Source organism: Rhodanobacter sp. OR92 (genome assembly GCF_000427545.1).
In the GTDB taxonomy this organism is placed as follows: Bacteria; Pseudomonadota; Gammaproteobacteria; order Xanthomonadales; family Rhodanobacteraceae; genus Rhodanobacter; species Rhodanobacter denitrificans.
Genome location: NZ_ATYF01000006.1, coordinates 450,137 through 504,804, shown reverse-complemented (window position 1 = coordinate 504,804; position 54,668 = coordinate 450,137). Strand labels below are relative to the sequence as shown.

The following is a 54,668-nucleotide window of genomic DNA, read 5'->3' as shown; positions in this document are numbered from 1 at the left end:
GCGCTTGTGTTGGGTCATGCCTCTGCCGCGTCGCAGGCCGAGGAAGAGCTCACTGCGTGGGTTGCCCGCGTCAAACCGTCCGTGGATGCGGCGGTCGTGTCTCATGCAGTCCAGGTCGTCGATCGCGTGCTCGCTCCGGACTCAGAGCTTCGGGAGTTGTGGGAAGAATCAGATGAGTTCAATGATTGGCAGGCAGGCGTCAGCGCTTTACGTGCGCGGCTGCAGGCCTAACATTTCCGTAAGAGACTTCCCGTCAATACCGCCCGCTTGATGTTCTTGCCTTGAGCTTTCAGGCGTTCGCTGGTCATGGTGTTGTTCTCTTTGCTGCGTCGCGCGTGTCAGTGCGTGTGGCGTTGAACGTTGTCAGACTGCATTTCCGTAAACGGTCTTGTTGCATCGGTGTGGCTGATGCGGACCAGGGTATAAACCGCGCCCGGAGACCTCGTTCATTCATCGGTGTCGTCAGTGTTCGGGGATCGGCCGAAACACGTTTGGACGTCCAGGATGTTAGTCAGGTTCTCTCCGGGTGGGTCTGACCCGTTGCTACCGCTTCGCGCTGACGTGGAACGTGTTTACATGTGCGGATTCATGCATGCCGTCGCAGTGAGGGTGTGCTGGTCAGCCAGACGCCGCGCCATGGGGTGCTTTACGTGTGCATCCGGATCGTAGTCGAGGTCGTGCGCGAGCATCGCCCACAGTTGCCGCGCGTGCTTGTTGGCGATCGCCACCAGCACCTTGCCGAACGGCATCCGCCGATCCAGAGTGCGTATCCACAACTGTTCCGGTGTGGCCTTCTCGGTCGCCACCGCCTTGGCCCGCTGCAGGCTGCTGCGCGCACCCTGGATCAGCAGCGTGCGAAGGTAGGCGTCGCCACGACAGCTGATCGTGCCCAGCCGCGCTCGACCGCCGCTGGAGTGCTGCATCGGCACCAGACCCAGCCAGGCGGCCAGCTGCCGGCCGTTGCGAAAGTCGGTCGCGGCACCCAGCGTCGCCACCACCGCGTCGGCGGTGATCGGTCCGATGCCCACGATCGAGCGCAGCCGGATACAGCGTGCATCCTGTCGCGCGTGCGTGTCGATGCGGGCATCGCACGCATCGATGCGCTCGCGCAATTTCGCCCAGTGGGCGGCCAGGTCGCGCAGCAGCTCGCGAAACTCGCCGGGCAACCCATCATGCGCATCCAGGTCGGCCAGCACCCGGCGCAGTGCCAGATCGCTCGTGGCCACCACGATGCCGAACTCGGCCAGCAGCCCACGCAACCGGTTGTCGATGGCCAGGCTCTCGGCCTTGTACCCCTCGCGTACCCGGTGCCACGCCAGCCGCGCCTGCTGCTCCACCGACTTCACCGGCACGAAGCGCATGTTGCCCTGCCGGGCGGCGGTGGCGATCGCCTCGGCGTCGTTGCGGTCGTTCTTGGTGGTGCGGCTCTTGCGGAACGGGCCGACGAACTGCGCGGCGATCACCTTCGGCTGCAGCCCGAGCGCGAGGCAACGGCGCACCCAATGGTGCGCTCCGCTGCACGCCTCCATCGCCACCACGGCGCCGGCCGGTTGTTGGCCGAGCCACGCAGCAAAGGCTTCGCGCCTCAGTTCGTGCCACCGCAGCACACGCCCGGCGGCATCCATCTCGCACACCGAAAATACCCGCTTCGCCAGGTCCACACCCAGGGTTATAGTGCTCATGGAGACTTCCTCCTCTGCTGACGGTTGTGTCGCAACACCATCATGGCCCTCGAGGCCGAAAGGGGAGGAAGTCTCTTTTTACTCGTTCGAGGCGGACGGCTTCGCCGTCGCTCAACTCAGGCGCTAGACCCCAATGACCACCATCGAGCACGCTGAAACCGACGAACAGATCGCTGCAACGTTCGCCGTCATGCAGCAGCTTCGGCCGCACCTCGAGCAAAGCCAGTACGTTCCCACGATCCGCAGCCTCATGGCCAGCGATGGGCTGAGGGTATTGGCGCTGTCCGACGAGGGCGCGGTGAAAGCCGTGGCTGCCTATCGCGTCATGAACATGCTTTATTGCGGAAGGCTGCTCTACATCGACGACCTGGTTGCGGACGGACAGGCGCGTTCGCGGGGCCACGGCGCGCAACTGATCGCCGCCCTCAGGCGCATCGGCCGGGAGTTGGGCTGCAGCGAGATCCAGCTCATTTCGCGCACCACCCGGGAGCAGGCGCACCGGTTCTACTTTCGCGAGGGATTCGGGATGGAGTGCTTTCACTTCCGCACCAAGCTTGAGACCTGATCATTTCTTCGAGGCGAACGCGCTTCGCGGGCCGGCTGGATTCCGGCGCTGGACAACATCATGCGCACCTACACCACCAGTATCGACATCGAAGCGCCGGCCGAGCTGGTCTGGAGGTTGCTGTCGGATGTGCTGTCGTGGCCGCAGCGGCTGCCGACCGTCACCTCGGTGGAGCCGTTGGGCAACAGCGTGCTGGTGGTCGGTGCGCGATTTCACGTTGTCCAGCCGAAAGTTCGCCCTGCCATCTGGGAGGTCGCCTCCGTCGAGGCGGGCCGCAGCTTCGTTTGGCGGTCCCAATCGCCTGGTCTGAGGATGGTGGCGAATCACGCGGTCGATCCCATCGGCGGCTCAAGGTGCAGACTCCGGCTCGATTTCGCGTTTGCAGGTATTCTTGGCCGCGTTGCTGCGCTTTTCGCCGGCGCTCTCGCGCAGCGGTATATCGCCATCGAAAGTCAAACGTTCAAGGAACTGGCCGAGGCTGCCCATCACGGCAGCCCGACCTGGTCGTTCGCTGCAACCGGCCGTCATCCCGTTACGCGGGCTGCCGGCGGCTCAGCTCCAGCATTGGGCGGCAAGAGGCAGCACCTGGACATCCACATCGACAGTCTGGAAAGTCCCGAGGTGCTTGCGTTGCTTCGCGAGCACCTGGACTCCATCGCGCCCACCGCCCCGGCGGAAAGTCGCCACGCGCTTGATCTTGGCGGCCTGCGCAGTCCCGACGTCACCTTTTGGAGCATCTGGGACGGTCCGTTGCTGGCCGGGTTCGGCGCGCTCAAGCATCTGGACGCGTCGCACGCCGAAATCAAGTCCATGCGCACGGCCGCGTCCCATCTGCGGCGGGGCGTGGCTTCGCGACTGCTGCAGCACCTCATTCAGGAGGCGGTGGCGCGCGGCTATTCGAGACTGAGCCTGGAGACGGGATCCATGGCCTTCTTCGAAGCAGCGCGTCGCCTGTACGCATCGGCCGGATTCGTGCCATGCCCGCCTTTCGGCAGCTACCAGGCCGATCCCAACAGCGTATTCATGACCAAGCAGCTGCGCTAACTGGCGGCCAACGATTCTCCCGGTGGCTTCCCCGTCAACCCGGATGCCTGAGGGGTTTCGCCCCGGGCGTGCAGTCGCTGCCGGTCAGCGCGCCTCCCTCGCGCATACTGCCCGTCCGTGCTTCGCCGTCGCCTGGCTCGGGCGTTGGATACCTGATCGATCTTCCCGCGATCGAACATCTGCAACCGACACCAGGCCATGTCGTGATGATGTGCGGGGTTGCCGGCGCCGGAAAGACGACATGCGCCAAGGCGCTCGAAGCCAGGGGGTTTCGTGAGGCTATCCATCGACGAGTACATCTGGGCGCACTTCGGCCGCTTCGGCGTGGATTACCCGCCGTCGCGGTACGAACGATGGAAGCAGGAAGCCGAGCAGGCCAGTTTCGAGGTATTTGAAGGCTTGCTGCGCGCGTTCCCACGGTTCAGCGGACGGCTTGGCCGTGTCAGACTGCCCGTGGGTGCGCGGCGCGCTGACCGACGACACGCACCGGAGGCACCATGAGCAAAGAACCGACGGCCCCTGAAACGCGCGGCGTCACGGTCCAGTCGCTGGCGATCATGGACCTGGGCCCGGAAATCGAGGGCATGGCCGGGCGCCAGCTGCGCATGCGCAAGGTCACCATCGCGCCGGGCGGGGTGTTCGGCCCCGTCCACGACCACCGGGATCGGCCGGGCCTCGTCTACATCCTGCAAGGGACGATCACCGACCATCGCGACGGCATCGCCACCGACTACGGCCCCGGCGTGGGCTGGCCCGAGGACCGGCATACCGTCCACTGGCTCGAGAACCGGGGCACGGTGCCGGCCGTGGAGATCTCCATCGACATCGTGCGGCAGGAGCCGAACCCGGCCAGCCGTGCCGACGACGCCGGGCGGGTCCGATGAGCGCATCCGACGGGGGACAAGGCGCCGCGGGGCGGATCGCCATGACGTATCTGCAGCGGCAAGGCGGGATCGTCGTCCGCCCGCTGGCGGCAGGCGACGCGGAGCCGCTGTACCGGGCGGTGCGCAGTTCGGTGGAGTCGCTGTCGTACTGCTGCCCTGGTGCCACCGCGACTATGCGCTGGCGGATGCGACCGCCTGGGTCGAGCACGGCATGGCGTGCTGGGCGGCCGGCTCCGAATTTCCCCTCGGCGTGTTCGATGGCACGGGCGCGGTCATCGGCGGCACCGGGGTGAACCACGTCAACCGCGCCCACGGGATGGGCAATCTTGGCTACTGGGTGTGCGATACGGCGCGGAACCGCGGCGTGGCCACGCTGGCGGCCCGGGCCGCGGCCCGGCTGGGCTTCGACGTGCTGGGCCTGACGCGGCTGGAGATCGTGGTGCTGCCGCACAACGCGGCCAGCCAGCGGGTGGCGGAGAAGCTGGGCGCGCTGCGCGAGGTGGAGGCACGCAACCGCGTGCTGTTCCAGGGCCGGCCCGAGCGCGCGGTGGTCTATTCGCTGATTCCCGACGACCTGGCGGACGGCTGAGCGGACGGCACTTGGTATGGCCGCCACGCCGGCACGCCCCGGCTTATGCATCGACTTAACCTGCAGCCGTGCACGCTGGAAAGCGAACCCGATGTCCGGCATGTTGGCGACGTCCTGCCGTAGCGCGTGGAATGATGCGCGCCGCATGTCGGGCAAGTTCGCCCGCCGCCCCCAAGGAGAACGCCATCATCATGCCGACACCCCGCTCGGACGCCCTGGTCTTTTTCGGCGCCACCGGCGACCTGGCCTACAAGAAGATCTTTCCGGCACTGCAGGCGATGCTGCTGCACGACGGGCTGAACCTGCCGATCATCGGCGTGGCGCACTCGGGCTGGAGCGTGGAGCAGCTGCGCCAGCGCGCGCACGACAGCCTGGCGCACGCGGCGCAGGAGCAGGGCGGCGCGGTGGACGAGGCCGCCTTCGCGCAGCTGGCGGCACGATTACAGTACGTCGATGGCGACTACAACGACCCGGCCACGTTCGCGCAGCTGAAGCAGGCGCTGGGCGCGGCACAGCGGCCGCTGCACTACCTGGCGATCCCGCCCGGGCTGTTCGCCGTGGTGGCGAAGAACCTGCAGCAGGCCGGCTGCGCCGACGGCGCGCGGATCGTGGTGGAGAAGCCGTTCGGCCGCGACCTGGCCTCGGCGCAGGCGCTCAACCGCACGCTGCACGCGGTGTTCCCGGAGTCGGCGATCTTCCGCATCGACCATTACCTGGGCAAGGAGCCGGTGCAGAACCTGCTGTACTTCCGCTTCGCCAACACCGTGCTGGAGCCGGTGTGGAACAACCGCTACGTGGACCGCGTGCAGATCACCATGGCCGAGCAGTTCGGCGTGGACGGCCGCGGCGCGTTCTACGAGGGCGTCGGCGCGATCCGCGACGTGCTGCAGAACCACCTGCTGCAGGTGACCTCGCTGCTGGCGATGGACGCGCCGATCGGCGGCGGGCCGGAAGCGCTGCGCGCGGAGAAGCTGCGGCTGTTCCGCGCGATGCGCCCGCTCGACCCGGCCGAGGTGGTGCGCGGCCAGTTCCGCGGTTACCGCGAGGTCGAGGGCGTGGCCGCCGATTCCAACGTGGAGACCTTCGTGGCGCTGTGCCTGCACATCGACACCTGGCGCTGGGCCGGCGTGCCGTTCCACATCCGCGCCGGCAAGCGGCTGCCGCTGACCACCACCGAGGTGATGGTGGACATGAAGGCGCCGCCGCTGTCGGTGTTCGACCCGGTCGGCGCGGCGCAGTCGAACTACTTCCGCTTCCGGCTCAGCCCGCAGGTGATCCTCGCCGCGGGCATGCGGGTGAAGCAGCCGGGCGAGGAGATGCGCGGCGAGCCGGTGGAGCTGGTCGTGCGGCACGACCTGGCGCCGGAGAAGTCGCCGTACCAGCGCCTGCTCGGCGACGCCATCCGCGGCGACAACGCGCTGTTCACCAGCGACGAATGCGTGGAGGCGGCGTGGGCGGTGGTCGACCGCGTGCTGGCCCACGAAGGCGCGGTGGCGTTCTACGAACCGGGCAGCTGGGGTCCGCCCGCGGCGGCGCACCTGGTCGGCGGCGACGAGGGCTGGCACGACCCGCAGGCGGAGGCGGGTACGCCATGCTGAGCCACCCCGCCGCCGAAGCCGCCGCGGTGGTGTTCCTGCTCGACGTGGACAACACCCTGCTCGACAACGACCGCTTCGGCGCCGACCTCGGCGCCACGCTGGAGGCGGCGTTCGGCGCCGCCGCGCGCGAGCGCTACTGGGCGATCTACGAGGAGCTGCGCCAGCAATTCGGCTACGCCGATTACTTGGGCGCGCTGCAGCGCTTCCGCACCGGCCTGGACAACGACCCGTCGCTGCTGCAGATGTCGTCCTACCTGCTGGACTACCCGTTTGCCGAACGGCTGTATCCGCACGCGCTGGAAACCGTGGCGCACCTGCGCACGCTGGGCCCCACCGCGATCCTGTCCGACGGCGACGTGGTGTTCCAGCCGCGCAAGATCCGCCGCGCCGGGCTGTGGGACGCGCTGCGCGGCGAGGTGCTGATCTACGTGCACAAGCAGCAGATGCTGGTGGCGATGCAGCAGCGCTACCCGGCCGCGCACTACGTGATGGTGGACGACAAGCCGCATATTCTTGCCGAGATGAAGCAGCGCCTGGGCCGCAAGCTCACCACGGTGTTCGTGCGCCAGGGCCACTACGCGGCGGCCAGCGCCGGCGAAGCGATCGAGCCGGCGCCGGACTTCAGCGTCGCGTGCATCGGCGATCTGCGCCGGCGTAAGCTTGAAGACTTCCTGCCGAGCACGCCAGTGATCCCGCTGCCGGCCGAATGACATTCTTGTAGCGATCGAATCGGAAACACGGAGCAAGCATGAAAGCGACCCGCCAATTGCACGACCTCGGCCAGAGCCTGTGGCTGGACAACATCACCCGCACGCTGCTCGACGACGGCACGCTGGCGCGCTACATCGCCGAGGACTCGATTACCGGGCTGACCTCCAACCCCAGCATCTTCGACGCGGCGATCGGCAACGGCGACGCCTACGACGCCGGCATCCACGCCAAGGCACTGGCCGGGCTGGCCGGCGAGACGCTGTTCACCGAGCTGGCGCTGGAAGACCTGCGCCGCGCTGCCGACCTGTTCCGCCCGGTGTTCGACGCCAGCGGCCAGGTCGACGGCTGGGTTTCGATGGAGGTCTCGCCGCTGCTGGCCGCCGACACCGCCGGCTCGATCGCCGCGGCACGCCACATCCACCACCAGGGCCGGCGCGACAACCTGTTCGTGAAGATTCCCGGCACCCCGGAAGGCGTGCCGGCGATCGAGGAGGCGATCTTCCTCGGCATCCCGATCAACGTGACCTTGCTGTTCTCCTGCGCGCAGTACCAGGCCGTCGCCGAGGCGTACCTGCGCGGCATCGAGCGGCGCCTGGAAGCCGGGCTGAACCCGCGCGTGGGCTCGGTTGCCTCGCTGTTCATCAGCCGCTGGGACGTGGCCGCCAACCCGCAGCTGCCGGACGCGCTGCGCAACCAGCTGGGCATCGCGGTGGGCCAGCAGACCTACCGTGCCTACCGCGAACTGCTGGCCTCCAAGCGCTGGCACAAACTCGCCGCCGCCGGCGCCCGGCCGCAGCGCCTGCTGTGGGCCAGCACCGGGGTGAAAGACCCGTCCGCGCCGGACACGCTGTACGTCAGCGCGCTGGCCGCGCCGGACACCATCGACACGATCCCGGAGAAGACCCTGCACGCGTTCGCCGACCACGGCCAGCTGCACGGCGTGCTGGCCGACGACGGCGGCGACGCGGACGCGGTGCTGGCGCGGGTTGCTGCCGCCGGCGTGGACCTCGACGCACTGGCGCTGAAGCTGCAGCGCGACGGCGCCGCGGCGTTCGTGAAATCGTGGCAGCAGTTGCTGCAGCGCATCGCCGACAAGGCCAGCGCACTGGATAAGGAATCCCAGCTGCCATGAGCGAGCCGCGACTGACCCGCCTGCCCCAGTGGCAGGCGTTGCAACGGCATGCCGACGCGATCGGCCACAAGCATCTGCGCGAGCTGTTCGCCGCCGACCCGCAGCGCGGCGAACGCTACGTGCTGGAGGACGTCGGCCTGTATTTCGACTACGCCAAGCAGCGGGTGGACGCCGACGCGCTGGGCCTGCTGCGCGAGCTGGCCGAGGCCTGCGGCCTGCCGCAACGGATCGCGGCGATGTTCCGCGGCGACAGGATCAACACCACCGAGAACCGCGCCGTGCTGCACGTGGCGCTGCGCGCGCCGCGCACGCAGCAGATCCTGCTCGACGGCCACGACGTGGTGGCGGACGTGCACGACGTGCTCGACCGCATGGCCGCGTTTGCCGACCGCGTGCGCAGCGGCGCGTGGCGGGGCCACGACGGCCGGCGCATCCGCCACGTGGTCTCGATCGGCATCGGCGGCTCCGACCTCGGCCCGGTGATGGCGTACGAAGCGCTGCGCGAGTACAGCCGGCGCGAGATGACGTTCCATTTCGTCTCCAACGTGGACGGCACCGACTTCGCCGAGGCGGTGCACGGCCTGGACGCGGGCGAGACGCTGTTCATCGTCTGCTCGAAGACCTTCACCACGCTGGAGACGCTGGCCAACGCGCGCGCCGCGCGTGCCTGGTGCGTCGAAGCACTGGGCGACGAGGCGGCGGTGGCGAAGCACTTCGTGGCGGTCTCCACCAACGCCGCCGAGGTGGCGAAGTTCGGCATCGACACCGCCAACATGTTCGGCTTCTGGGACTGGGTGGGCGGGCGCTACTCGATGGATTCGGCGATCGGCCTGTCCACCATGCTGGCGGTCGGCGCGGAGCATTTCCGCGCGATGCTGGCCGGCTTCCACGCCATGGACGAACACTTCCGCCACGCGCCGCTGGAACGCAACCTGCCGGTGCTGATGGGCCTGCTCGGCATCTGGAACAACAACTTCCTCGGCGCGGCCAGTGTCGCGGTGCTGCCGTACGAGCAATACCTGAAGCGCTTCCCGGCCTACCTGCAGCAGCTGACCATGGAAAGCAACGGCAAGCGCGTGACGCGGGACGGCGCCGCGGTCGACTACGCCACCGGGCCGATCTACTGGGGCGAGCCGGGTACCAACGGCCAGCACTCGTTCTACCAGCTGCTGCACCAGGGCACGCGCCTCGTGCCGTGCGACTTCATCGGCTTCGGCCAGAGCCTGAACCCGCTCGGCGACCAGCACGACCTGCTGCTGGCGAACCTGATCGCCCAGGGCGAGGCGCTGGCGTTCGGCAAGACCGCCGAGGAAGTGCGTGCCGCCGGCACCGATGCGGCGCTGGCCCCGCACCGCACGTTCCCCGGCAACCGTCCCAGCAGCACCCTCCTCGCCAAGAAGCTCACTCCGCACACGCTCGGCACGCTGATCGCGTTGTACGAGCACAGCGTGTTCGTGCAGGGCGTGATCTGGGACATCGACTCGTTCGACCAGTGGGGTGTGGAATTGGGCAAGCAGCTGGCGAAGACCACCATTGCCGAGCTGACCGCGAAGAACATGCCGACGCTTGCGCACGACAGCTCCACCAACGCCCTGATCCGCCGCTATCGCCAGCTGCGCGACACCGCTTGAAACTCCCTCCCCTGCTTTGCAGGGGAGGGTTGGGGTGGGGTGCTCTTGACCGGCCGTCGCGAGCCCGCGCAACCCCCTCCCGACCTCCCCCTGCGACCGAAGGAAGTCCCTTTGGGGCGAGCAGGGGGAGGAGAATGCCCACAGTCACTTGAGAGACCCATGAGTCAACACATCAGTCCCCTCGCCGGCAAGCCGGCACCGTCGTCGATCCTGGTCGACATCGCGAAACTGCTGGCCGCCTACGCCGACCTGAAGCCCGATCCCGCGGTGCCGGCGCAGCGCGTGGCGTTCGGTACCTCCGGCCATCGCGGCAGCTCGCTCGAGCGCAGCTTCAACGAGGCGCACATCCTGGCGATCAGCCAGGCGATCTGCGAGTACCGCCGCTCGAAAGGCATCGACGGCCCGCTGTTCATCGGCGCCGACACCCACGCGCTGTCGCAGCCGGCGTTCGAGAATGCGCTGGAGGTGCTGGCCGCGAACGGCGTCGCGACGATGATCTCCACAGGCGGCGAGTTCACCCCGACGCCGGCGGTGTCGCACGCGATCCTGGTCCACAACAAGGGGCGCACGAGCGGCCTGGCCGACGGCATCGTGATCACGCCGTCGCACAACCCGCCGGACAACGGCGGCTTCAAGTACAACCCCAGCAACGGCGGCCCGGCCGACAGCGACATCACCAAGTGGGTGGAGAACCGCGCCAACGCCCTGCTCGAAGGCGGCCTGAAGGACGTGCGCCGGATGCCGTACGCGCAGGCGCGCCAGGCGGCCACCACGCACGAGCACGACTACCTCAACAGCTACGTCGCCGACCTGGCGAACATCGTCGACTTCGACGTGATCCGCAGTGCCGGCGTGCATATGGGCGTCGATCCGCTGGGCGGCGCCGGCGTGCACTACTGGGCGCCGATCGCCGATCGCTACAAGCTCGACCTCACCGTGGTCAGCGCGGTGGTCGACCCGCAGTTCGCCTTCATGAGCGTGGACTGGGACGGCAAGATCCGCATGGACCCGTCGTCGAAGTACGCGATGCAGCGGCTGATCGGGCTGAAGGACCAATACGACGTCGCGTTCGCCTGCGACACCGACCACGACCGCCACGGCGTCGTCACCCGCAGCAGCGGGCTGATGGAGCCGAACCACTACCTGTCGGTGCTGATCGACTACCTGTTCCGCCATCGCCCGCAGTGGGGCGCGCACGCCGCGGTGGGCAAGACCGTGGTCAGCACCGCGCTGATCGACCGCGTGGCGAAACGGCTGGGCCGCCGGCTGTTCGAGGCGCCGGTCGGTTTCAAGTGGTTCGCGCCGGGCCTGTTCGACGGCTCGCTCGGCTTCGGCTGCGAGGAAAGTGCCGGCGCCTCACTGCTGCGCCGCGACGGCACGGCCTGGGTCACCGACAAGGACGGCCTGGTGCCGGCGCTGCTGTCGGCCGAGATCACTGCGCGCGAGGGCAGGGACCCGGGCGAGCTGTACGCGCAGCTGACCCGCGAGCTCGGCAAGCCGTTCGCCAGCCGCGTCGACGCCGCCGCCACCCCGGCGCAGAAGGCGAAGCTGGCCAAGCTGTCGCCCGACCAGGTGAAGAGCGACCGGTTGGCCGGCGAGAAGATCGAGCAGGTGCTGGACCACGCGCCCGGCAACGGCGCCGCGATCGGCGGCATCAAGGCGATCGCCGCCAGCGGCTGGTTCGCCGCGCGGCCGTCCGGCACCGAGGCGATCTACAAGGTCTACGCCGAAAGCTTCCAGAGCGAGGAACACCTGCAAGCGTTGCTGAAGGAAGCCCAGGGCATCGTCGACGCCGCGCTCGCCTGACCCGAAACCCGTGTAGAAGCCCGCTCGCGGGCGATGCTCTTGTCTTGATGTCTGTTGGAGATTCCGAACCAAGGCATCGCCCGCGAGCGGGCTCCTACCGAACACTTGCCACCGGAGGTACCGCCATGTCCCACCCCCTCGACCAGCCATGCATCGACCTGCTGCGCTTCCTGTCGGTGGACATGGTGCAGCACGCGAACAGCGGCCACCCCGGCCTGCCGCTGGGTGCCGCGCCGATGGCGTACGCGCTGTGGACGCATCAGCTGAAGCACAACCCCGCCAATCCGCACTGGCCCGACCGCGACCGCTTCGTGCTGTCCGCCGGCCACGGCTCGGCGCTGCTGTACAGCCTGCTGTTCGCCACCGGCTACGACCTCACGCTGGACGACCTCAAGCAGTTCCGCCAGTGGGGCAGCAAGGCGCCGGGGCACCCCGAGTACGGCCACACGCCGGGCGTCGAGATCACCACCGGCCCGCTCGGCCAGGGCCTGGCCAACGCGGTGGGCATGGCGATCGGCGAGGCGCACCTGGCCGCGCGCTACAACCGCGACGGCCATCGCGTGATCGACCATCGCACCTGGGCCATCGTCAGCGACGGCGACCTGATGGAAGGCGTGGCCAGCGAGGCGGCTTCGCTGGCCGGCCATCTCAAGCTGGGCAAGCTGGCCTGCCTGTACGACGACAACGACGTGACGCTGGCCGGCGGCACCGACATCACCTTCTCCGAGGATCGCGCTAAGCGCTTCGAGGCGTACGGCTGGCAAACGATCCAGGTGGCCGACGGCAACGACCTGGCGGCGATCGACGCCGCGCTGCTTGAAGCGCGTGCCGACAACGCGCGGCCCACGCTGATCCTGGTGCGCACGCACATCGGCTACGGCTCGCCCGAGCAGGACACGTTCAAGGCGCACGGCTCGCCGCTGGGCGTCGAGGACGTCAGGAAGACGAAGGAGAAGCTGGGCTGGCCGGTCGAACCGGACTTCCTGCTGCCGCCGCCGGCGCTCAAGCACTTGCGCGAGGCGCTGGATCGCGGCGTGGCGGCCGAGCGCGCCTGGAACAGCCGTATGGACGTCTATACCAAAGCCTTCCCCAAGCTGGCCGCCGAACTGCAGGGCCGCCTGGACGGCGAACTGCCGGCGGGCTGGGACGCGGACATCCCGGTGTTCCCCGCCGACGCCAAGGGCCTCGCCACCCGCGTCGCCGGCGGCAAGGTGATGAACGCGATCGCGCCGAGATTGCCCGCCCTGTTCGGCGGCTCGGCCGACCTCGATCCGTCCACCCACACCGCGCTGAAGGACCTGGGCGACTTCAATCCGCCGCTGGCGCCGGGCGAGGACGCGCAAGGTTCCGATGGCGGCGGCTGGAGCCACGCCGGGCGCAACCTGCACTTCGGCGTGCGCGAACATGCGATGGGCGCGATCGCGAACGGGCTGGCCGTGCACGGCGGCTTCGTGCCGTACGGCTCGACCTTCCTGATCTTCTCCGACTACATGCGCCCGGCGATCCGCCTGGCCGCGCTGATGGGCCTGCATCTGGTGCACGTGTTCACCCACGACAGCGTGGCGCTGGGCGAGGACGGCCCCACCCACCAGCCGGTGGAGCAGCTGGCCAGCCTGCGCGCGATTCCCAACCTCACCCTAATCCGCCCCGCCGACGCGAACGAGACCGCGGTGGCCTGGCGGGTGGCACTGGAGACGAGGAAGCGGCCGGTGCTGCTGGCGCTGACCCGGCAGAACGTGCCAACGCTGGACCGTACGCGCTACGCCGACGCCGACGGGCTGCGCCGCGGCGCATACGTGCTCCGCGATGCGCCGGACGGCCAGCCCGCGCTGATCCTCATCGCCAGCGGCTCCGAAGTCGGCCTGATCGTCGAAGCCGCCGAAGCGCTGCAGGCCGGCGGCATCGCCGTGCGCTGCGTGTCGATGCCGAGCTGGGAGCTGTTCGACGCGCAGCCGCAGGCCTACCGCGACAGCGTGCTGCCGCCCGACGTGCCGGTGCGGCTGGCGGTGGAACTGGGCGTCGCGCAGGGCTGGCACCGCTACGTCGGCGCCAAGGGCGACATGCTCGGCCTCGACCATTTCGGCGCCTCCGCCCCAGCGGAGAAGCTGCTGCAGGAGTTCGGCTTCACCGTCGACAACGTGGTGCGCCGGGCAAAGGCACTGCTGGGCAAATGAGCACGCAGACACGACGAGGCCGGCGGATCGCGACGATTCGCCGGCCTCTTTGTTTTCAGTCGATCAGTTGCGCGACTGCAGCTTCGACAACAGGCGCAGCAGTTCCAGGTACAGCCAGACCAGGGTGACCACCAGCGCGAACGCGCCATACCACTCCATGTACTTCGGCGCGCCTTGCTGGGCGCCGGTTTCGATCAGGTCGAAGTCGAGGATCAGGTTCAGCGCCGCGATCACCACCACCACCGCGCTGAACGCGATGCCGACGCCGCTGCTGCCGTTGATGAAACCGATCGAGTGGCCGAAGAAGCCCATCGCGAAGTTCGCCAGGTACAGCAGCATGATGCCGCCGGTGGCGGCGACGATGCCGAGCTTGAACTTCTCGGTGGCGCGGATCAGTCCGCTGCGATAGGCCAGCAGCAGCGCGGCCATGGTGCCGAAGGTCAGCCCCACCGCCTGCATCACGATGCCGGGGTAGCGCAGCTCGAAGATCGCCGACAGCGCGCCGATGAACAGCCCTTCCGCGACCGCGTACAGCGGCGCGGTGAACGGCGCCCAGGTCTTCTTGAACGCGGTGACCAGGCCCAGCACCAGGCCGCCGAGGGCGCCGCCAAGCACCAGCGGCAGCATCGCCGGCAGGCTGTCCGGGCCGGCGAAGCGGCTCCAGCTGACCATCGCGCCGACCAGCACCAGGAGCAGCAGCAGGCCGGTCTTGTTGACCGTGCCGTTGATCGTCATCGCCTCGTCGCCGCGCGTGAAGACCGCGCCGCTGGAAGCGTCGAGGAAGGTGTTCTTGTTGAGCGCCGGATTGCCGCTTTGCATGGTCTGCTCCCGTGGTTTGCCCTCATCGTAGCGGCTTTGCCGGCGCCCTGCGCCAACATGCCGTTACGCCGCTGCGCAGAAACTACGCGACAATGCGCTCTTGCCGAACTGTGCGGAGCCCCGATGAACCCTGCCACCCTGCGTATCGCCACCCGCAAGAGCGCGCTCGCGCTGTGGCAGGCCGAACATGTCGCCACGCTGCTGCGCACGACGCACCCGGGGCTGACGGTGGAACTGGTGCCGATGAGCACGCGCGGCGACGAGATCCTCGACCAGCCGCTGGCCACGATCGGCGGCAAGGGGCTGTTCCTGAAGGAGCTGGAGGTGGCGATGCTGGAAGGCCGCGCCGACCTCGCCGTGCATTCGCTGAAGGACGTGCCGGCGCAGCTGGAGCCGGGCTTCGCGCTGCCGGCGATCCTGCCGCGCGCGGACGCCGCCGACGCGTTCGTCAGCAACCATTACGACGACCTGGCCGCGCTGCCCCATGGCGCGCGCGTGGGCACCTCGTCGCTGCGCCGGCAGGCGCAGTTGCGCGCGTTGCGGCCGGATCTCGTCTTGCTCGACCTGCGCGGCAACGTCGGCACCCGGCTGGGCAAGCTCGACGCCGGCGCCTACGACGCAATCGTGCTGGCCTGCGCCGGGCTGGAGCGCCTCGACCTGGCCGCGCGCATCCGCTCGCGACTGGCCGCGCCGGACTGGCTGCCGGCGCCGGGCCAGGCGGCGATCGCGATCGAGGCGCGCGAAGGCCAGCCCGGCGTGCTGGCGCTGCTGGCCGCGCTGGACGATGCCGACACCCGGCTCACGGTGAGCGCCGAGCGCGCGATGAACCAGGCGCTGGGCGGCAGCTGCACGGTGCCGGTCGGTGCCTGGTGCATGCTGGGCGAACACGGCCTGCACCTGCGCGGCCTGGTCGGCGACGCGGCCGGCGGCCGGTTGCTGCGCGCCGAAGCCAGCGGCCCCAGCAACCAGGCGATCGCACTGGGCCGGCAGGTGGCGGCCGAGCTGCTGGCGCAGGGCGCGGCGGAGTTTCTCGGGCTCTGAAAAGCCGCAGGGGCGACCGGCACCGATGGCCGGCGCCGGTCCGCAACCCCGGTCGCTACTCAGAAGCTGTAGACCAGGTTGGTGGTGGTCAGCGTGTCGGTCTTCCTGGTGCCGGGCAGCACGTCGCTGTTGTGGCGCACCTGGAAGCCGACCTTCAGCGCGAGCTTCTGGGTCATGCTGACCGCCACGCCCGCGTCGTTCTGCAGGTAGGTGTTCTTCGAACCGGCTTCCATCAGGAAGGTGTCCTCGAACGCGGTGTTCTCGGTGAGCTTGTACTTGTAGTTGGCCAGGCCGCGCGCAACCATTTCGCTTTCGGTCGGCTGCCGCTGGTGCTCCACCACGCCATTGACCACGAGCTCGACGTCGGCGGGGCGGTAGCGCTTGTAGCCGGGGCCGATTTCGAACGACAGCTCGTTGCGCCCGTCCTTCAGCGCGATGTAGCCGTAACCGAGCGAGACGATGCCCTGCCACAGGTTCGCGCCGAAGTCGTCGTGCTCGTAGCGGGCGGCGCCGACGATGTAGCTGCGCGGGTCGAGCTTGAGGCCGACCGAGGCGCCGCCGTCATAGCGGTTCGCGGTGGTGTTGAACTGCTTGAGGGTGTTGCCGTTCGTATCCACGATGGTCTGCTGGCTCTTCGAGCGCAGCGCATCGAGGAAGAAGTTGTTCTTCCACTGCTCGTTTTCCTGGCTCAGGCCGAGCTTGGCGTTGATGTTCTCGGAGCGCGAGTTGCCGGTGGAGGAGGCGAAGCCGAACTCGCCCGAACCGCTCCAGCCGCCATTGCTGGCGGGGTTGACGTCGGTGTCCTGGGCCTGGGCAGCGAAACTCGCGAAAGCGGCCAGCAGCAGGCCGGCGATCAGGGTCTTTTTCATCGGGGGACGATCCATTTGTTAAACAATAGTAAGACCACCACCTTAACGGGGCGGCTTGAATTGGCAATGAACGGCGTGGCGACGCCATCCACGCTGATTCACCCGCCGGCCGCCAAGCCGCCCGCCAGCGCCGTCTCGTAGACGCGCTGCTCCAGCATCTTGCCGAGCAGGCAGCTGGGCACCGTCAGCGCGGCGGCCAGCAAGCCGCCGCCGTAGCGTTCGGTCAGCAACAGCGCGGCACACGGCAGCACGTAAACGAGGATCGCCGCCACCATGCGCGCCGGCGGCACGTGGTGCGCCTCCAGCTCGCCGCCCGCGCCGTGCGGCAGACCCAGCAGCTGCCAGCGCATGCCTTCGAGCAGGCCCAGCAGCAAGGCCAGCGCCAGCAGCAGCAGGATCCACGGATACGCGCGGTGCGGCGGCTCCAGCCCGCCCTGCACCATCGTGCACAGCCACAACCACAGGCCACCACCGTACCAGGCGGTGACCAGCCGGCTCACCGGCAGCGACGACGACACCCGCTGCAGGCCGGGCGACAGGTGGCGGCGATAGCGGTAGGCGGTGTAGACCAGGCTGACCAGGCTGCACAGCATCAGCGCCACGCCGGCCAGACGCATCGCCGGGACATGGCCGTGGCCATCGCCCAGGATGATCACCAGCAGCACCGGCAGGAGGGTCAGCAGCGCCATCGGCAGCACCTGCGCGGGCCGGCGCTCATGCTCCGGCGACCAGCGGCAGGCGGCGGCCGCCGGCCGCCGCGACTGGGTCAGCGGCAGGCCCGCCGCGACCAGCGCGGTGCCGAGGATCAGCGGCATCCGCATGTCGCAGCGGCCGATCCGCTCCATGCCCAGCGCCAGCGCCATGCCGAGCCAGAGCCACAGGCCGTAGCCGCTGATCGCCAGCAGCCGCAGCAGGATCTCCGCGTAGCTCGACGGCGGCGCGCGGTCGATGCCGGCGGTGGAGAGGACGTCGGGGGGCAGTTCGCGCATGGGCGGAAAGGCATCCGGGGAGTCGAAGGCGGCGACTTGCGACCGCCGCAGGCCGCCGCCATGCTACACAAGGCCTCTTCCCCACGATATGCCGACGCTCCCATGGATCGCTACGAACGCATACTGACCCTGCACCGGCTGCTGAAGTCGGCGCACTATCCGATTCCGCTGTCGCGCCTGCTCGGCGAGCTGGAGTGCTCGCGCGCCACGCTGTACCGTGACGTGGCGTTCCTGCGCGACGCGCTGGGCGCGCCGGTGGAAAGCGCCGGCACCGACCAGGCCGCCTTCCGCTACGAGGCGGGCGAGGGCGAGAAATTCGAGCTGCCCGGACTGTGGCTGACCTCCGACGAACTGGCCGCGCTGCTGGCGCTGAACGAGCTGATCGGCCGCTCCGGCCCCGGCGTGCTGGCCGGCGCGCTGGCGCCGTTCAAGTCGCGCATCGAAGGCCTGCTGTCCAGCCACGACAACGGCAAGACGCTGCCGATCGAGCGCATCCGGGTGATTCCGTGGGGCGAGCGCAAGCTCGACCAGCAGGTGTTCCGCATCGTCGCCGGCGCGGTGCTGGAGCGGAAGCAACTGCGCTTCCGCTACCGCGCGCGCACCACCAACGCGGACAGCCGGCGCACGGTCTCACCGCAGCGGCTGACCCACTACCGCGACAACTGGTACCTCGACGTGTGGGACCACGACCGCCAGGCGCTGCGCAGCTTCGCGGTGGACCGCATCGCCGACGCACAGGCGCTGGACACGCCCGCCACCGACGTGGCCGACGCCGAGCTCAACGAACTGCTCGCCTCCAGCTACGGCATCTTCGCCGGCAAGCCGAAGGCGTGGGCCACGATCCGCTTCTCGCAGCACGCCGCGCGCTGGGTCGCCGACGAGCACTGGCATTCGCAGCAGAAGGGCGAGTGGCTGCCGGACGGCCGCTACGAGCTGAAGCTGCCGTACTCCAACTCCAAGGAATTGCTGATGGACGTGCTCAAGTACGGCCCGGATGCGGAGGTGGTGGCGCCGCTGCCGCTGCGCGAGGAGATGAAGATCCTGCTGCAGCTGGCGCTCGGCGGCTACCAGCAACCACCGCGCTGAGCGCAGCCCGATGACCTCCACCGATCCCGTTGGCATCGCGCCGGGGCGGCGCCCGCCGACCGTGGCGCTGGCGCTCGGCGCCGGCGGCGCCAAGGGGCTGGCGCACATCGGCGTGATCGAGGAGATCGAGGCGCAGGGTTTCCAGATCGTGGCGATCGCCGGCAGCTCGATGGGCGCGCTGATCGGCGGCATCCACGCCACCGGCCGGCTCGACGTGTACCGCGACTGGGTCTGCGCGCTGGCCAAGCTCGACGTGCTCAGGCTGGTCGACTGGAGCTTCTCCGGCGGCGGCCTGATCAAGGGCGACAAGATCATCGAGACCATGCGCGGGCTGGTCGGCGACGCGCAGATCGAAGAGTTGCCGCTGGCGTTCACCGCGGTGGCCACCGACCTCGAGCGCGGCCGCGAGGTGTGGCTGAGCCGCGGCGGCCTGTTCGAGGCGATCCGCGCGTCGATCGCGATCCCCACGGTGTTCCGCCCGCACACCATCGATGGCCGCCGGCTGGTCGACGGCGCCCTGCTCAACCCGGTGCCGGTGACGCCGCTGATCCGCGAGCGCGCCGACTACCTGATCGCGGTGAGCGTGGACGGCCCGGCGGTGGCGGCGACGCCGCCGGAACCGCCGCTCCAGCCGGCGGCCGCGGAAGACAGCTATCGCTACCGCATCGGCGAGTTCATCGGCCGCATGCTCCCGCGCGGCGAGAGCCGCCCACGCGAGCCGGGCACGCTCGAACTGCTGACCCAGGCAATGGACCTGATGCAGGCCAACCTGTCGCGCCTTCGCCTGGCCGCGTACGCGCCGGACCTGCTGATCCAGCTGCCGCACAACATGGCGCTGGCCTACGAGTTCTACCGCGCGCACGAGCTGATCGAACTGGGTCGCCTGCAGGCACGCGCGGCACTGGCGAACTGGCCACGCGCCGGCACGCCGCAACGCGAGGCCTGAACCGCACGCCTCAGCGCGGGCCGTGCGTGCGCAGCCAGTTGTCCAGGTACGCCTTCAGCGCCACCGCGTTGTTGTGCTCCTCGTCGCGGGCACCGAACAGCAGGGTGACGGGGTGCCGTGCGGCCCGCTCGGCCAGCGGCTGCCAGTACTCGGCCAGCGCGTCCAGCTCGCCGGCGTAGCGGTGGCGGAAGCCGTCCCACAATGCCGGATCGTGGCCGAACCATTGGCGCAAGGCGGTCGACGGCGCCAGCTCCTTCGCCCACAGGTCCAGCGGCACCGCCTCCTTCTTCAGCCCACGCGGCCACAACCGGTCGATCAGCACGCGATAGCCGTCGGACTTCGCGGCCGGTTCGTAGACACGTTTGACGCTGATGCTCATGGGTGCCTCCCTGGAAGGAAGATCCCCAGCATACGACCGCCGGCGCAAGGCGGCGTGACGCCGATCAGAGTTCCTCGACCTTCGTCACCTTGCCCCGGCGCATCAGCCAGGCCACCCCGCGCAGGTCGGCCAGGCCGACCCACAGCCGGTCCAGCATGCCGTACTTGGACACGCCGGCGGTGCGCGGGCGATGGCCCACCGGCACGCTCTGGCTGGCGAAACCGGCGCGCTTGACCAGCGCCGGCAGGTAGCGGTGCATGTGGTCGAAGTAGGGCAGGCGCAGGAACACCTCGCGCTCGAACAGCTTCAGGCCGCAGCCGGTGTCCGGAGTGGCGTCCTTCAGCATGCGCGAGCGCACCGCGTTGGCGACCTTCGAGGAGATGCGCTTGTTGAAACTGTCGCGGCGGGTGGTGCGCCAGCCGGCGAACAGCCGCGTTTCGGCCGATGCCGCGTCGCGCGCGGCGAGCAGCTTCGGGATGTCGGCCGGATCGTTCTGGCCGTCGCCGTCCAGCGTGGCGATCCACGGCGACACGGCCGCGCGCACGCCGTTCCACACCGCCGTGCTCTGCCCGCTGCGGGTGACGTGGTGCAGCACGCGCAGCTCCGGGTGCAGCGCCTTCTGCGCGGCCAGCACGGCGCGGCTGTCGTCGCTGGAATCGTCGTCGACGTAGACCACTTCGTAGTCGACCCGGCCGCGCAGCGCGGCGGCGATCTCGGCCAGCAGCGGCGGGATGTTGTCGCGCTCGTTGAAGACGGGGACGACGACGGAGAGTTGCGGCATGGGGCGGGCCCTGACTATCTACGTGAACGTGGAACGTGTGGCGGAGCGAGGAGCGAGTGGAGCGAAGTCAAGAAACGGGGGAAGACAATCCCTGCATGGCAGGTCTCTCACTTTTCCCCACTCATTTGTGGTCTCAGCGGATCTTGCCGAGGATGCCGTCCAGCTCGTCGTTGCTGTGGTAGTGGATCACCAGCTTGCCGCGACCGCCGCGACCCTGGGCCAGCTCGACCCGGGTGGCCAGGCGTTCGGCCAGTTCGCGCTCCAGCGCGGCGATGTTCGGGTCGCGCGCGGGCGCGTGCTTGGCCTTGCCTTTCGGCGCGGTCTGCGCGCGGCGCGCGGCTTCTTCCAGCTCGCGCACCGACCAGCCGAGGGTCGAGGCCTGACGCGCCAGCGGCACGGCGATGGATTCGTCCAGGGTCAGCAGGCAGCGCGCGTGGCCCATTTCCAGCTTGCCGTCGTCGAGCAGGCGCCGGATCGGCTCCGGCATCTCGGTCAGCCGCAGCATGTTCGACACCGCCGCGCGCGAACGGCCGACCGCGTCGGCGGCCTGCTGGTGGGTGAGCTCGAAGTCGTCGATCAGCCGCTTCAGCGCGTCGGCTTCTTCCAGCGGGGTGAGGTCCTGGCGCTGGATGTTCTCGATCAGCGCCATCGCCGGCACGGCCGCCTCCGGCACGCTCTTCACCAGCGCCGGCAGTTCGCTCAGCTGGGCGCGCTGTGCCGCCCGCCAGCGGCGTTCGCCGGCGATCAGCTCGTAGCTGTTCTTGCCGATCTCGCGCACCACCACCGGCTGGATCAGGCCCTGCGCCTTGATCGACGCGGCCAGTTCGTCCAGCGCCTCGTCGTTCCAGTGCCGCCGCGGCTGGTACTTGCCGGGCTGGATCTGCTGGATCGGCAGCACGCGCAGTTCGCCTTCCTGGGTCAGTACCGACGGCGCAGCGTCGCCGTCGCCACCGAGCAGGGCGTCCAGCCCGCGTCCCAGTCCCCGTTTTTTCGCAGCTGCCATGCCTTATTCCTGGTGGTTGGCGGCCGGCGCCTTGAGCGTCGGGCCGCTGTCGCCGTGTGGCGGCGGTTCGATATCGTCGAGCGCCTCGGCATGGCTGGGGCGCGGCGGCAGCCCGCGCTCGCGCCGGATCACCTCGCCGGCCAGGCCGATGTAGGCGATCGCGCCGCGCGAGCTGCGATCGTACAGATGGATCGGCTGGCCGTGGCTGGGCGCCTCGGCCAGGCGCACGTTGCGCGGGATGATCGAGCGCAGCACCTTGTCGCCGAAGTGCTGGGTGAGCTGGGCGGAGACTTCGTTGCCGAGGTTGTTGCGCACGTCGTACATGGTGCGCAGCAGGCCCTCGATCTCCAGATGGGGGTTCAGCCGGTGGCGCACCGCCTTGATCGTGTCGAGCAGGCTGGACAGGCCTTCCAGCGCGAAGTATTCGCACTGCACCGGGATCAGCACGCCATCGGCCGCGGTCAGCGCGTTCAGCGTGAGCAGGTTCAGCGACGGCGGGCAGTCGATCAGGATGGTGTGGTAGTTCGGCGCGATCTTCGCCAGCACTTCCTTCAGCCGGTGCTCGCGCGCCAGCGCGTCCATCAGCTTCAGCTCGGCGGCGGTGAGGTCGCCGTTGCCGGGCAAGAGGTCGTAGTGCGCCTCGGTGGGCACGATCGCGGCGGCGATCTCCACTTCCTCCAGCAGGACCTCGCAGCCGCTGGCCTTGATGTCGCGCTTGTTGACGCCCGAGGCCATGGTGGCGTTGCCCTGCGGATCGAAGTCGACCAGCAATACCTTGCGCTTCGCCGCGGCCAGCGCCGCGGCGAGATTGACGGCAGTGGTGGTCTTGCCGACGCCGCCCTTCTGGTTGGCGACAGCGATGATGCGGGCCATGGATGGATAGCTACCGTTCGCGAAGGACGGCTAGATTAGCATTGCCGCCGCGGCTTGCCTCCCCGGGGACTGCGCTCTCAGGTACCGATCCGCGCCCCGCTGGCGGCATCGAACAGATGCAGCCGTTCGGCCGCCAGGCCCAGCGCCAGCGTGCTGCCCGGCTCAGGCAGGGCGCGCGGCGGCACCCGCGCGACCAGCGGCTGGTCGCCGTAGCGCAGGTTCAGGAACACCTCGTGGCCGACCGGCTCGAGCACTTCCAGCCGGGCGCTCAGCGCGCCGGCGCCGTCCGCCTGCGGCTGCAGGTGTTCCGGGCGGATGCCCAGCACCACCTCGCGATCGCGCCACAGCTGCCACGCCGCCGCCTGCGCCGGCTCGCCCAGCGCGATGGCGCCGTGGGCGGTGGCCAGCGTCCAGCCGCCGTCGCGCTGCAAGGTGCCGCGCAGCTGGTTCATCGCCGGGCTGCCGACGAAGCCGGCCACGAACAGGTTGGCCGGCCTTTCGTACAGCGCCATCGGCGTGTCGATCTGCTGGATCACCCCGCCGTCCAGCACCACGATGCGCTGGCCCAGGGTCATCGCCTCGATCTGATCGTGGGTGACGTAGACCATGGTGGCGCCGAGCTGGCGGTGCAGCCGGGCGATCTCCACCCGCATCGACAGGCGCAGCTTGGCGTCCAGGTTGGACAGCGGCTCGTCGAGCAGGAACACCTTCGGGTCGCGCACCAGCGCCCGGCCCAGCGCCACGCGCTGGCGCTGGCCGCCGGACAGCGCCGCCGGGCGCGCAGCCAGCCGCGACTCCAGCTCCAGCGTCTTCGCCGCCACCGCCACGCGACGGTCGATCTCGGCCGGCTTGTGCCCGCGCAGCTTCAGGCCGAAGCCGAGGTTCTCGGCCACCGTCATATGCGGGTACAGCGCGTAGTTCTGGAACACCATCGCGATGTCGCGGTCCTTCGGCGCCACCGCGTTGACCACGCGGCCGTCGATGCTCAGCGTGCCGCCGCTGATCGACTCCAGCCCGGCGATCATGCGCAGCAGGGTGGTCTTGCCGCAGCCGGACGGCCCCACCAGCACCAGCAGCTCGCCGTCGGCGATCTCGAAACTGGCGTCGGCCACGCCGACGTGGCCGTTGGGGTAGACCTTGCGCAGCTGATCCAGGCACACGCGAGCCATCGGCGTCTCCGCTGGGGGTTGGCCACGACGGCCGGTCTTCGCCACAGCATGCACTCGTCTGCACAGCGGCGATACATTGGGCTATTCTGCCGATGTAATCGTTTACATCAAGCGCCTTGATCGCAGGACCTCCCATGACGCGCCCCAGCTTCCGCTTCCCCGACGGCTTCCATTGGGGCGCCGCCACCTCGGCCTACCAGATCGAAGGTTCCCCGCTGGCCGACGGCGCCGGCCCCAGCATCTGGCAGCGCTTCGCCCACACGCCGGGGATGATGGTCAACGGCGACACCGGCGACGTCGCCTGCGACCACTACCGCCGCTACCGTGAAGACGTGCAGCTGATGAAGGCGCTGGGCCTCAAGGGCTACCGCTTCAGCATCAACTGGGCGCGCGTGCTGCCCGAGGGCAGCGGCCGGTTCAACCCGAAGGGACTGGACTTCTATTCGCGGCTGGTCGACGAACTGCTGGAGCACGGCATCGCGCCGAACGCCACGCTGTTCCACTGGGACCTGCCGGCGGCGCTGGACGACCGCGGCGGCTGGCTCAACCGCGACAGCGCGTACTGGTTCGCCGAGTACGCCGAGGTGATGTTCAAGGCGCTGGACGACCGCGTGCCGCGCTGGTCCACACTCAACGAGCCCTGGGTGGTCACCGACGGCGGCTACCTGCACGGCGCGCTGGCGCCCGGCCACCGCAGCAAGTACGAGGCACCGATCGCCGCGCACAACCTGATGCGCGCCAGCGGCGCCGGCATCCAGGCGTACCGCGCGCACGGCAAGCACGAGATCGGGGTGGTGTTCAACATCGAACCGAAGTACCCGCACTCGGACAGCGCCGGAGACCTCGCCGCCACGGCCCGCGCGCACGCCTACATGAACCAGCAGTTCGCCGACCCGGCCCTGCTCGGCAGCTACCCGCCCGAGCTGAAGGAGATCTTCGGCGACGCCTGGCCGGATTTCCCGGCCGAGGATTTCAAGCTGACGAAGCAGCCAGTCGATTTCGTCGGCATCAACTACTACACCCGCGCGGTGGTGAAGCACGACGCGAACGCGTATCCGTTGCACGCGGTGTCGGTGCGCCAGCCGAACAGGACCTACACCGAGACCGGCTGGGAAGTGTTCGAGCAGGGCCTGACCGACACGCTGAGCTGGTTCAAGGGCCGCTACGGCGACATTCCGCTGTACATCACCGAAAACGGTTCGGCGTTCTACGACCCGCCGGTGGCCGAGGGCGAGGTGCTGGACGATCCGCTGCGCACGAACTATCTGCGCAAGCACCTCCAGGCGCTGCACCGGGCAATCGCGGCGGGCGTGAACCTGAAGGGCTACTACGCGTGGTCGCTGCTGGACAACCTGGAGTGGTCGCTGGGTTTCTCCAAGCGCTTCGGCCTGTACCACGTCGACTTCGCCACCCAGCAGCGCACGCCGAAGGCCAGCGCGAAGCTGTACGCGCAAGTGATCGAGAGCAACGGCGCAGTGCTGGACGAAGACGCGTAGGAGCCCTCGGGATTTCTCAGGCGCGGCCGAGCAGCAGCACGTGGCGCTCGGCGTCGAGCCCCGGCACCTTCAGCGCGTGGCGTTCGCGCAGCGCGAAGCCGGCCGGCACGCCGGGCAGCTCGTCGTCCGCCGGCTTGCCCTTCATCGCCAGCCAGATCCCGCCCGGCGCCAGCAGATGACCGCCCCAGGCCAGCATGTCGGCGAGGCTGGCGAACGCGCGTGCGGTGATGCAGTCGAACTGGCCCTCGACCTCTTCCACCCGCGACTGCAGCGCGCGCACGCCGTCCAGCTTCAGCGCGCGGATCGCCTCGCGCAGGAAGCGCACCTTCTTGCCGTTGGAATCGACCAGCAGGATCTGCCGCCCCGGCGCGGCAATCGCCAGCACGATGCCGGGCAGGCCGGGGCCGGTGCCGAGGTCGGCCAGAGTCGCGCCCTGCACGTACGGCAGGATCGCCAGCGAATCGAGCAGGTGACGGGTGACCATCTCCGCCGGGTCGCGCACCGCGGTGAGGTTGTAGGCCGCGTTCCAGCGTTCGAGCAGCGCCTGGTAGTCGAGCAGCCGTGGCACCGCATCGGCCGGCAGCGACAGCCCCAGCGCGGCAATGCCTTGTTCGAGTCGGGCCTGCAAGGCGTCACGCGTGGTCATGGGCTCATTTGGAGGATTGGGGGCGCAAAGTATCCGCGGGCCGCGCCGGCATTGCCAACCCCGTCAAAGGAAGACCCGCCGAAGCGGGTCGAAGGCTTGCAAATCCCCTGCGGCGCGGGCGCTCTCGGGCGCCCTGGCGCGGTGCACGACTCAGGCCACGTCGAGCTCGACCCGGGTCACCATCATGCCGCGCTCGCGCAACGAGCTGTTCAAGGACTGCTTCACTTTCGCGCCGAGGTCGCGACGGTCGGCGGCCGGCTCGCTGCGCAAGGCTTCCTGCGCGCCGCGGCGGATCAACTGGTCGACCTGCTCGAACACCGCGTCGGCACGCTCCGGCTCCAGCACCTGCCAGTACACCGTGCCGCGCACGTCGTGCGCATCGGCCAGCGGCTCCTCGAAACGCAGGGTCTGGCCGGCCAGGTTGATCTTGTGTCCGACCCGATCCAGCAGCGGCAGCACCATGTGCGTGCCGGCCTCCAGCACGCGCAGCAGTCGGCCGTGGCGATACAGGCTGTAGACCTGGCCGGCCGGCACGCGCCTGACCGCACTGGCAAGCAGGACGGCGGGGAGTGCGAGCAGCAGGGTCAGCAGAGTCGTCATGGCCTGAGAAAACAGTAGTTTGCCTCTGGTTTCTTCACTATTTGCGATAGCTTGAGGATACAGTGGCCTGAGCCCGCAAAGATTAACCTTCATTTAACGACAAAACCAAGCCTTTAACAACCGGCGCCGAGCCGGGTATTGGCGACGCCATTCACAGAATCGGAAGATCCGCACGACGGCATGCCTGAATCATGCCAACAGGCCGGCTGTTGCACCGCCGTAGTGCCTTCCTCCCGGCGCCACTGCTGTCACCACTGGCGATCCACCCGTCGCGCCAGCCACGAAGGTGCGAAAGCTGCGGCAGCGCAACAGAAAAGTTTGCTTTACAAGCACTTTACAATGCGCCATGAAAACGTTTACGTTGCCGCGGCGATGCGGTTTTCTGCACGTTTTGACCGGACACATCCAGGATGTCGGCAGCAACCATCAAAGATGTAGCGCGCGAGGCCGGGGTTTCGGTGGCCTCGGTGTCGCGTGCACTGAACGGCGGCCACGGGGTGACCGCCGAAACCAGCCGGCGCATCCATGAAGCCGCGCAACGCCTGCACTACGTGCCGCATGCCGCGGCACGCATGCTGATCACCCGCCGCACCAACACCGTCGGCGCACTGCTGCCGGACCTCTACGGCGAGTTCTTCTCCGAACTGATCCGCGGCATCGACCTGGCCGCCCGCGCGCGCGGCCTGCACCTGCTGGTGTCCAGCTCGCACGACGACGCCGACGCCGCCGCCGTTGCGCTGCGCGCGATGCAGGGTCGCGTCGATGGCCTGCTGCTGATGTCGCCACACGCCGACGCCGACTTCCTGCGGCAGAACCTGCCGCACGATCTGCCCACCGTGCTGATGAACACCCGGCCGGCCGGCAGCGACTACTGCGCGCTGTCGGTAGACAACGACGGCGGCGCCCGCCTGATGGTCGAGCACCTGCTGTCGCTGGGCCACCGGCGCATCGCCTTCATCCAGGGGCCGCCCGGCAACCGCGACGCCGGCGAGCGCGAGCACGGCTACCGCGAGGTGCTGGCCAGCCACACGCCGGGCAGCCCCGCGATCACCCTGGAAGGCGATTTCAGCGAGGAATCCGGCTACCGCGCCGGCCGGCAGGTGCTGGCGATGCGGCCGCGACCGGACGCCGTGTTCGCTGCCAACGACATGATGGCGATCGGCTGCATGGCGGCGCTGCGCGAGGCCGGCATCTGCGTGCCGGAAGAGATCGCCATCGGCGGTTTCGACGACGTGCCGATGGCGCGTTACGTGACGCCTTCGCTGACCACCATCCAGGTGCACATCGCCGAGCTCGGCAGCCAGGCGATGGCGCTGCTGGGCGAGCAGATCGACCACCCCGGCAGCGTGCCCGCCGGCACCCGACGCCACGTCGGCGCCGAGCTGGTCGTGCGCGCCTCCAGCGGGGCGGCGATCGCGTAGCGACACCGACAGTTTGACGACGCGGGATCGCGTCGGATGGAAGCGCCCGCGACAACCGGGCAGCTGGCGCGAAGGGATCGAGGGAATCTGCCGACGGGCAACACCCCAGCAACGCGGCAACAGAAAAGTCCGAACTACTTGCAACGACCTACGGGAGAGGATCAGCTCATGGCCAACCAACGCACGCTACCCAGGCACATCTCACTGGCCCTCGCCGGCCTGCTGCTCACCACGCTCGCGCTGCCGGGCGTGCAGGCCCAGACCAGCACGGCGACCCTGCGCGGCCGCGTCAGCGCCGCACAGGGGCAGGTACCCACCGAGGTCGTCGCCACCAATGTCGCCACCGGCTTCGTCAGCAAGGCCAGGGTCAACGCCGACGGCAGCTACACCCTGGCCGGACTGGCGCCAGGCAGCTACACCATCAGCTCCGGCGGCGCCAGCCGGACCGTCACCGTGCAGGTCGGCCAGTCGCTGAACCTGAACCTGGACGCCGCCGCCGCGCCCAGCACCGCCGGCGCCACCACCCTGCAAAGCGTCACGGTGAACGCAGCCACGCTGGTCGAGACGCGCACCTCGGAGGTGGCCACCAACGTCACCCAGAAGCAGATCCAGACGCTGCCGCAGAACGAGCGCAACTTCCTCGACTTCGCCAAGCTGGTGCCGGGCGTGGTCACCTCGCGTGATCCCACCCAGAAAACCTTCTCCTCGGGTGGCCAATCGGCCGAGAATGTAAACGTTTTCATCGACGGCGCCAGCCTGAAGAACAACGTGCTCAAGGGCGGCATCGCCGGGCAGGATTCCACCCGCGGCAACCCGTTCTCGCAGGAGGCGGTGCAGGAATTCCGCGTGCTGACCAACAACTACAAGGCCGAGTACGAGCAGGCCGGCACCGCGATCATCACCGCGGTCACCAAGTCGGGCACCAACGAATTCCACGGCTCGCTGTACGACTACTACCAGAACCAGGGGATGATCGCGCAGAACTCGTTCGACAAGAAAAACCACGTCAAGAAGCCCGACTACAAGCGCGAGCAGCGCGGCTTCACGCTAGGCGGCCCGATCATCAAGGACGTGGCGCAGTTCTTCATCAACTACGAGGAGCGCAAGGACACCGCCAACAACACGGTGCAGATCAACGACCCGCGCTTCGCCCAGTACAACGGCACCTTCTCGGCGCCGTTCAACGAGAAGGCCTTCTTCGGCAAGTTGAGCTGGCAACCGAACCACGACAACAACGTCGACCTCAGCCTGACCACCCGCCGCGACAGCGAGCAGCTCGGCTTCGGCGGCACCACCGCCTACAGCGCGCGCAGCAACCGCAAGAACAACGTCGACGACCTGCTGGTGAAGTGGCAGTCGCGCGGCGACAGCTGGATCAACGACCTGCTGCTCGATGCCGGCATGGCGAAGTGGCACCCGACCTCGGCCGAGTCCGGCTCGGTGCGCCGCATCTACGACCCGGGCATCGCGGTGATCGGCAGTGGCAGCGACCTGCAGGACAAGGGCCAGGACCAGCGCACCCTGCGCGACGACTTCACCTGGTTCGGTCTGGACAAGCACACCATCAAGGCCGGCGTGAAGTACGCCGCCTACGGCATCACGCTGGAACAGAACAGCGCCACCGTGCCCACCTACTACTTCCAGGAAGGCCCGGCCTTCCCCGGCGGCTTCGACTCGCCGTACAAGGCGGTGTACTCGCCCACCGGCGCCAGCGCGAACCTGCACACCAACCAACTCGGCCTGTACGTGCAGGACGACTGGGATGTCACCGAGCGCCTGCAGCTGAACCTGGGCCTGCGCTGGGACTACGAGACCAATGCGCTGAACAAGGACTACGTGACGCCGGCGGTGCAGATCCCCACGCTGGAATACCTGGGCCTGCAGGATTACATCAGCACCGGCAACAACCGTGACGGCTACAAGGGCGCGATCCAGCCGCGGCTGGGCTTCTCGCTGGACGTCAGCAAGGACGGCGACCAGAGCACCACCATCTTCGGCGGTGCCGGCCGCTACTACGACCGCACGCCGTTCGACTGGATCAGCCAGGAGGAACTGCACTCGCTGGTGCCGAACTACACCTTCCTGTTCAGTCCGGGCGGTGTCACCCCCGGCACCATCGCGTGGGATCCGAGCTACCTCACCCCGGCCGGCCTCAACAGCCTGCTGGCCTCCGGCCAGGCCGGCTTCAGTTCCGAGATCGACGTGGTCAACAACCACACGAAGCCGCCGCACACCGACCAGTTCAGCCTGGGCGTGCGCCAGCTGATGGGCGACTGGACCGCGTCGCTGACGCTGGCCCGCGTGCTCGGCTACGACCAGTTCACCTGGGTGTGGAACCGCCTGCCGGAGCCGGGCTTCGTGCTCAACCAGATGCCGGGAAGCCCGTATGGCGTGGTGCTGCACAACACCGACAAGAAGACCCAATCCAGCAGTGTGCTGATCAGCATCGACAAGCCGTACACCGAGGCCTCCGGCTGGGGCGTGGGGCTGGCCTATACCTATCAGCGCGCGCGCCAGCAAGGCAACGACAACTACTCGCTGGACTACGTCGATCCGGCCGGCTACCCCGCCGGCCACGTCGGCGAGAAGCAGCACCTGGTGCTGAACGGCATCGTGCGCGGACCGTGGGACACCCGCCTGACCGGCATCTTCACCTACGGCTCCGGCCTGCCCTACGACTACTTCGCCAACGTACCGGGCTGCGACTACAACTGCATCTTCTTCCACAACGGCAAGTACGGGCAGAAGTACCTCAACCTCGACCTGTCGATCGCCAAGGAATTCCGCTGGGGCGAGAGCCAGGCGCTGGAGCTGCGCTTCGACGTGATGAACGTGTTCAACCGCGACGTCGACAACGGCTACATCAACAACCAGTACAACTGGGGCACCACCAACCCGAACCCCGACTTCGGCCGCGCCACCAGCGCCGACCCGAACCAGACCCGCCGCTTCCAGATCGGCGCGCGCTACACGTTCTGATCCAGCCGCGGCAGCCGGCATCGCCGCTTCACCCGTCCGCCCGCAGATTGCGGGCGGACGTCTGCATGGCCCCGTGAATCCGTGTGAAGCTGCGGGTTCGTGCGGCTGCAAACGCACCCTACGGCGGACCCTCATGACGCTTTCTCCACGGCCCGCGTGGCTGCTCTCGCTACTGCTCGGTTTCGCCCTGATCCTCGCGGCCCCGGCCAGCCCGGCGTGGCAGGCGCAGCCCGCCGCCGTCACCCAGGCCCGCGCGCCGGTCGTGCCGGCGCTGGTCGACGATCTCGAACAGCGCAGCTTCCGTTTCTTCTGGGACAGCGCAAACCCGGCCAACGGGTTGGTCCCCGATCACTATCCCGGCGAGTCGTTTTCCAGCATCGCCGCGGTCGGCTTCGGCCTGACCGCCTACGGCGTCGGCGTGGAGCGCGGCTACATCAGCCGCGCGCAGGCGATCGAACGCACCCTGGCCACGCTGCGCTTCTTCGACACCGCGCCGCAGAACGCGAGCGAGGACGAGGCCAGCGGCTACCGCGGCTTCTTCTACCACTTCCTCGACATGCGCAGCGGCAAGCGCTATGCGCGCTGGACCGAGTTGTCCACGGTGGACACCACCCTGCTGCTCGGCGGCGTGCTGTTCGCGCAGTCGTACTACGACCGCGACACGCCGACCGAACGCACGATCCGCGTGCTGGCCGACCGCATCTACCGCCGCGTCGACTGGCGCTGGGCGCAGGCGCGCCCGCCACTGATCAGCATGGGCTGGACACCCGGCGGCCGCTTCATCCCGAGCGACTGGGAGGGCTACAACGAGGCCATGCTGCTGTACGTGCTGGCGCTGGGCTCGCCCACCCACCCGGTCGACGGCGACGCCTGGCGCGCATGGACCCGCACCTACGACCGCCACTGGGGCAGGTTCGAAGGCCAGCAGCTGCTGAACTTCGGCCCGCTGTTCGGCCACCAGTACAGCCATGCGTGGATCGACTTCCGCGGCATCCGCGACGCCTGGAGCCGCGCGCACGACCTGGACTACTTCGAGAACAGCCGCCGCGCGGTGATCGCCCAGCGCAACTACGCCATCGCCAACCCAGGCCGCTGGAGCGGCTACGGCCCGAACGTGTGGGGGCTGACCGCCAGCAACGGCCCCGGCGGCTTCGTGGTGGAAGGCCACGGCCGGCGCGAGGCGTTCCACGGCTACACCGCGCGCGGCGCCGGACTCGGCTACCTGGTCGACGACGGCACCATCGCGCCGACCGCCGCCGCCGGCTCGATCGCGTTCGCGCCGGAGCTGGTGATCCCGGCGCTGGAAGAAATGAAGCGCCGCTACGGCAAGGCCATCTACGGCGAGTACGGCTTCGTCGACGCGTTCAACCCCAGCTTCCACGTGCAGACTCCACTGCGTACCGGCAAACTGCTGCCGATGGGCTGGGTCGACACGGTGTACCTGGGCATCGATCAGGGTCCGATCGTGTTGATGATCGAGAACTGGCGCAGCGACTTCGTGTGGAACGTGATGAAGAAGAATCCGTACATCCGCCGGGGACTCCAACGCGCCGGCTTCGCCGGCGGCTGGCTGGACGCGGGGGCCGCGGAAAAATGAAACCGGGCGGGCGCCCGCGGCGGCCGTGGCGCGGTCGGTGGCTGGCCGCGATCGCCGCGGGCAGCGTGCTGCTGGGCGGCTGTTCACCGGCACCGGCGGGACACGAACTCACCTTCTGGACCATCGGCCGCGAGGGCGAGGCGATCGCCCAGCTGCTGCCGGCGTTCGAGCGCGCGCACCCGGGCATCACGGTGAAAGTGCAGCAGCTGCCGCTGACCGCGGCGCACCAGAAGCTGCTCACCGCGTTCGCCGGCAACTCCACGCCGGACCTCAGCCAGCTCGGCAACACCTGGCTGCCCGAGCTGGCCGCGCTGCAGGCACTGGAACCGCTGCAGGCACGCGTGGACGCCTCGGCTGTGGTGCAACCGCGCGACTACTTCGCCAGCATCTGGGCCACCAACGTGATCGACGGCACCTTGTACGGTGTGCCGTGGTACGTCGACACGCGGCTGCTGTTCTACCGCAAGGATCTGCTTGCGGCCGCCGGCTTCGCCGCGCCGCCGCGCAACTGGGCCGAGTGGCGGCGCCAGCTCGCCGCGCTGAGCGAGCCGGCGCGGCACCGCTACGGCATCCTGCTGCCGACCAACGAGTACGAGCAGCTGATGTCGCTGGCGCTGCAGCAGAGTGAACCGCTGCTGCGCGACGGCGGCCGCTACGGCAACTTCGAGAGCGCCGGCTTCAAGCGCGCGCTGAGCTTCTACGTCGACACGTTCAAGCTGCAGCAGGCGCCGGCGATCACCAACGTGGAGGCCGGCAACCCGTGGACGGAATTCGGCCGCGGCGTGTACGCGTTCTACCTGTCCGGGCCGTGGAACCTCGGCGAATTCCGCTCGCGCCTCCCGGCATCGCAGCAGGACGACTGGGCCACCGCGCCGCTGCCCGGCCCCGACGGCGCCGGCATCGGTGTGGCCGGCGGCTCCAGCCTGGTGATCTTCCGCGCCTCGAAGCACAAGGACGCCGCCTGGCAGCTGATCGAGTACCTGTCGCAGCCGGCGGTGCAGCAGCGCTTCTACGAGCTGCTCGGCGACCTGCCGCCGCGGCGCAGCTCGTGGGAGGACCGTGCGCTGCGCGACGATCCGAAACTGCGCGCGTTCCGCGAGCAGCTGGAACAGGTGCGGCCAGCCCCGCCGGTGCCGGAGTGGGAGCGCATCGCCAACGAGATGCAGCTGGTCGCCGCCGAGGCGATCGCCGGCCGGCTGAGCATCGACCAGGCCGCGGCCGAGATCGATCGACGCGCCGACGCGATCCTGGCCAAGCGCCGCTGGGTGCTCGACCACGCACACGAGCGCACGCCGTGAAGCCGCCGCGCAGCGCCTGGCTGTTCCTCGCCCCGGCACTGGTCGTGCTGGGCGTGTTTTTCCTGCTGCCGGTGCTGGCCGCGCTGGTGCTCAGCCTCACCGACTACGACCTCTACGCGCTGGCCGACCTGCGCAACCTGCGCTTCGTGGGCTTCGGCAACTACTGGGCGCTGCTGCAGCGGCCGCTGTTCTGGTCGGCGCTGGGCCACACCGTGTATTTCGTGGCGGTGGGCGTGCCGCTGTCGATGGGCGCCTCGCTGGGTGCGGCGCTGCTGCTGAACTCGCCGCTGGCGCGCTGCAAGGCGCTGTTCCGCACCGCGCTGTTCGCCCCGGTGGTGACCACGGTGGTGGCGGTGGCGGTGATCTGGCGCTACCTGTTCAACACCAGGTACGGCATGGCGAACCATCTGCTGGACCTGCTCGGCATCCACCCGATCGACTGGCTGGGCGATCCGCACTGGGCGATGCCGACCATCATCGCGTTCGCGGTGTGGAAGAACTTCGGCTACAACATGATCATCTTCCTGGCCGGGCTGCAGGCGATCCCGCCGGAGCTGTACGAAGCCGCGCGCATCGACGGCGCATCAAGCTGGCGGCAGTTCCGCCACATCACCCTGCCGATGCTGAAACCGACCCTGCTGATGGTGGCGATCCTTACCGTGTCGGGCTACTTCCAGCTGTTCGCCGAGCCCTACGTGATGACCGAGGGCGGCCCGCTGCAGAGCACGGTGAGCGTGCTGTACCTGATGTACGACGACGGCTTCAAGTGGTGGAACCTAGGCTCCGCCTCGGCGGTGGCGTTCCTGCTGTTCCTGCTCATGTTCGCGGCGACCGTGCTGATGCTGAAACTGTCGCGACGCGGCGAGCATCCTGATGGAGGGCCGGCATGAGTCCGCGACGACTGATGAAGGCGATCATCAACGGCCTGCTGATCGGCGGCGCGGTGGTCGCGCTGTTCCCGCTGCTGTGGATGCTGTCGGTGTCGTTCATGGCACCGGGCGAGGCCAGCGCGCTGCCGCCGCCGCTGCTGCCGGCGCATGCCACGCTCGGCAACTACCGCGAGCTGTTCGTGCGCGCCGGCATGGGCCGCTACCTGCTCAACAGCGTGCTGGTGGCCGGTGCGGTCACCGCACTGTCGCTGGTCTTCAACCTGATGGCCGGCTACGCCTTCGCCAAGCTGCGCTTCGCCGGGCGCGAACGATTGTTCCGCGCGCTGCTCGGCGCGCTGGTGATCCCGGCGCAGGTGGCGATGCTGCCGCTGTTCCTGCTGCTGAAATACATGGGCCTGGTCAACAGCTACGCCGGCGTGGTGGCGCCGGCGCTGGCCAGCGTGTTCGGCATCTTCCTGGTGCGCCAGTACGCGCGCGGCATCCCCGACGAACTGCTGGAGGCCGCGCGCATCGACGGCGCCGGCGAGTGGCACATTTTCACGCGGATCGTGCTGCCGCTCTTGAAGCCGATCATCGTGACGCTGGCGATCTTCACTTTTCTCGCCGCCTGGAACGACTTCATGTGGCCGCTGATCGCGCTGACCGGGCAGGAGCACTACACGCTGCCGATCGGGCTGGCCTCGCTGGCGCGCGAGCACGCGCAGGACAGCGAGCTGATGATGGCCGGCTCGGTGGTCACCGTGCTGCCGGTGCTGGCGCTGTTCCTGGCCCTGCAGCGCCATTACCTGCAGGGCCTGCTGCTGGGCAGCGTGAAGGGCTGAACCGTTCCAATGGAGCAAAGCGCTCCTTGCATGCCCCCTCTCCCGGAGGGAGAGGGGGCATCGCGAGAGGCGTGTTGCTTTATCAGAACTTGCCGGCGCGGAAGTCGGCGATCGCCTGGTGGATCTGCTCGGGCGTGTTCATCACGAACGGGCCGTAGCGGGTGACCTGTTCGTTCAGCGGCTGGCCGGCGACCACCAGCAGGCGCGACGGCTTGTCGGCACCCGCCAGTTGCAGTTGCTCGCCTTCGGACAGCACGCCCAGCTCGCTGCGGCGCAGCTGCTCGCCACCGACCAGGGCCGACTCGCCCTCGAACACGTAGGCGAAGCCGTGATGCCCGGCCGGCAGCTCCAGGGTGTACTGCGCGCCCGGCTGCAGGCTGACGTCCAGGTACACCGGCGCGGTGGCGATGCCCTCGACCGGGCCGATGGCGCCGGCCAGCGTGCCGGCGATCACCTTCACTTCCACGCCCGCAGCCGGGCGCACCAGCGGGATGCGCTCGGGGCCGATGTCCTGGTAGCGCGGCGCGGTCATCTTGTCCTTCGCCGGCAGGTTCACCCACAGCTGGAAGCCCCACATCAGGCCGTTCTCCTGCTGCGGCATCTCCGAGTGCAGGATGCCGCGGCCGGCGGTCATCCACTGCACGCTGCCGGCCACCAGATCGCCGCGGTTGCCGTGGTTGTCGCCGTGCTGCATGTGGCCGGCCAGCATGTAGGTGACCGTCTCGAAGCCGCGATGCGGGTGCTCGGGGAAGCCGGCGATGTAGTCGTCGGCGCTGTCGGAGTGGAACTCGTCCAGCAGCAGGAACGGGTCGAGCATGTCCAGTCCCGGCTGGCCGATCACGCGCTTCAACTTCACGCCGGCACCATCGGACGTGTCCATGCCACGGATGCGGCGGGTGATGTGGCGGTCGCTCATGGGGTGCTCCGGCTGGGAAGACATGCCCGCCAAGATGGTCCTGTTTGCGCTCCAATCCAAGCGGCGTCACCGGAACGGATCGTTCCGCTGGCGCGACACCGGCTCAGTCGAGCCAGCGAAAGGCCCGGCGCAACTCGGCCATGGCGTGGTCCGGAAACCAGCGCCCGTGCGCCAGCACCACGCGCTGCGGCCGCCACGCCAGCATCCGTGCCAGGCAAGCGCGCGCCTGGCGTTTGCGGCCCAGAAAGGTCAGGCGCATGTCCGATGGCGCCTTGCCATCGGGATCCAGTACGCCACCCAGCCGGGCCAGCCAGCGCATCGGGCCGTGCAGCCTGGCGAGTTCAAAATTCTCGATCAGGTCGGTGAGGATCAGCGTACCGCTGGTGCCATGCAGGAACACGAACTCCTGCATGACGCGACTGCCGCGGAAGCGCAGCTGCTCGATGCTGCCGGCCCAGTCTGGTGGCGGCGCGTCGTCCAGATCGGCGTCGAAATGCACCTCAATCCGCTGGCTGGCCGCGCGCTGGCGCACCCCGGGCGAAGCCCACGCCGTGGCGTGCGGATAGCGCCGCTTCCACGCGGCGATGTGGGCGTAATGAAGCAGGTTGGGCGACACCAGGTGGTGCACCGGGCCGAGCGCATCGATCGCCTCGAACAGGTCCGCGTCGGGCACGATCGGCGAGTGGCACCACAGCCCGCCGTCAGGCAACCGCACCACCGTCATGCGGGTAGGGAACGGCATGCGCAGGCCCAGCGCCGCCATCGCCACCACCGGACCGTCGACGATCCAGATGTCGGCGGCGACCGGCTTCAACGTGTTGAGCGGGGTATACAAGCCGAGTTCCGTCACGAATGACCTCGCGGGTGCTGCAGGAGCCCGCTTGCGGGCGATGGTTTGCTCCGGTTCCCGAATCCGATTTCCGGCCCTCAATGCACCCAGTGACCGCTGCGCTGGCGCGGTGGCGAACTGTCGTCGTCGGCTGGACGCTGCTGCAGCACCATCGCCTCGACTTCCGCCTCGGTGGCGGGCTTGGCCTGCCAATACTGGTTCACCGCGCCGAGCACGGCCGGCACCTGGGCCAGGCATTCGTCGTATTCGTCGTCGCTGAGCTTCTCGAACTCGGCGTCGGCGCTGAGGATGCCTTCGTCCACCGCCAGCGCCATCACCGGGCCGAGCAGTTCCATCAGCTGCGGATCCTCGGCCAGCCGGCTCTCCCACAGCCCGGCGCGCAGGTCGATGCCGCGGCTGAAACCTTCGCACCAGCCGGCGGCGGACAGCATCGGGCCGCCCTCCAGCTCGACCTCGCCGAGGATCGGCTCGTAGGCGTCGACCTCGAGCTCGGCGACGATCGAATCGTTGAGCTTGGCCAGCAGCGCCAGCACCCGGTTGCCTTCGTCCTCGTCGGTGAACGGCTCGTGCAGCACCTCGGGCAGCCACTCGTCCGGCAGCACCAGCAGCGGGCCGACTGCCAGCGCCGAGAGCAGGCCGTGCACGCCGTCCAGCAGCAGGTCGCCTTCGCCGGTGTGCGCGCGCAGGTAGCGGTCCAGTTCATCCAGCTCGTTGTCGTCCAGCGAGCTGGGCCATTCGCTTTTTGCAGTCATGTCGTTCGGAGATCCAGGTCCAGCGTCACCGGCGTGTGGTCCGAGGGGCGTTCCCAGCGGCGCGGCTCACGGTCGATCGCCGCCGCGGTGGCGGCGGATTTCAGGGCATCGCCGATCAGGATCAGATCGATGCGCAGGCCCATGTTGCGGCGGAACGCGGCCTGCCGGTAATCCCACCAGCTGTAGTGCCCGGGCTCCGCCTGGAACAGCCGGAAGCTGTCGTGCAGGCCGAGGTCGGTGATCGCCTTCAGCGCGGCGCGCTCCGGCGGCGAGCACAGGATGTCCTCGCCCCAGGCCACCGGGTCGTAGACGTCGCGGTCGTCCGGGCAGATGTTGAAGTCTCCCAGCACGACCAGGTTCGGGTGGCGTTCCAGCTCATGCGCCAGGAACTCGCGCACCTTGGCCAGCCAGTCCAGCTTGTACGCGTACTTCTCGTCGCCGACCGCCTTGCCGTTGACCACATAGAGATTCACCACGCGCAGCGTCTGCCGCGGACCCGAGGCGGGGTCGCCGACGCTGGCGGCGAGGATCCGTCGCTGCGGATCATGCAGGCCGGGAATGTCGGTGACCACCTCGCCAAAGTCGTCATGGACGCCGTCGCGGGCCAGGATCGCCACCCCGTTGTAGGTCTTCTGGCCCGAATACACCGCCCGATAGCCCGCCGCCGCCAGCTCGTCCACCGGAAACTTCGCGTCCTCCAGCTTGGTTTCCTGCAGCGCCACCACGTCCGGCCGCGTGTCGGCCAGCCACTGGGTCAGCTGCGGCAGGCGCACCTTCAGCGAGTTGACGTTCCACGAGGCGATCTTCATGGCGCCATTGTACGGGATGCGCCGCTGGCCCCCGCGGTGCGGGCAGGTTTGACCGGGCGGCGAGCCAAGATGAACGGAGGCGGTGAAAAACCCCCCGGAACGCTTGTTCCAGTGTATGCTGTCCGAGCAAGAATCCGAGGAAACTCCTATTTTTGCTTCTTTTGCGGCCCGTGCCTTGCGCACCCGGACGCAAACACTTCCATGCTTCAAAGGTAAAGTTACATGTCGGATCGTCAGAGCGGTACAGTCAAGTGGTTCAACGACGCCAAGGGTTTTGGCTTCATCACCCCGGAAAGCGGTGATGACCTGTTCGTGCATTTCCGCGCGATCCAGGGCACGGGCTTCAAGTCCCTGCAGGAAGGTCAGCGCGTCACGTTCATCGTCACCAAGGGCCAGAAAGGCCTGCAGGCTGAGGAAGTCCAGGCGGTCTGAAGTCCCACGGACTCCAAACCCCTGAAAAAAAGCCCGCTTCGGCGGGTTTTTTTTGCTTCACGGGAGCCCGCTGACGGGCTCCCGTGAACGGGCCGGCGATGGTGTTCAGGCCAGCCCGTGGCTGCGCAGCAACGCCTCCGGTTCCGGCTTGCGGCCGCGGAAGGCGACGAAACTTTCCAGCGCCGGGCGGCTGGCGCCAACGGCAAGAAACTCGTGGCGGAAGCGCTCGCCGGTGGCGCGGTCGATCACGCTGCCACCTTCTGCCGCGCGCTGCTCGAACGCACCGAACGCGTCGGCACTGAGCAGTTCGGCCCACAGGTAGCTGTAGTAACCGGCCGCGTAGCCGCCGGCGAAGATGTGGCTGAAGCCGTGCGGGAAGCGCTGCCACGCTGGCGGGTGCAGCACCGCGACCTGCTTGCGCACGTCTTCCAGCACGGCCAGCGCGCGCGCACCCTGCGCCGGGTCGTACTCCAGGTGCAGCAGGAAATCGAACAGCGCGAATTCCAGCTGGCGCACCAGGAACAGGCCGGCGTGGAAGTGCCGCGCCGCCAGCATGCGTTCGAACAGTTCGTCGGGCAGCCGTTCGCCGGTCTGCCAGTGGCGCGCGAACAGGTCCAGCGCCTCGCGGTTCCAGCCGAAGTTCTCCATGAATTGGCTGGGCAGCTCCACCGCGTCCCATTCCACGCCGTCGATGCCGCCGATCGAGGGCAGCGCAATCTCGGTGAGCAGGTGGTGCAGGCCGTGGCCGAATTCGTGGAACAGGGTCAGCACGTCGTCATGGGTGAGCAGGGCCGGCTTGCCCTCGGTGGGTGGCGCGAAGTTGCAGGTGAGGAACGCCACCGGCAGCTGCATGTGCTCACCATCGTCGAAGCGCGCGCGGCAGACGTCCATCCACGCGCCGCCGCGCTTGCCGTTGCGTGCGTAGAGATCCACGTAGACACCGGCGAACACGCGGCCGGCGGCGTCGCGCACGTCGTAGTAGCGCACCCCGGGATGCCACACGTCGACGCCCTCGCGCACGGCGAGGGTGATGCCGTAGAGTTTTTCGGCGAGGCCGAACAGGCCGTCGATCACCGCCGGCAGCGGGAAGTACGGCTTCAGCTGTTCCTCGTCCAGCGCGTAGTCGCGCTGGCGCAGCTTCTCCGCGGCGTAGCCGACGTCCCACGATTCGAGGTTGTCGAGTTTCAGCTCGGTGCTGGCGAACTCGCGCAGCCGCGCCAGCTCGCGCTGCGCCACCGGTTTCGCGCGCGCGGCCAGGTCGTGCAGGAATTCCAGCACCTCGGCCGGCGAGGCGGCCATCTTGGTCGCCAGCGATTCCTCCGCCGCGTTGGCGAAGCCGAGCAGCTGCGCCGCCTCGTGCCGCAGCGCCATGATCCGCTCGATGCGCGCGCCGTTGTCGAACTTGCCCGCGTCCGGCCCCTGGTCGGAGGCGCGCGTCTGGTAGGCCCAGTACACCCGCTCGCGCAGGCCGCGGTTGTCGGCATAGGTCAGCACGGCCTGCACGCTGGGCTGCTTCAGGGTGACCAGATAGCCGTCCAGCTGCTGGTCCTCCGCGTATTGGCGCAGCACCGCGCGGCCGGAGTCGGGCACGCCGGCAAGGTCGCGCTCGTCGGTGACGTGTTCGTGCCACGCCTCGCTGGCATCCAGCACGGCATTGGAGAATTCGGTGGAAAGGCGGCTCAGCTCGACCCCGATCGCGCGGAAGCGCGAACGCGCCGGCTCCTCCAGCGCCACGCCGGACAAGCGGAAATCGCGCAGCGCATGTTCGACCAGCGCGCGCTCGGGCCGCGGCAGCGCGGCGAAATCCGCCGCCGCGGCCAGCGCCTGCACCGCGGCGTACAGCTCGCGGTTCTGGCCCAGCTCGATCGCGTGCTCGGTGAGCTTCTCCTCGGCCGGCCCGTAGACCTTGCGCAAGGCTTCGCTGTCGGCCACCGCATGCAGGTGCGACACCGGCGCCCAGGCCCGCGCCAAGCGCTGCTCCAGCCGCTCCTGGGTCAGCATCACGTGGCCGAAATCGCGCGGCGCGCCGGGCGCGACCAGCGCGTCGATGCCGGCGCGATAGTCGGCCAGGAGGGCGTCGATCGCCGGCTCGACGTGTTCGGGAAGGATCTGCGCGAACGCCGGCAGCGTGTCGTCGGCCAGCAGCGGGTTGGGGTGACTCATGGACGCTCCTTTGCGAAGCCGCCAGCGTGGCGACCCCGCCAGCCGAAATCAAGCGCGGCGGCGTGACGGCGCCGCTAGAATGCCCGGATGAATCCCCTGCGCAGCTTCAAGGGCATCGCGCCCCGCCTCGGCCAGCGCGTCTACCTCGACCCCGCCGCCAGCGTGATCGGCGACGTGGCGCTCGGCGACGACGTCTCGATCTGGCCCGGCGCGGTGCTGCGCGGCGACGTCAACCATATCCGTGTCGGTGCGAAGACCAGCATCCAGGACGGCGCGATCGTGCACGTCGCCCACGCCGGCCCATACGGCCCGGGCTACCCGTGCCTGATCGGCGAGGGCGTCACCGTCGGCCATGCCGCGGTGGTGCATGCCTGCACGATCGGCGACTACTGCCTGATCGGCATGCACGCCAGCGTGCTGGATGGCGCGGTGGTGATGAAGCACGGCTTCGTCGGCGCCGGCGCGCTGGTGCCGCCGGGCAAGGTGGTCGGCGAGCGCGAGCTGTGGCTGGGCAACCCGGCAAAGTTCGTGCGCCTGCTCAGCGACCGCCAGATCGAGCAGCTGCACTATTCCGCCGATCACTACGTGCGCCTGAAGGACGCCTACCTGGCGTCCGCCTGAGGCGGTGTCACAGCGCCGCGCCGCGCGCGGCGTTCGCCTGGCGGATACGCTCGGCTTCCGCCTCGTGCTGCCGCGCCTCGATGTTGCGCGCGGCGGAAAGTTTGCCGCCGAGCAGGGCGAGGGTGAAGTTGTCGCGGTCGAACTCGCGCAGCAGGTCGATCTCGCGGCGCGCTTCGTCCAGCCCCTTCTGGTTGATGGTGCGCTCGATCTCCTCCGAGGCTCGCGGGAACGATTCGCGCAGGGCCTCGTTGGCGGTCTTGTTGTCCGGCTCCAGCTGCAGCACGCTGAGGTAGAACTCGAAGGCATTGCTGCCGGCCGGCGCAACCAGCCGCCCGTCGTGCATCGCGTCGCGGGCCAGGCCGAGCAGGATCGCGCTGCCGCTTTGCGCGTCGTCGCCTGGCGCCCCTGCGGCACCCGCCGCGGCGGGTGCGGCCACATTCAACGTGGCGTTCGTCGTCGCCCGGGTGTACCAGAAGACGCCGCCGACGCCGGCCAGCAGGAGCAGACAGACAAGCGTGATCGCGTATCGGTGCGATACGACGGGAAGAAAACGGGGCATGACACCTGCTGCGCAAACCGGTCCCGCACGCTGGAGCCCGCGTCATCGACACGCTCCCGGCGGATGCCGCCATCATCGCCGGGCCATGTTTCAGCCGCGTGGCGGCACCGTCTCAGCGCGCGGCCGTAGCCGCTTCCAGCTGCGCCAGCCAGGCCAGCGCATGGGCGCGATCCGCGCCGCACATCGCCGGCTCTGCACCCAGGCGGCGGCAAACCGCGGGCCGCTCGGGGCGACCGAAGATCGCGCAGCGGTGGTCGTCGGTGAGCTGCACGCAGCGCACGCCGGCCGGCTTGCCATCGGGCATGCCGGGGATCGGCGAACTGATCGAGGGGGCGATGCAGCAGGCGCCGCAGCCGGCGCGACAAGCCAGCGCGTTCACGCGGACTGCCGGCGCAGCGCCTGGTACACCGGCTCGGTATCCGGGCGCCGGCCATGCCACAGCGCGAACGCATCGGCCGCGGTTTCCACCAGCATGCCGAGGCCGTCGAACGCGTAACGTGCGCCCGCCGCCGTCGCCCAGCTCAGGAAGCTGCTGGCGGCGGTGCCATAGGAAAGGTCGTAGCACAGCGCGCGTGCGCCGACCAGCGAGGGCGGCAACTGCAGCGACACGCCCAGCACGCCGGCCGAGGTGGCGTTGACGATCAGGTCGTAGCTGCCGATGCCGGCCAGGTCGGACCAGTAGCGGGTGTGCGCACGCGCCGGCTCGCCGATCGCGTCGGCCAGCGCGTCGGCCGACGTGGCGGTGCGGCTGACGATGGTCAACGTCGCCACGCCGGCGTCCAGCAGGTTCCACGCCACGCCGTGCGCGGCACCGCCGGCGCCCAGCAGCAGCGCGGTGTGGCCGCGCAGATCCAGCCCGTGGCGCTCGGTGAGGTCGCGCACCAGGCCGTCGCCATCGGTGTTGTGCGCGGCCAGCCGGCCGGCGACCAGCGCGGCCAGCACGTTCGCGCTGCCGGCGCGGGTGGCCGCCACGCTGCGTTCGTCCGCCAGCGCGAAGGCGGCGGCCTTGTGCGGCAGGGTGACGTTGGCGCCGCGGCCGCCGTCGGCGAAGAAGCGTCGCACCGCCGCGGCAAACCCGGCCGGTTCCACGTCGATCGCACGGTACGTCAGCTCGATCTCGAACTGTCGCGCGAAGGCCTGGTGGATGGTCGGCGACAGGCTGTGCGCGATCGGATGGCCGAACACGGCGAACTGGGCGACTGGCATGAAGATCCCCGAGGAAGGTCCGGCCACCATTCTACAAGGCGGATTTTCTGCACGTCGCAGCCGGTGAGATGGGGGCGCGGCACCTTGCGGCCACCTTCCGGTGGAAAACTCCCATGCGCCCGCAAGTCCTGCCTTCGCCGCACCACCAGCGCCTGCTCGGCGCCGCCGCACTGTGGCTGCTCGGTGGCGGCACGTTGCTGCTGAGCACGCTGGTGCCGGCGCACACCATGCTGCTCGGCTGGACGCCGGCGTTCTGGCTGCTGGGGGCACCGCTGGTCGTGCTGCTGGCGCTGGAACCCTCCTGGCCGCGGCAGCTGCTGGCGCTGTGCCGGCCACGCCGGCGCACGGTCCGCGGCGCAGCCTGGCACTGAGGCGGCCGGGAAACCGCTCCGTCAGCGGACGCCGTCACCCTGGCGCTTGCGCTCCATCCGGCGCAGGAACTCCCGCATCACGCGCAGATACAGCTCCTCGCCGAGGTAGGCGTCCTCGACGCCGGCGTCGATCGACGGGTTGTCGTTCACCTCGATCACCACCGGCTTGCTGCCGACCTGCTTCAGGTCGACACCGTAGAGACCGTCGCCGATCGGCTGGGTCGCCTTCAGCGCCAGCTTGACCACCGCCGCCGGCGCCTCCTTCAGCGCGATGGTCTCGAAGCCGCCGGATTTTGCCGTGCCCTTGGCACCGTGGTTGTAGATCTGCCAGTGGCCGCGCGACATGTAGTATTTGCAGGCGTAGATCGGCTCGCGATTGAGCACGCCGATGCGCCAGTCGAACTCGGTGTAGACGTATTCCTGCGCCAGCAGCAGCGCACTGTGCTGGAACAGGCCGCTGGCCGCGTGTGCCAGCGCGTCCTCGTCCTCGACCTTGACCACGCCGCGCGAGAACGAGCCGTCCGGGATCTTCAGCACCAGCGGGAAGCCGAGCCGGGCCACCACTTCCTTCATGCCCTTGCTGTCGTCGCGGTAGAGGATTTCCGTACGGGGGACAGCCAGCTTGCGCGAGACCATCAGGTCGTTGAGGTAGATCTTGTTGGTGCAGCGCAGGATCGAGCTGGGGTCGTCGATCACCACCATGCCTTCCTTCTCGGCGCGGTGGGCGAAGCGGTAGGTGTGGTTGTCGGACGCGGTGGTCTCGCGGATAAACAGGCCGTCGTATTCGGCCAGGCGCTGGTAGTCGTTCTTGCCGATCGGGTCGACCTCGATGCCGAGCTCCCTGCCGGCGGCGACGAAGGACTTCAGCGCCTTCTTGTTCGACGGTGGCATCTGCTCCTTCGGGTCGACCAGCATCGCCAGGTCGTAGCGGAACTGGCGCCGCGCGCGCGGCTTGCGCCATAGCTTGCGCGAGAAGCGGTCGAGCTCCTCGGCGAACGCGTCCTCCTGGGTGTCGACCAGGGTGTGCAGGCCGACCGGCTTGATCGAGCTGACCTGCCACACGCGGTCGCGCTCGAACTCGATGCGCAGCAGCGGGCAGGGGAACATTTCGAACACCTGCCGGGCCAGGTCCTGCAGCGCCGGGTAGGCCGTCTCGCCAAAATAGACCAGGGTGCCGAAATCGGTGGTGTCGCGGCCGCCGGCCGGCAGGAAGTGGGTGAGCTTCTGGTTGAGGTCGTCGATGTCCAGGCCGTACAGCGAGCGCCGGCGCAGGTCGTTCACCGTGCGCACCGACGGCATCACCTTGTGCCCGCGCGCCTCGGCCAGCAGCGACACGTAGTAGCCGGTGCCCAGGTACTTGTAGCTGCGGCACAGGTTGATCACGTGGGTGCGTTCGTCGTCGCCGCCGACCGGCTTGCGCAGATAGTCCATCGCGCTCATCACGTCGACGGACGGGTAGTACGAACTCCAGTCGGAAGCTTTTTCGACAACGATGACCAGACGGGTCATGGCACCACTCGGGCGATACGGCGATGGCGGGCCTGCCCCGGCGCAGCGTGGGGCAGGGCGTGCAAAACGCGCAGTTTGGCACAGCGCCGGCACGGCACAAGGGCACGCGCTGAAGCGCGAGTGAACGGCACCGGCGCGGCGCGGCAAGGCGGAATCGCCCGCATCGGCGCGGCTGCCTGCTAGAGTCCGCGCGTGCCGACCGCCCTGCCCCCGCCATCCCCCGCCCACGGCCGCCGCATCGCCGCGGGACCGGCCGACCTGCCGTCGGCAACCAGCGGCCCGCGCGTGCGCCGCGCCGCCGCATCCGACCTGGACGAGCTGGTCGCGCTGGAACAACGCAGCTTCAGCAGCGACCGGCTGAGCCGTGCGCAATACCGCCGCCACCTGGACAGCGACTCCGCACTGGTACTGGTGGCCAGCGCCAACCATCACCTTTTCCTCGGCAGCGCCGTGCTGTTCTTCCGCAAGCGCAGCGCGGTGGCCCGCCTGTACTCGCTGGCCACCGCGCCGGAGGCACGCGGCCAGGGCGTCGGTGCCGCGCTGCTGGCCGCGGTGGCCGACGCCGCGCGGCGCCGCGGCTCGCGCGCACTGAAACTGGAAGTGCGCACCGACAACGCCGCCGCGATCCGGCTGTACGAACGCCACGGCTTCCGCCGCATCGGCCGCTACGCGCGCTACTACGAAGACGGCGCCGATGCCTGGCGCTACGGGCAGACGCTCGACTGACCCGCGCGACGGTGGGCCAGATCGGCCTTGCGCGGCCTGATGTACATCAGGTCGCGCAAGGCCCGGCGCCGGCACAATGGCGGGGATGTCGGCGGCGTGGTTGGCCGGGGCCGCGGCGATCGTGCCGCGGTTTCCCGCGCGCCACGCGCTGCCGGCAAGCGGCAGCTGCCGACCGCTCCGGATGCACGCACCCGTCCGGTGCCGGCGGTGCGGCCGCTTCCGCAACGGAACCCCGATGGCCGCCACCGCGCAAGCACAGCCGAACATCGCCCTGGTCAAATACTGGGGCAAGCGCGACACGAGGTTGAACCTGCCGGTCACCGGCTCCCTGTCGATCACCCTGGACGCGCTGTGGACGCGCACCCGGGTCGAGTTCGATGCGTCGCTGCGGCATGACGAGCTGCGCCTGAACGGGGCGGAGGACCCGGCAACGCTGGCCCGGGCCAGCGCCTGCCTGGATCTGCTGCGGTGGCGCGCCGGCACCGCGCAGCGCGCGCGAATCGACACACGCAACAATTTCCCCACCGCGGCGGGACTGGCTTCCTCGGCATCCGGCTTCGCGGCGCTGGTGGTGGCGGCCGACGCCGCGCTCGGCCTCGCGCTGGATCGCCGGACCCTGTCCATGCTGGCCCGGCAGGGTTCGGGTTCGGCGGCGCGCTCGCTGTTCGGCGGCTTCGTCAGCATGGCCGCGGGCCAGCGCGACGACGGCGCGGACGCGGTCGCGCAACCCCTGCTCGGCGCCGCCGCATGGCCGCTGGCGGTGGTCGTCGCGGTGACCTCGGACCGCCGCAAGCACGTCGGCTCGGGCGCCGGCATGGAGCGCAGCCGCCGCACGTCGCCGTTCTACCCGGCGTGGGTGGACAGCGCGGCGACGGACCTGGCGGCCGCGCAGCGCGCGGTGCAGGCGCGCGACTTTGCCGCGCTGGCCGAGCTGAGCGAACACAACTGCCTGAAGATGCATGCAGTGATGCAGTCCAGCCGGCCGCCGCTGCTGTACTGGAATGGCGCCACCGTCGACTGCATGCAGCGCATTCGCGCCTTGCGCGAGGACGCGGGCGAGCAGGTCTTCTTCACGGTCGATGCCGGCGCCCAGGTGAAGGCCGTCTGCACGCCGGACGCGGCGCCCCGGGTCGCCGCCGCGCTGGCCGAGTTGCCCGGCGTCGCCCAGGTGCTGAGCAGCCGCCTGGGCGAAGGTGCGCGGCGGCTCGACGACAGCGAGGCGCCCTGATGCGCGTACTGGCTACGGCGCCGGGCAAGCTGGTGATCGCCGGCGAGTACGCGGTGCTGGAGGGCGCCCCCGCGCTGGTCCTGGCGATCGACCGGCAGGCACGCGTGACGCTGGAAGACACCGACGGCAGCGATTACGAGATCACGGCGCCCGGGCTCGGCATCGATGCCGCGCACGGCCGGCTGGATGCGGCCGGGCGGATCGCCTGGCCGGCGCTGGATGCGGCGGCGAGCGCACCGCTGCGGCTGGTCGGCGCCATCCTGGAAACGCTCGGCGCGGAGGACCGGCCGCCGCCGTTTCGCGCCAGCCTGGACACCCGCGCGTTCCATGCCGGCAGCGATAGCCGGCGCAAGCTCGGCCTGGGTTCCAGCGCGGCGCTGACGGTGGCGCTGGCCAGCGCGATCGGCACGCTGGGCCGGCGCGGCGTGCCGTCCCTCGACACGCTGCTCGCGGCACACCGCCGGGCGCAGGATGGCTACGGCAGCGGATTGGACGTCGCCGCCAGCCTGACCGGCGGCCTGCTGCTCTACCGGCTGCACGACGGGCAGCCGCGGATCGCGCCGGCGACATGGCCGCAAGGGCTGGCGTGGTGCTGCGTGTGGACTGGCCGGCCGGCCTCGACCGGACTCTTCCTGCAGCGGCTGGCCGCCTGGCGCGCGCAGGCGCCGGCGCGCCACGCCGCGGCGATGCGCGAGCTCGGCGACTGCGCCACGGCCGCCGCCGGCGCAACCAGTGCGGCCGCGCTGCTCGAGGCGGTCGCCGCTTGCGCCCAGGCGCTGGAGCGACTGGGCGCGGCCAGCGGCCTGGACATTTTCAGCCCCGAGCACCGCGCGCTGGCCGCGCTGGCGGCGCGCCTGGGGGTTGCCTACAAGACCTGCGGCGCCGGCGGCGGCGACATCGGCATCACGCTGGCCACCGACGCTGCGCGCCTGCAAGCCTTCCGGCGGGCCGCCAGCGCCGCCGGCTTTCCCGTGCTCGACCTGCACCCGGCCGCCGCCGCCAGCGTGCAGGCGCACTGATTCGTCCGACCTATCCAGGAAAACCCACGTGGACTCGTTACCCGCAACCGGCCAGGCCGACTCGCCTGCCGCAACCCCGGCCGACGACACGCCGTGCGATCGCGCGGCGAGTGCGCCCGAGCATCCCGCCCGCCTGCCCGGCTTCCATCGGCTGGCGGTGACCGAGCGGCTGCAGCTGCTGCGCAGCCGCGGGCTGCTGACGCAGGCCGACCACCGCGCGCTGACCAGCGGTGCGCAGCGGCTGGAGCCGGCGCAGGCCGACAAGATGATCGAGAACGTCATCGGCGTGATGGGGCTGCCGGTCGGGCTGGGCCTGAATTTCCTGATCAACGGCAAGGACTACGTGGTGCCGCTGGTGGTCGAGGAGCCGTCGATCGTGGCCGCGCTGAGCGCCGCCGCCAAACTGGTGCGAGGCTGCGGCGGCTTCACCACCGCGAGCGACCGGCCCCTGCTGATCGGCCAGGTCCAGCTGACCGGCCTGGCCCACTCGGGCAAGGCGCGCACGGCCTTGCTGCAGCGGCGCGACGAGATCATCAACCTGGCCAACAGCCTGCACCCGAACATGGTCGCACGCGGCGGCGGCGTGGCGGACGTCGAGGTGCTGATCCACGCCGCGCCGGACGGCGGCCCCGACATGCTGGTGCTGCACCTGCTGGTCGACACCTGCGACGCGATGGGCGCCAACCTGGTCAACACGATGTGCGAGGGCGTGGCCCCGTTGGCCGAGGCGATCACCGGCGGCAAGGCCTGCCTGCGCATCCTGTCCAACCTGACCGACCGGGCGCTGGTGCGCGCCAGCGCGGTGATCCCGGCGCATGCGCTGGCCGGCAAGGGCCACGACGGCGGGCAGGTGCGCGACGGCATCATCCTGGCCAACGACCTGGCCCTGGTCGACCCGTATCGCGCCGCGACCCACAACAAGGGCGTCATGAACGGCGTGGACGCGGTGGCGCTGGCCACCGGCAACGACTGGCGCGCGCTGGAGGCGGCGGTGCACGCCTACGCCGCGCGCGGCCAGGGCTACCGCGCGCTGACCCGCTGGTCGCGCAACGCGCAGGGCGACCTGGTCGGCAGCATCGAACTGCCGCTCAAGGTCGGCACCGTGGGCGGTTCGCTGCAGGCCAACCCGATGGTGGCGATCAACCATCGTTTGCTGGGTTCGCCCGGTGCGCGCGAGCTCGCCGAGGTGATGGCCGCCGTCGGCCTCGCGCAGAACTTCTCCGCCTTGCGGGCGCTGGTCACCGACGGCATCCAGCAAGGCCACATGACCCTGCACGCGCGCAGCGTGGCGCTGGCGGCCGGCGCCACGCCGCCGATGTTCGAGCAGGTGGTGGAACGCCTGCTGGCCGACGGCGAGATCAAGCTGTGGAAGGCGCAACTGATCGTGGCCGAGCTGGGCGGGCAGGCGGCGCCGGGGCAAGCTGCCAGCGGCCACCCGCGGGCCGGCACGCAGGAATGGGCGGCCGGCCACGGCAAGGTGATCCTGCTCGGCGAACACGCCGTGGTATACGGCCGCCACGCGATCGCCGCGCCGTTGCCGCTGGCGATCCGCGCGCGCGTGGAGGACGCCCACGACGGCACCACGCTGCTGATCCCGCGCTGGGGCATCGAGCAACGCCTGCCGCAGCAGCCGGCGCACCCGGGTTCGTTCCTGCAGTCCCTGACGCTGCTGCTGCAGCGTCTCGGCCTGGACCGGCGCGCGCTGCGCATCCAGGTGGCGCCGGAGATGCCCCGGGCGATGGGCCTGGGCGGCTCGGCGGCGCTGGCGGTGGCGGTGATCCGCGCACTCGACCGGCACTGCGCGCTGGGCCTCGACGACGCCAGCGTCTGCGCGCTCGCCTTCGAGTGCGAGACGATCGCCCACGGCACGCCCTCGGGCATCGACAACACGGTCGCCACCCACGGCGAGGCGCTGCTGTACCGGCGCGGCGAGCCGGCGACGATCCGCCCGCTTGCGCTGAAACAGCCGCTGCCGCTGGTGATCGGCCTGAGCGGCAGCGAGAGCCTGACCGCCAGGATGGTGGCGCGCGTGCGTCAGGCGTGGCGGCAGCATCCGGCGCGATACGAACGCATCTTCGACGAAATCGACGTGCTGACCCGGCACGCGCTCGACGCGCTGCAAGCCCACGACCTGGGCGAACTCGGCGAACTGATGAACATCTGCCAGGGTCAGTTGAACGCACTGCAGGTGTCCAGCCGCGAGATCGAGGAACTGGTCCAGCTGGCACGCGAGCACGGCGCCCTGGGCGCCAAGTTGACCGGCGGCGGCGGTGGCGGCGCGGTGATCGCGCTGTGCCCCGACGGCGGCGCGCGCGTGGTCCGGGCGATGCGCGACGCCGGCTACCAGGCGCTGGAGGTGTCCTTTGGCTGACGCGACGCCACGCCACCCCACGGTCTCCTCCGAAGCCGAGCGGCTGATCCTGGTCGACGCCGACGATCGCGCGGTCGGCTACGCCAGCAAGGCGGCCGCCCACGATGGCCGCGGCCAGCGCCATCGCGCCTTCTCGCTGTTCATCTTCAACGGGCACGGCGAGCTGCTGCTGCAGCAGCGCAGCCGCAGCAAGCGGCTGTGGCCCGGTTACTGGGCCAACAGCTGCTGCAGCCACCCGCGCCAGGGCGAAAGCATGGAGCAGGCCACCGAACGACGCCTGCAGCAGGAGCTGGGCATGCGCTGCCCGCTGCGTTACCTGTTCAAGTTCGAATACCAGGCCGATTACCGCGACCTCGGCGCCGAACACGAACTGTGCTGGGTCTACGCCGGCACCTGCACGCAGCCGGTGCGTGCCAATGCCACGGAAGTCGAGGCCTGGCGCTTCGTCGCGCCGGCCGCACTCGATCGCGAGATCGCCCGCTGCCCGGAGCACTTCACGCCGTGGCTGAAGCTCGAATGGGCGCAACTGCGCCAGGGCCCGGCGCTGTCGGCTTACCTCAGCCCCCCAGCGGGTGGCTGATTTTCTCCGCGGTCGCGGCATCCGGCCGCGCCACCAGCGCGCCGGTGCGCATCAGGCTCACCGCGTAATGCCCGCCATCGACCAGCGGCAGGAACGCACCGCTGCCGTAGACGGTATCGATTTCCGGCACCCAGCGCGGGTACTGCTTTTTCAGGTTGAGCAGGTCGAACGCGCCGGCTTCGCCGAAGCCGAGCACCGTGCGCGGCGCCTCGGCCTCCTGCGCGGGGTCGTCGTAGCGGCCGGACAACCGATCGAGCCGGTACAGCGGCGGCACGCCGGCCAGCAGCGCGGGCAGCTTCCACTTCAGCACGATCGCCTCGACGCGCCAGGCGTCGCCAGCCAGCTGCAGCCGCCGCGTGCTGCCGTCAGGCCAGCTCAGGATGAGCGCCCAGCGCTGCGGCGACAGGATGCGCGCGTCGATCTCGACCACCGGCGCCTCGCTGCCGAGCAGCCGGTAGCCGCGCAGAGCGCAGCCGGCGCCGGCCAGCAGCAGAGTCAGCGCGAAGGCGGCCACGCATAGCAGCGCACGCCAGGCAGCGGCCAGCCGGCGGCCGCCGTGCAGGCGCTGGCGCAGGGCCACCAGCTGCACCAGGGTGATCAACCCGAACACCGCCGCCAGCACCAGCAGCACGGTCATCGGCATGCGCAGCAGCGCGCTCCAGTCCATCGTCGTCACCTCGTCCCCGCGTCGTGCGATTCGTGCGCGCATCATAGCGGCGATGCCGCGGCCGAGCCGGCGCGGCTCGCTATACTGCACCCGTCCCCAGGAATCCCGACCATGCGCCGATCCTTCTTGCTGCTGCCGCTCTGCCTCGCCCTCGCCACGCTCGCCGGCTGCGGCAACAAGGGGCCGCTGGTGCTGCCGAGCCAGCCCGCCGCCGCGTCGACCACGGTACAGCCGGCCGCGCCCGCGCTGCCGGCCAGCGTCGACGAACCGGCGCCCGGCCAGTACTGAGCCGCAGCCGCCCATGCAGCTGCGTTTCTCGAAGATGCACGGCATCGGCAACGACTTCGTCGTGCTGGATTGTCGGCAACGCGCGTTTCCGCTGGATGCGGCGCAGATCCGCGCGCTGGCCGACCGCCATACCGGCGTGGGCTTCGACCAGCTGCTCAGCCTTGAGCCGGCACGCAGCCCGGACGGCGCGTTCTACTACGGCATCTGGAACGCCGACGGCTCGCCGTCCGGCCAGTGCGGCAACGGCGTGCGCTGCGTGGCGGCGTGGCTGCACCGCGCCGGCGCGCTGGCGATCGGCAAGGACGTGGCGATCGAGAGTCCGTCCGGTCCGGTGACGGTGCGCCTGCTCGGCGCGCACGAAGTCGCCGTGGACATGGGCGAGCCGGTGTTCGAGCCCAGGCGGATCCCGTTCGCGGCCGACGCCGCAGCCGATCGCTACGCGATCGACGCGGCCGGCGAGACACTGGACATCGGCGCGGTGTCGATGGGCAACCCGCATGCGGTGGTCACGGTGGACGACCTCGCCGACCCCGTGCTGGCGCGGCTGGGCCCGCTGCTGACCAGCCACCCACGCTTCGCCCAGGGCGCCAACGCCGGCTTCGTGCAGCGGCTGGACCGCCGCCATCTGCGCCTGCGCGTGCACGAACGCGGCGCCGGCTGGACCCTGGCCTGCGGCACCGGCGCCTGCGCCGCGATGGCGGTGCTGCGCCGGCGCGGCGAGGTCGATGCCACGGTGGCGGTCGAGTTGCCCGGCGGCACGCTGCGCATCGACTGGGCCGGCCCCGGCCACACCTTGTGGATGACCGGCCCGGCCGCGTTCGCGTTCGAGGGCGAATGGCCGGTTCCGGCCACCAGCGCCTGACGCGGCGGTTGAAGCGCGCCCGCGTCCATCGCACACTCCGGCCGGACGGCGCGCCTTCTTCGCGCACCGCGCAACGGTTCGAGGATTTTCGCGCATGACTGCCACCCTGCTCGACGACGCCACCCAGGCCCGCGTGGTCGCCGCCTACCTGAAGCGCCATCCGGAGTTCCTCAGCGAATACCCGGAGCTGGCCGCCAAGCTGACCATGCCGCCGCGCGAGCGGGGCGGCGCGGTGTCCTCGCTGGCGGTGTACCAGCTGCAGAGCCTGCGCGACAAGAATGCGGAACTCGAACGCCAGCTGGCCGAGCTGGTCGCGATCGCCGCCGAGAACGAGAAGCTGATGGAGCGCGTGCACGCGCTCACCGTGGCGCTGCTGCGCGCGAACACGATGGAGGTGACCGCGCGCACGGTGATCGCCAAGCTCAGCGCGGATTTCCATACCGAGCAGGTGCGCCTGCTGCTGTTCGGCGACGAGCCGCGGCTGCCGCGTGCGGAATGGCTGCAGCAGATCCCCGGCGGCGCCGCCGCACTGCCGGAGTTCGGCGAATTCCTGCACAAGGGCGAGCCGGTCTCCGGCCGCCTGTCCGCCGAGAAGCTCGAACGCCTGTTCGGCGTCGACGCCGGGCAGATCCGCTCGGTCGCGATGATGCGCCTGGGCGACTGCGGCATCCTGGCGATCGGCAGCACCAACCCGGACCGCTTCCAGCCCGGCATGGGCACGCTGTTCCTGAAGATGATCTCGGCCACCATCACTGCCGCGCTGGCCCGCTCGCGGGATATCTCCTGAGCCGGCGATGACGCCCGCCGAACAGGTCGAGCAATGGCTCGCCCGCCTCGCCGGCGAGCGCCATGCCTCGCCGCACACGGTCGCCGGCTACCGCCGCGACCTGGCCAAGCTGCTGCGCTTCATGCACGAGCAGCGACTGGAGGCGTTCGACGCGCTGGACGCGAACCGGATGCGCACGTTCGTGGCCGGCGAGCATCGCAGCGGGCTGGCGCCGAAGAGCCTGCAGCGCCTGCTGTCGTCCTGCCGCAGCCTGTTCCGCCAGCTCAGCCGCGAGGGCCAACTGGCCAGTGATCCGCTGCTCGGCGTGCGCGGCCCCAAGGTACGCCGCAAGCTGCCGCAGGTGCTCGACGTCGACGAGGCCGCCGCGCTGGTGGAGACCGACAGCGGCGGCAGGTTGGCGCTGCGCGACCGCGCGATGCTGGAGCTGTTCTAC

At 69.6% G+C, this 54,668-nt stretch carries 54 protein-coding genes (2 of these 54 running past the window's edge); 33 read left to right on the top strand and 21 right to left on the bottom strand.

Going from position 1 to position 54,668, the window contains the following annotated elements; genetic code table 11:
• Window positions 1–231 carry the 3' portion of a DUF4259 domain-containing protein gene (locus RHOOR92_RS0105290; RefSeq protein WP_007512248.1) on the top strand. 177 nt of this gene lie to the left of the window's left edge, so 231 of the gene's 408 nt are visible here — the last part of the coding sequence; the start codon falls outside the window, past its left edge; its stop codon occupies window positions 229–231.
• Window positions 232–572: 341 nt separating this feature from the next.
• On the opposite strand, the gene RHOOR92_RS18550 is transcribed toward RHOOR92_RS0105290, so the two are convergent.
• The gene (locus RHOOR92_RS18550; protein WP_037114900.1) at window positions 573–1,682 is read right to left on the bottom strand and encodes an IS110 family transposase; all 1,110 of its coding nucleotides are present in this window, start codon (window positions 1,680–1,682) and stop codon (window positions 573–575) included.
• A 133-nt stretch (window positions 1,683–1,815) separates the two neighbouring features.
• Between RHOOR92_RS18550 and RHOOR92_RS0105280 the strand changes: the two genes are divergently transcribed.
• The 10 genes from RHOOR92_RS0105280 to tkt all read left to right on the top strand — a co-directional run bounded on the left by RHOOR92_RS0105280 (window position 1,816) and on the right by tkt (window position 13,816).
• Window positions 1,816–2,247 carry a GNAT family N-acetyltransferase gene (locus RHOOR92_RS0105280; RefSeq protein WP_027485774.1) on the top strand — a complete coding sequence of 144 codons (432 nt, stop codon included), beginning with the start codon at window positions 1,816–1,818 and terminating at the stop codon, window positions 2,245–2,247.
• Window positions 2,248–2,307: 60 nt separating this feature from the next.
• Window positions 2,308–3,291 carry a GNAT family N-acetyltransferase gene (locus RHOOR92_RS19230; protein WP_081660220.1) on the top strand — a complete coding sequence of 328 codons (984 nt, stop codon included), beginning with the start codon at window positions 2,308–2,310 and terminating at the stop codon, window positions 3,289–3,291.
• Between the two features lie 497 nt (window positions 3,292–3,788).
• Window positions 3,789–4,175, top strand: a complete 387-nt coding sequence (locus RHOOR92_RS0105260; RefSeq protein ID WP_027485776.1) for a cupin domain-containing protein — start codon at window positions 3,789–3,791, stop codon at window positions 4,173–4,175.
• Window positions 4,176–4,386: 211 nt separating this feature from the next.
• Window positions 4,387–4,764, top strand: a complete 378-nt coding sequence (locus tag RHOOR92_RS19940; protein WP_231378332.1) for a GNAT family protein — start codon at window positions 4,387–4,389, stop codon at window positions 4,762–4,764.
• A 191-nt stretch (window positions 4,765–4,955) separates the two neighbouring features.
• A complete protein-coding gene (gene zwf / locus RHOOR92_RS0105250) occupies window positions 4,956–6,362 on the top strand; it encodes a glucose-6-phosphate dehydrogenase (RefSeq protein WP_027489784.1) in 1,407 nt (468 codons plus the stop codon).
• On the top strand, window positions 6,356–7,072 hold the full coding sequence (locus tag RHOOR92_RS0105245) for an HAD family hydrolase (protein ID WP_027489783.1): 717 nt from the start codon (window positions 6,356–6,358) through the stop codon (window positions 7,070–7,072). The genes zwf and RHOOR92_RS0105245 overlap by 7 nt, the downstream gene beginning before the upstream one ends.
• A gap of 38 nt (window positions 7,073–7,110) precedes the next feature.
• Window positions 7,111–8,205 carry a transaldolase gene (gene tal / locus RHOOR92_RS0105240; RefSeq protein WP_027489782.1) on the top strand — a complete coding sequence of 365 codons (1,095 nt, stop codon included), beginning with the start codon at window positions 7,111–7,113 and terminating at the stop codon, window positions 8,203–8,205.
• A complete protein-coding gene (pgi, locus tag RHOOR92_RS0105235; RefSeq protein WP_027489781.1) occupies window positions 8,202–9,836 on the top strand; it encodes a glucose-6-phosphate isomerase in 1,635 nt (544 codons plus the stop codon). The genes tal and pgi overlap by 4 nt, the downstream gene beginning before the upstream one ends.
• A 159-nt stretch (window positions 9,837–9,995) precedes the next feature.
• Window positions 9,996–11,642, top strand: coding sequence for a phosphoglucomutase (alpha-D-glucose-1,6-bisphosphate-dependent) (gene pgm / locus RHOOR92_RS0105230; protein WP_027489780.1), 1,647 nt, complete (start codon window positions 9,996–9,998; stop codon window positions 11,640–11,642).
• Window positions 11,643–11,767: 125 nt separating this feature from the next.
• On the top strand, window positions 11,768–13,816 hold the full coding sequence (gene tkt, locus RHOOR92_RS0105225; RefSeq protein WP_027489779.1) for a transketolase: 2,049 nt from the start codon (window positions 11,768–11,770) through the stop codon (window positions 13,814–13,816).
• Between the two features lie 63 nt (window positions 13,817–13,879).
• On the opposite strand, the gene RHOOR92_RS0105220 is transcribed toward tkt, so the two are convergent.
• A complete protein-coding gene (locus tag RHOOR92_RS0105220; RefSeq protein ID WP_015449179.1) occupies window positions 13,880–14,635 on the bottom strand; it encodes a Bax inhibitor-1/YccA family protein in 756 nt (251 codons plus the stop codon).
• 123 nt (window positions 14,636–14,758) lie between these two features.
• Here RHOOR92_RS0105220 and hemC point away from each other — a divergent pair, with 123 nt between their 5' ends.
• Window positions 14,759–15,676 carry a hydroxymethylbilane synthase gene (gene hemC, locus RHOOR92_RS0105215; protein ID WP_007512233.1) on the top strand — a complete coding sequence of 306 codons (918 nt, stop codon included), beginning with the start codon at window positions 14,759–14,761 and terminating at the stop codon, window positions 15,674–15,676.
• Between the two features lie 59 nt (window positions 15,677–15,735).
• Here hemC and RHOOR92_RS0105210 read toward each other — a convergent pair whose 3' ends face one another.
• Window positions 15,736–16,545, bottom strand: coding sequence for a DUF481 domain-containing protein (locus RHOOR92_RS0105210; protein ID WP_027489778.1), 810 nt, complete (start codon window positions 16,543–16,545; stop codon window positions 15,736–15,738).
• Between the two features lie 98 nt (window positions 16,546–16,643).
• Entirely contained in the window at window positions 16,644–17,534 is an 891-nt protein-coding gene (locus RHOOR92_RS0105205) for a hypothetical protein (protein WP_027489777.1), read from the bottom strand.
• Between the two features lie 102 nt (window positions 17,535–17,636).
• On the opposite strand from RHOOR92_RS0105205, the gene RHOOR92_RS0105200 reads away from it, so the two are divergent.
• Window positions 17,637–18,620: a YafY family protein gene (locus tag RHOOR92_RS0105200; RefSeq protein WP_007512230.1), complete on the top strand. Its 984-nt coding sequence runs from the start codon at window positions 17,637–17,639 to the stop codon at window positions 18,618–18,620.
• 10 nt (window positions 18,621–18,630) lie between these two features.
• The gene (locus tag RHOOR92_RS0105195; protein WP_007512229.1) at window positions 18,631–19,566 is read left to right on the top strand and encodes a patatin-like phospholipase family protein; all 936 of its coding nucleotides are present in this window, start codon (window positions 18,631–18,633) and stop codon (window positions 19,564–19,566) included.
• A 10-nt stretch (window positions 19,567–19,576) separates the two neighbouring features.
• Here the strand turns inward: RHOOR92_RS0105195 and RHOOR92_RS0105190 are convergent, their stop codons facing one another.
• From RHOOR92_RS0105190 to ugpC, 5 genes are all read right to left on the bottom strand, one after another.
• Window positions 19,577–19,945, bottom strand: coding sequence for a DUF488 domain-containing protein (locus tag RHOOR92_RS0105190; RefSeq protein WP_007512228.1), 369 nt, complete (start codon window positions 19,943–19,945; stop codon window positions 19,577–19,579).
• Window positions 19,946–20,009: 64 nt separating this feature from the next.
• Window positions 20,010–20,726 (bottom strand): glycosyltransferase, encoded by a 717-nt coding sequence (locus tag RHOOR92_RS0105185; RefSeq protein WP_027489776.1) that lies wholly within the window; start codon window positions 20,724–20,726, stop codon window positions 20,010–20,012.
• Window positions 20,727–20,859: 133 nt separating this feature from the next.
• Window positions 20,860–21,729 carry a ParB/RepB/Spo0J family partition protein gene (locus RHOOR92_RS0105180; protein WP_007512224.1) on the bottom strand — a complete coding sequence of 290 codons (870 nt, stop codon included), beginning with the start codon at window positions 21,727–21,729 and terminating at the stop codon, window positions 20,860–20,862.
• A gap of 3 nt (window positions 21,730–21,732) precedes the next feature.
• On the bottom strand, window positions 21,733–22,602 hold the full coding sequence (locus tag RHOOR92_RS0105175; protein ID WP_007512222.1) for a ParA family protein: 870 nt from the start codon (window positions 22,600–22,602) through the stop codon (window positions 21,733–21,735).
• Between the two features lie 77 nt (window positions 22,603–22,679).
• Window positions 22,680–23,771, bottom strand: a complete 1,092-nt coding sequence (gene ugpC / locus RHOOR92_RS0105170; protein ID WP_015449185.1) for a sn-glycerol-3-phosphate ABC transporter ATP-binding protein UgpC — start codon at window positions 23,769–23,771, stop codon at window positions 22,680–22,682.
• 134 nt (window positions 23,772–23,905) lie between these two features.
• Here ugpC and RHOOR92_RS0105165 point away from each other — a divergent pair, with 134 nt between their 5' ends.
• On the top strand, window positions 23,906–25,267 hold the full coding sequence (locus RHOOR92_RS0105165) for a GH1 family beta-glucosidase (protein ID WP_015449186.1): 1,362 nt from the start codon (window positions 23,906–23,908) through the stop codon (window positions 25,265–25,267).
• 16 nt (window positions 25,268–25,283) lie between these two features.
• On the opposite strand, the gene rsmG is transcribed toward RHOOR92_RS0105165, so the two are convergent.
• Window positions 25,284–25,913, bottom strand: a complete 630-nt coding sequence (rsmG, locus tag RHOOR92_RS0105160) for a 16S rRNA (guanine(527)-N(7))-methyltransferase RsmG (RefSeq protein WP_007512215.1) — start codon at window positions 25,911–25,913, stop codon at window positions 25,284–25,286.
• Window positions 25,914–26,063: 150 nt separating this feature from the next.
• Entirely contained in the window at window positions 26,064–26,513 is a 450-nt protein-coding gene (locus tag RHOOR92_RS0105155; RefSeq protein WP_007512213.1) for an SPFH domain-containing protein, read from the bottom strand.
• Window positions 26,514–26,923: 410 nt separating this feature from the next.
• Here RHOOR92_RS0105155 and RHOOR92_RS0105150 point away from each other — a divergent pair, with 410 nt between their 5' ends.
• The 6 genes from RHOOR92_RS0105150 to RHOOR92_RS0105125 all read left to right on the top strand — a co-directional run bounded on the left by RHOOR92_RS0105150 (window position 26,924) and on the right by RHOOR92_RS0105125 (window position 35,519).
• Complete coding sequence (locus tag RHOOR92_RS0105150) at window positions 26,924–27,934, top strand: LacI family DNA-binding transcriptional regulator (RefSeq protein ID WP_007512211.1); 1,011 nt, start codon at window positions 26,924–26,926, stop codon at window positions 27,932–27,934.
• Window positions 27,935–28,102: 168 nt separating this feature from the next.
• Window positions 28,103–30,913 (top strand): TonB-dependent receptor, encoded by a 2,811-nt coding sequence (locus tag RHOOR92_RS0105145; RefSeq protein WP_007512209.1) that lies wholly within the window; start codon window positions 28,103–28,105, stop codon window positions 30,911–30,913.
• Between the two features lie 133 nt (window positions 30,914–31,046).
• Window positions 31,047–32,510 carry a glucoamylase family protein gene (locus tag RHOOR92_RS0105140; RefSeq protein WP_007512207.1) on the top strand — a complete coding sequence of 488 codons (1,464 nt, stop codon included), beginning with the start codon at window positions 31,047–31,049 and terminating at the stop codon, window positions 32,508–32,510.
• Window positions 32,507–33,808 carry a sugar ABC transporter substrate-binding protein gene (locus RHOOR92_RS0105135; RefSeq protein ID WP_027489775.1) on the top strand — a complete coding sequence of 434 codons (1,302 nt, stop codon included), beginning with the start codon at window positions 32,507–32,509 and terminating at the stop codon, window positions 33,806–33,808. Before RHOOR92_RS0105140 ends, RHOOR92_RS0105135 begins: the two co-directional genes overlap by 4 nt.
• Complete coding sequence (locus RHOOR92_RS0105130; RefSeq protein ID WP_007512203.1) at window positions 33,805–34,698, top strand: sugar ABC transporter permease; 894 nt, start codon at window positions 33,805–33,807, stop codon at window positions 34,696–34,698. The genes RHOOR92_RS0105135 and RHOOR92_RS0105130 overlap by 4 nt, the downstream gene beginning before the upstream one ends.
• Window positions 34,695–35,519, top strand: a complete 825-nt coding sequence (locus RHOOR92_RS0105125) for a carbohydrate ABC transporter permease (protein ID WP_007512201.1) — start codon at window positions 34,695–34,697, stop codon at window positions 35,517–35,519. Before RHOOR92_RS0105130 ends, RHOOR92_RS0105125 begins: the two co-directional genes overlap by 4 nt.
• A gap of 82 nt (window positions 35,520–35,601) precedes the next feature.
• Here RHOOR92_RS0105125 and RHOOR92_RS0105120 read toward each other — a convergent pair whose 3' ends face one another.
• From RHOOR92_RS0105120 to xth, 4 genes are all read right to left on the bottom strand, one after another.
• Window positions 35,602–36,435, bottom strand: a complete 834-nt coding sequence (locus tag RHOOR92_RS0105120) for a pirin family protein (RefSeq protein WP_007512197.1) — start codon at window positions 36,433–36,435, stop codon at window positions 35,602–35,604.
• 103 nt (window positions 36,436–36,538) lie between these two features.
• The gene (locus tag RHOOR92_RS0105115; protein ID WP_007512195.1) at window positions 36,539–37,270 is read right to left on the bottom strand and encodes a DUF4336 domain-containing protein; all 732 of its coding nucleotides are present in this window, start codon (window positions 37,268–37,270) and stop codon (window positions 36,539–36,541) included.
• 92 nt (window positions 37,271–37,362) lie between these two features.
• On the bottom strand, window positions 37,363–38,037 hold the full coding sequence (locus RHOOR92_RS0105110; RefSeq protein WP_007512193.1) for a YecA family protein: 675 nt from the start codon (window positions 38,035–38,037) through the stop codon (window positions 37,363–37,365).
• Complete coding sequence (xth, locus tag RHOOR92_RS0105105; protein ID WP_027485047.1) at window positions 38,034–38,846, bottom strand: exodeoxyribonuclease III; 813 nt, start codon at window positions 38,844–38,846, stop codon at window positions 38,034–38,036. Before xth ends, RHOOR92_RS0105110 begins: the two co-directional genes overlap by 4 nt.
• 222 nt (window positions 38,847–39,068) lie before the next feature.
• Between xth and RHOOR92_RS0105100 the strand changes: the two genes are divergently transcribed.
• Entirely contained in the window at window positions 39,069–39,278 is a 210-nt protein-coding gene (locus tag RHOOR92_RS0105100; protein ID WP_007512189.1) for a cold-shock protein, read from the top strand.
• 105 nt (window positions 39,279–39,383) lie between these two features.
• Here the strand turns inward: RHOOR92_RS0105100 and RHOOR92_RS0105095 are convergent, their stop codons facing one another.
• Complete coding sequence (locus RHOOR92_RS0105095; protein ID WP_027489773.1) at window positions 39,384–41,441, bottom strand: M3 family metallopeptidase; 2,058 nt, start codon at window positions 41,439–41,441, stop codon at window positions 39,384–39,386.
• 87 nt (window positions 41,442–41,528) lie between these two features.
• Between RHOOR92_RS0105095 and RHOOR92_RS0105090 the strand changes: the two genes are divergently transcribed.
• Window positions 41,529–42,062: a gamma carbonic anhydrase family protein gene (locus RHOOR92_RS0105090; RefSeq protein WP_007512184.1), complete on the top strand. Its 534-nt coding sequence runs from the start codon at window positions 41,529–41,531 to the stop codon at window positions 42,060–42,062.
• 7 nt (window positions 42,063–42,069) lie between these two features.
• On the opposite strand, the gene RHOOR92_RS0105085 is transcribed toward RHOOR92_RS0105090, so the two are convergent.
• From RHOOR92_RS0105085 to aroE, 3 genes are all read right to left on the bottom strand, one after another.
• Window positions 42,070–42,621, bottom strand: coding sequence for a hypothetical protein (locus RHOOR92_RS0105085; RefSeq protein ID WP_015449196.1), 552 nt, complete (start codon window positions 42,619–42,621; stop codon window positions 42,070–42,072).
• Window positions 42,622–42,733: 112 nt separating this feature from the next.
• Entirely contained in the window at window positions 42,734–43,000 is a 267-nt protein-coding gene (locus RHOOR92_RS0105080) for a YkgJ family cysteine cluster protein (RefSeq protein ID WP_015449197.1), read from the bottom strand.
• Entirely contained in the window at window positions 42,997–43,827 is an 831-nt protein-coding gene (gene aroE / locus RHOOR92_RS0105075) for a shikimate dehydrogenase (RefSeq protein WP_027489772.1), read from the bottom strand. Before aroE ends, RHOOR92_RS0105080 begins: the two co-directional genes overlap by 4 nt.
• A gap of 113 nt (window positions 43,828–43,940) precedes the next feature.
• Between aroE and RHOOR92_RS0105070 the strand changes: the two genes are divergently transcribed.
• Window positions 43,941–44,198: a hypothetical protein gene (locus RHOOR92_RS0105070; protein WP_007515133.1), complete on the top strand. Its 258-nt coding sequence runs from the start codon at window positions 43,941–43,943 to the stop codon at window positions 44,196–44,198.
• 21 nt (window positions 44,199–44,219) lie between these two features.
• Here RHOOR92_RS0105070 and RHOOR92_RS0105065 read toward each other — a convergent pair whose 3' ends face one another.
• A complete protein-coding gene (locus RHOOR92_RS0105065) occupies window positions 44,220–45,707 on the bottom strand; it encodes a RimK family alpha-L-glutamate ligase (protein WP_007515131.1) in 1,488 nt (495 codons plus the stop codon).
• A gap of 192 nt (window positions 45,708–45,899) precedes the next feature.
• Between RHOOR92_RS0105065 and RHOOR92_RS0105060 the strand changes: the two genes are divergently transcribed.
• From RHOOR92_RS0105060 to idi, 5 genes are all read left to right on the top strand, one after another.
• Window positions 45,900–46,433, top strand: a complete 534-nt coding sequence (locus RHOOR92_RS0105060) for a GNAT family N-acetyltransferase (RefSeq protein ID WP_027489771.1) — start codon at window positions 45,900–45,902, stop codon at window positions 46,431–46,433.
• A gap of 235 nt (window positions 46,434–46,668) precedes the next feature.
• Window positions 46,669–47,661 carry a diphosphomevalonate decarboxylase gene (gene mvaD, locus RHOOR92_RS0105055; protein ID WP_027489770.1) on the top strand — a complete coding sequence of 331 codons (993 nt, stop codon included), beginning with the start codon at window positions 46,669–46,671 and terminating at the stop codon, window positions 47,659–47,661.
• On the top strand, window positions 47,661–48,680 hold the full coding sequence (locus RHOOR92_RS0105050; protein ID WP_027489769.1) for a hypothetical protein: 1,020 nt from the start codon (window positions 47,661–47,663) through the stop codon (window positions 48,678–48,680). Before mvaD ends, RHOOR92_RS0105050 begins: the two co-directional genes overlap by 1 nt.
• Before the next feature lie 28 nt (window positions 48,681–48,708).
• Window positions 48,709–51,051 carry a hydroxymethylglutaryl-CoA reductase, degradative gene (locus tag RHOOR92_RS0105045; RefSeq protein ID WP_027489768.1) on the top strand — a complete coding sequence of 781 codons (2,343 nt, stop codon included), beginning with the start codon at window positions 48,709–48,711 and terminating at the stop codon, window positions 51,049–51,051.
• The gene (idi, locus tag RHOOR92_RS0105040; RefSeq protein ID WP_027489767.1) at window positions 51,044–51,631 is read left to right on the top strand and encodes an isopentenyl-diphosphate Delta-isomerase; all 588 of its coding nucleotides are present in this window, start codon (window positions 51,044–51,046) and stop codon (window positions 51,629–51,631) included. The genes RHOOR92_RS0105045 and idi overlap by 8 nt, the downstream gene beginning before the upstream one ends.
• Here idi and RHOOR92_RS0105035 read toward each other — a convergent pair.
• Window positions 51,609–52,298, bottom strand: a complete 690-nt coding sequence (locus RHOOR92_RS0105035) for a hypothetical protein (RefSeq protein ID WP_027489766.1) — start codon at window positions 52,296–52,298, stop codon at window positions 51,609–51,611. The genes idi and RHOOR92_RS0105035 overlap by 23 nt on opposite strands.
• Before the next feature lie 111 nt (window positions 52,299–52,409).
• Between RHOOR92_RS0105035 and RHOOR92_RS0105030 the strand changes: the two genes are divergently transcribed.
• From RHOOR92_RS0105030 to xerC, 4 genes are all read left to right on the top strand, one after another.
• Window positions 52,410–52,586, top strand: a complete 177-nt coding sequence (locus tag RHOOR92_RS0105030) for a lipoprotein (RefSeq protein ID WP_027489765.1) — start codon at window positions 52,410–52,412, stop codon at window positions 52,584–52,586.
• 13 nt (window positions 52,587–52,599) lie between these two features.
• Entirely contained in the window at window positions 52,600–53,448 is an 849-nt protein-coding gene (gene dapF / locus RHOOR92_RS0105025) for a diaminopimelate epimerase (protein ID WP_027489764.1), read from the top strand.
• A gap of 94 nt (window positions 53,449–53,542) precedes the next feature.
• Window positions 53,543–54,235 carry a DUF484 family protein gene (locus RHOOR92_RS0105020; RefSeq protein ID WP_015449206.1) on the top strand — a complete coding sequence of 231 codons (693 nt, stop codon included), beginning with the start codon at window positions 53,543–53,545 and terminating at the stop codon, window positions 54,233–54,235.
• 7 nt (window positions 54,236–54,242) lie between these two features.
• Window positions 54,243–54,668 carry the start of a tyrosine recombinase XerC gene (xerC, locus tag RHOOR92_RS0105015; protein ID WP_027489763.1) on the top strand. Its footprint extends 459 nt past the window's final position, so 426 of the gene's 885 nt are visible here — the first part of the coding sequence; its start codon is at window positions 54,243–54,245; the stop codon falls past the right edge of the window.

What these genes read in the sequence shown, in the direction of transcription:
- RHOOR92_RS0105260 (WP_027485776.1), top strand. Translation starts at nt 3,789, where the DNA reads ATGAGCAAAGAACCGACGGCCCCTGAAACGCGCGGCGTCACGGTCCAG.
- RHOOR92_RS0105065 (WP_007515131.1), bottom strand. Translation starts at nt 45,707, where the DNA reads ATGACCCGTCTGGTCATCGTTGTCGAAAAAGCTTCCGACTGGAGTTCG.
- hemC (WP_007512233.1), top strand. Translation starts at nt 14,759, where the DNA reads ATGAACCCTGCCACCCTGCGTATCGCCACCCGCAAGAGCGCGCTCGCG.
- aroE (WP_027489772.1), bottom strand. Translation starts at nt 43,827, where the DNA reads ATGCCAGTCGCCCAGTTCGCCGTGTTCGGCCATCCGATCGCGCACAGC.
- RHOOR92_RS0105050 (WP_027489769.1), top strand. Translation starts at nt 47,661, where the DNA reads ATGCGCGTACTGGCTACGGCGCCGGGCAAGCTGGTGATCGCCGGCGAG.
- RHOOR92_RS0105135 (WP_027489775.1), top strand. Translation starts at nt 32,507, where the DNA reads ATGAAACCGGGCGGGCGCCCGCGGCGGCCGTGGCGCGGTCGGTGGCTG.
- RHOOR92_RS18550 (WP_037114900.1), bottom strand. Translation starts at nt 1,682, where the DNA reads ATGAGCACTATAACCCTGGGTGTGGACCTGGCGAAGCGGGTATTTTCG.
- RHOOR92_RS19230 (WP_081660220.1), top strand. Translation starts at nt 2,308, where the DNA reads ATGCGCACCTACACCACCAGTATCGACATCGAAGCGCCGGCCGAGCTG.
- RHOOR92_RS0105220 (WP_015449179.1), bottom strand. Translation starts at nt 14,635, where the DNA reads ATGCAAAGCGGCAATCCGGCGCTCAACAAGAACACCTTCCTCGACGCT.
- RHOOR92_RS0105165 (WP_015449186.1), top strand. Translation starts at nt 23,906, where the DNA reads ATGACGCGCCCCAGCTTCCGCTTCCCCGACGGCTTCCATTGGGGCGCC.
- mvaD (WP_027489770.1), top strand. Translation starts at nt 46,669, where the DNA reads ATGGCCGCCACCGCGCAAGCACAGCCGAACATCGCCCTGGTCAAATAC.
- RHOOR92_RS0105190 (WP_007512228.1), bottom strand. Translation starts at nt 19,945, where the DNA reads ATGAGCATCAGCGTCAAACGTGTCTACGAACCGGCCGCGAAGTCCGAC.
- RHOOR92_RS19940 (WP_231378332.1), top strand. Translation starts at nt 4,387, where the DNA reads ATGGCGTGCTGGGCGGCCGGCTCCGAATTTCCCCTCGGCGTGTTCGAT.
- pgi (WP_027489781.1), top strand. Translation starts at nt 8,202, where the DNA reads ATGAGCGAGCCGCGACTGACCCGCCTGCCCCAGTGGCAGGCGTTGCAA.
- tal (WP_027489782.1), top strand. Translation starts at nt 7,111, where the DNA reads ATGAAAGCGACCCGCCAATTGCACGACCTCGGCCAGAGCCTGTGGCTG.
- RHOOR92_RS0105020 (WP_015449206.1), top strand. Translation starts at nt 53,543, where the DNA reads ATGACTGCCACCCTGCTCGACGACGCCACCCAGGCCCGCGTGGTCGCC.
- rsmG (WP_007512215.1), bottom strand. Translation starts at nt 25,913, where the DNA reads ATGACCACGCGTGACGCCTTGCAGGCCCGACTCGAACAAGGCATTGCC.
- RHOOR92_RS0105100 (WP_007512189.1), top strand. Translation starts at nt 39,069, where the DNA reads ATGTCGGATCGTCAGAGCGGTACAGTCAAGTGGTTCAACGACGCCAAG.
- RHOOR92_RS0105180 (WP_007512224.1), bottom strand. Translation starts at nt 21,729, where the DNA reads ATGGCAGCTGCGAAAAAACGGGGACTGGGACGCGGGCTGGACGCCCTG.
- RHOOR92_RS0105120 (WP_007512197.1), bottom strand. Translation starts at nt 36,435, where the DNA reads ATGAGCGACCGCCACATCACCCGCCGCATCCGTGGCATGGACACGTCC.
- xth (WP_027485047.1), bottom strand. Translation starts at nt 38,846, where the DNA reads ATGAAGATCGCCTCGTGGAACGTCAACTCGCTGAAGGTGCGCCTGCCG.
- RHOOR92_RS0105195 (WP_007512229.1), top strand. Translation starts at nt 18,631, where the DNA reads ATGACCTCCACCGATCCCGTTGGCATCGCGCCGGGGCGGCGCCCGCCG.
- RHOOR92_RS0105090 (WP_007512184.1), top strand. Translation starts at nt 41,529, where the DNA reads ATGAATCCCCTGCGCAGCTTCAAGGGCATCGCGCCCCGCCTCGGCCAG.
- RHOOR92_RS0105140 (WP_007512207.1), top strand. Translation starts at nt 31,047, where the DNA reads ATGACGCTTTCTCCACGGCCCGCGTGGCTGCTCTCGCTACTGCTCGGT.
- RHOOR92_RS0105150 (WP_007512211.1), top strand. Translation starts at nt 26,924, where the DNA reads ATGTCGGCAGCAACCATCAAAGATGTAGCGCGCGAGGCCGGGGTTTCG.
- RHOOR92_RS0105030 (WP_027489765.1), top strand. Translation starts at nt 52,410, where the DNA reads ATGCGCCGATCCTTCTTGCTGCTGCCGCTCTGCCTCGCCCTCGCCACG.
- RHOOR92_RS0105095 (WP_027489773.1), bottom strand. Translation starts at nt 41,441, where the DNA reads ATGAGTCACCCCAACCCGCTGCTGGCCGACGACACGCTGCCGGCGTTC.
- zwf (WP_027489784.1), top strand. Translation starts at nt 4,956, where the DNA reads ATGCCGACACCCCGCTCGGACGCCCTGGTCTTTTTCGGCGCCACCGGC.
- pgm (WP_027489780.1), top strand. Translation starts at nt 9,996, where the DNA reads ATGAGTCAACACATCAGTCCCCTCGCCGGCAAGCCGGCACCGTCGTCG.
- RHOOR92_RS0105200 (WP_007512230.1), top strand. Translation starts at nt 17,637, where the DNA reads ATGGATCGCTACGAACGCATACTGACCCTGCACCGGCTGCTGAAGTCG.
- RHOOR92_RS0105185 (WP_027489776.1), bottom strand. Translation starts at nt 20,726, where the DNA reads ATGCCGCAACTCTCCGTCGTCGTCCCCGTCTTCAACGAGCGCGACAAC.
- RHOOR92_RS0105280 (WP_027485774.1), top strand. Translation starts at nt 1,816, where the DNA reads ATGACCACCATCGAGCACGCTGAAACCGACGAACAGATCGCTGCAACG.
- RHOOR92_RS0105035 (WP_027489766.1), bottom strand. Translation starts at nt 52,298, where the DNA reads ATGGACTGGAGCGCGCTGCTGCGCATGCCGATGACCGTGCTGCTGGTG.
- RHOOR92_RS0105070 (WP_007515133.1), top strand. Translation starts at nt 43,941, where the DNA reads ATGCGCCCGCAAGTCCTGCCTTCGCCGCACCACCAGCGCCTGCTCGGC.
- ugpC (WP_015449185.1), bottom strand. Translation starts at nt 23,771, where the DNA reads ATGGCTCGCGTGTGCCTGGATCAGCTGCGCAAGGTCTACCCCAACGGC.
- dapF (WP_027489764.1), top strand. Translation starts at nt 52,600, where the DNA reads ATGCAGCTGCGTTTCTCGAAGATGCACGGCATCGGCAACGACTTCGTC.
- RHOOR92_RS0105155 (WP_007512213.1), bottom strand. Translation starts at nt 26,513, where the DNA reads ATGACGACTCTGCTGACCCTGCTGCTCGCACTCCCCGCCGTCCTGCTT.
- RHOOR92_RS0105205 (WP_027489777.1), bottom strand. Translation starts at nt 17,534, where the DNA reads ATGCGCGAACTGCCCCCCGACGTCCTCTCCACCGCCGGCATCGACCGC.
- RHOOR92_RS0105145 (WP_007512209.1), top strand. Translation starts at nt 28,103, where the DNA reads ATGGCCAACCAACGCACGCTACCCAGGCACATCTCACTGGCCCTCGCC.
- RHOOR92_RS0105175 (WP_007512222.1), bottom strand. Translation starts at nt 22,602, where the DNA reads ATGGCCCGCATCATCGCTGTCGCCAACCAGAAGGGCGGCGTCGGCAAG.
- RHOOR92_RS0105210 (WP_027489778.1), bottom strand. Translation starts at nt 16,545, where the DNA reads ATGAAAAAGACCCTGATCGCCGGCCTGCTGCTGGCCGCTTTCGCGAGT.
- RHOOR92_RS0105110 (WP_007512193.1), bottom strand. Translation starts at nt 38,037, where the DNA reads ATGACTGCAAAAAGCGAATGGCCCAGCTCGCTGGACGACAACGAGCTG.
- tkt (WP_027489779.1), top strand. Translation starts at nt 11,768, where the DNA reads ATGTCCCACCCCCTCGACCAGCCATGCATCGACCTGCTGCGCTTCCTG.
- RHOOR92_RS0105085 (WP_015449196.1), bottom strand. Translation starts at nt 42,621, where the DNA reads ATGCCCCGTTTTCTTCCCGTCGTATCGCACCGATACGCGATCACGCTT.
- RHOOR92_RS0105245 (WP_027489783.1), top strand. Translation starts at nt 6,356, where the DNA reads ATGCTGAGCCACCCCGCCGCCGAAGCCGCCGCGGTGGTGTTCCTGCTC.
- RHOOR92_RS0105125 (WP_007512201.1), top strand. Translation starts at nt 34,695, where the DNA reads ATGAGTCCGCGACGACTGATGAAGGCGATCATCAACGGCCTGCTGATC.